The sequence below is a fragment of the Vibrio sp. AND4 genome (genome assembly GCF_000171815.1).
Taxonomy (GTDB): domain Bacteria; phylum Pseudomonadota; class Gammaproteobacteria; order Enterobacterales; family Vibrionaceae; genus Vibrio.
The window spans coordinates 1-57,671 of sequence record NZ_ABGR01000015.1; the positions used below are offsets into that span (position 1 = coordinate 1).

The window sequence follows — 57,671 nt, forward strand, 5'->3', positions numbered from 1 at the left end:
GCACTTAAGCCCATTTATATAGGATGATCGATCATGAGCAACAAGTTAGAGCAACTTCGTAAACTAACGACTGTAGTAGCGGACACTGGTGAAATTGAAGCAATAAAAAAATACCAACCTGAAGATGCAACAACGAACCCTTCTCTTATCCTAAAAGCAGCTCAAATCGAAGAGTACGCACCTCTCATCGACGCTTCTATTGAATATGCGAAAGCACAAAGCAACGACAAAGCACAACAAGTTCAAGACACGTGTGACATGCTTGCTGTAAACATCGGTAAAGAAATCCTAAAAACTATCCCAGGTCGTATCTCTACAGAAGTAGACGCTCGTCTATCTTACGACATGGAAGGCAGCGTAGCGAAAGCGCGTCAACTAGTGAAAATGTACAACGATGCTGGCATCACTAACGACCGTATCCTGATCAAACTGGCTTCAACTTGGGAAGGTATCCGCGCCGCTGAGATCCTAGAAAAAGAAGGCATCAACTGTAACCTAACTCTACTATTCTCATTCGCTCAGGCTCGTGCTTGTGCTGAAGCGGGTGTGTTCCTAATTTCGCCATTCGTTGGCCGCATCATGGACTGGTACAAAGCGAAAGAAGGGCGTGATTTCGAAGCTCAAGAAGATCCAGGCGTAGTCTCTGTGACTAACATCTACAACTACTATAAAGAGTATGGCTACAACACGGTAGTCATGGGCGCAAGCTTCCGTAACATCGGCGAGATCCTAGAGCTTGCGGGCTGTGACCGTCTAACTATCGCCCCTGCGCTACTTGCTGAGCTAGAAGCGGCAGAAGGCGAGGTTGTTGAGAAGTTGGTTGACTCTAAAGGCGCGAAAGAGCGTCCAGCAGCCATGACTCATGCTGAATTCCTATGGGATCACAACCAAGACGCAATGGCAGTTGAGAAACTGGCCGAAGGTATCCGTAACTTCGCGGTTGACCAAGGCAAGCTAGAAACAATGATCGCTGCCAAGCTTTAATCGACAGAATTAAAAGGGGAACGTTTGTGTTCCCCTTTCAATTTCCTATCCAATATCTCATTTAAATCGGTAATAATCATGGACCACTCTCTTCAAACAAGAAAGCATCTCGCTAATGCAATCCGCGCGCTAAGCATGGATGGTGTTCAACAAGCTAACTCTGGCCACCCTGGCGCACCTATGGGCATGGCTGACATCGCTGAAGTGCTCTGGCGCTCTCACCTAAACCATAACCCATCAAACCCAGAATGGGCTGATCGCGACCGTTTCGTGCTGTCTAACGGCCACGGCTCTATGTTGATCTACTCTTTGCTGCACCTTGCAGGCTATGATCTGTCTATCGATGATCTTAAGAACTTCCGCCAGCTTCACTCTAAGACTCCTGGTCACCCTGAGTATGGTTACGCGCCTGGCATTGAGACCACAACGGGTCCTCTAGGCCAAGGCATCACTAACGCGGTTGGTATGGCAATGGCTGAGAAAGCGCTCGCTGCTCAGTTCAACCAAGAAGGCCACGATATCGTTGACCACTTCACTTACGCATTCATGGGCGACGGCTGTTTAATGGAGGGCATCTCGCATGAAGCATGTTCTCTTGCGGGTACCTTGGGGCTAGGTAAGCTGATCGCATTCTGGGATGACAATGGCATTTCTATCGATGGTCATGTTGAAGGCTGGTTCTCTGACGATACACCTAAGCGTTTTGAAGCTTACGGTTGGCACGTTATTCCTGCGGTAGATGGTCACGATCCTGAAGCGATCAACGCCGCTATCTTGGCTGCAAAAGCGGACCCTCGTCCTACACTTATCTGTACTAAAACCATCATAGGTTTTGGATCGCCAAACAAATCTGGCTCACACGACTGTCACGGTGCGCCACTGGGTGCGGAAGAAATTGCAGCGACGCGCAAAGCACTTGGTTGGGAGCACGGTCCTTTTGAGATTCCGCAAGAAGTTTACGCAGAATGGTCAGCAAAAGAAGTCGGCGCCGCTAAAGAAGCTGCGTGGAACGAGAAGTTTGCAGCTTATGAAGCCGCGTACCCTGAGCTAGCAGCGGAATTCAAACGCCGTGTAAATGGTGACTTGCCTGCACAGTGGGAAGCAAAAGCCAACCAAATCATTGCCGACCTACAAGCAAACCCTGCGAACATCGCATCACGTAAAGCGTCTCAAAACGCATTAGAAGCGTTTGGTCAAATGTTACCAGAATTCATGGGGGGCTCTGCCGACCTAGCGCCTTCTAACCTGACTATGTGGTCTGGTTCTAAGTCTCTAGAAGCGAGCGACTTCTCTGGTAACTACATCCACTACGGCGTACGTGAATTCGGTATGACGGCGATCATGAACGGCATCGCATTGCACGGCGGTTTCGTTCCTTACGGTGCCACCTTCCTGATGTTCATGGAATACGCTCGTAACGCAATGCGTATGGCTGCTCTGATGAAAATTCAGAACATCCAAGTTTACACGCACGATTCTATCGGCCTTGGCGAAGATGGCCCAACTCACCAACCGGTTGAGCAAGTTGCATCTCTACGCCTAACACCAAACATGAGCACATGGCGTCCATGTGACCAAGTTGAATCTGCGGTAGCTTGGAAACTGGCGATTGAACGTAAAGATGGTCCATCGGCACTTATCTTCTCGCGTCAAAACCTAGCGCAACAAGCACGCAGCACTGAGCAGGTAGCGGATATCGCGAAAGGCGGTTACGTCCTAAAAGACAGCGATGGTAAACCTGAGCTGATCCTTATTGCAACTGGCTCTGAAGTTGAGCTAGCGGTAAAAGCGGCTGACCAGCTAACAGCAGAAGGTAAGAAAGTACGTGTTGTTTCAATGCCATCAACCGATGCCTTTGACAAGCAAGACGCCGCTTACCGTGAGTCAGTACTGCCATCTGATGTAACGGCACGTATCGCTATCGAAGCGGGCATTGCAGACTTCTGGTACAAGTACGTTGGTTTCGATGGTCGCATCATAGGTATGACGACATTCGGTGAATCAGCGCCTGCTGACCAGTTGTTTGAGATGTTTGGTTTCACGGTAGAAAATGTGGTGAACACTGCGCAAGAATTACTGGCGTAATTGAATATTCGAAATGAAAAACCGAGCGTCAATGCTCGGTTTTTTCTTGCCTATTCAAACTCTTTTCCCCAGTTGTCTTTCTCTTTGCATCCACATTTCTTACAGGTGACATAGCGATCCATATCATAGTAGTGGCCGCCGTTTATCAGGGTATGAGCCAAAAGTTTTAGGGTTCCAAGAATCGTTTTATCCATATCATAACGACTTGGTTTACGAACCAACACCTCTGAATGTGCTGTTTCTTTATTGCATCGCTTACAAAAGTGCGTAGCGGGTAAACCTGACATACGTATTTCCTTTGGTTGTCAAAACGGTGGGCTAAAGTGCCAAGTGGAATACGCAAGGTCAGAAATTGTTATATTGATACCATGAATGCGTCGTAGATTGCAAAGACAGTTTACCGCGGCTGGGAGCACTTACTTAATGCGTTTAGCCCCCTTATCAGGTACTATCGACAACAAGAATTTTTGGTAGGGCGAAGGATAAATGCTAAAAGTTGCGATCAATGGATTTGGGCGTATCGGTCGTAATGTACTGCGAGCAGTATATGAGAGTGGTAAGCATCAGCAGATAAAAGTTGTGGCGGTCAATGAACTTGCACAACCTGAAGCGATGGCACATCTTCTTCAATATGACACCAGCCATGGCCGTTTCGGTAAGAAAATCTCGCATGACCAAGAACATATCTACATTCATCACAGCAGCAGTGAGTACGATTCGATTAGAATCCTTCATCTTGCCGAAATCGAACTTTTGCCATGGCGTGACTTAGAGGTCGATATAGTACTCGATTGTACTGGTGTTTTTGGTTCACAAGCAGATGGCCAAGCCCACATCGAAGCTGGTGCTCACAAAGTCCTATTTTCACACCCCGGCGCAGGCGATCTCGATAACACCATCATCTATGGTGTGAACCACGAAACTCTCAAAGATGAACATCGCGTCGTATCGAATGGTTCCTGTACCACCAACTGTATTGTCCCAATCATTAAAGTCTTGGATGAAGCCTTCGGTATCGAGTCTGGCACCATTACAACGATTCACTCCTCAATGAACGATCAGCAAGTTATTGACGCTTATCACAATGATTTGCGTCGCACACGAGCGGCCAGTCAATCGATCATTCCAGTAGACACTAAGTTGCACAGGGGAATTGAAAGGATCTTTCCGAAATTTTCTAACAAATTTGAAGCCATTTCGGTGCGAGTACCCACTGTGAACGTTACTGCGATGGATTTAAGCGTAACAATTAGTTCAACTGTGAAAGTTAATGACGTAAATCAAACCATAGTTAACGCATCCCAGTGTACATTACGTGATATTGTTGACTATACTGAATCGCCGCTCGTTTCCATTGACTTTAATCATGATCCCCATAGTGCAATTGTGGATGGAACTCAGACAAGAGTGAGCAACGGACAACTCGTTAAAATGCTCGTTTGGTGCGACAACGAATGGGGTTTTGCTAACCGGATGCTGGATACGGCCTTAGCAATGCAAGCTTCTTCACAAGTGGAGCAGTAATGATGAAGAAGCGATGGGGAAAGTTTTTATTTTAGACCTTGAAATAAATTCAACTTATCTCCATATCAGTAACCAGTTTGAAGAATTAACGGGCTTGGCAGGGTTGCCGAGTTTTTAAAAACTTTAATTATTTAATATTTGAGAGGACACATCATGTCTGTAATCAAGATGACTGACCTGGATCTTGCAGGTAAACGTGTATTTATCCGTGCTGACTTAAACGTGCCAGTAAAAGACGGTAAAGTAACTTCAGATGCACGTATCATCGCATCTCTTCCAACTATCAAGCACTGTCTAGAAGCAGGCGCTAAAGTGATGGTTACTTCTCACCTAGGCCGCCCAACTGAAGGTGAATACGCTGAAGAGTTCTCTCTACAACCAGTAGTTAACTACCTAAACGACGCACTAGATTGTGAAGTTAAACTAGCGAAAGACTACCTAAACGGTCTAGAACTGAACGCTGGCGAACTCGTTGTTCTAGAAAACGTTCGCTTTAACAAAGGCGAGAAGAAAAACGAAGAAGAACTCTCTAAGCAGTACGCTGCGCTATGCGATATCTTCGTAATGGACGCATTCGGCACCGCTCACCGTGCGCAAGCATCTACTCACGGTGTGGGTATGCACGCAGACGTAGCATGTGCTGGTCCTCTACTCGCAAATGAACTAGACGCACTTGGCAAAGCAATGGACAAGCCTGCTCGTCCAATGGTTGCTATCGTAGGTGGTTCAAAAGTTTCTACTAAGTTAACGGTTCTTGAATCGCTATCTAAGATCGCTGACCAACTAGTTGTTGGCGGTGGTATTGCCAACACATTCATCGCAGCTGCTGGCCACAACGTTGGTAAGTCTCTATACGAAGCAGACCTAGTTGAAACGGCTAAGAAGCTAATGGACGAGTGTGCTATCCCAGTTGCAACCGACGTTGCATGTGCGAAAGCATTCGACGAAAACGCAGAAGCTGAGATTAAGCACGTTTCTGAAGTACAAGACGATGACATGATTTTCGACCTTGGCCCAGATTCAACTGCTCAACTGGCAGAAATCCTAAAGGGCGCGAAGACTATCCTGTGGAACGGTCCAGTAGGCGTATTCGAATTCAAGAACTTCGAAGCGGGCACTAAAGGTATCTCTGAAGCTATCGCAGCTTCTGAAGGCTTCTCTGTTGCAGGCGGTGGTGACACGCTAGCTGCTATCGACAAGTTCGGCATCAAAGCTGACGTCTCTTACATTTCTACTGGCGGCGGTGCTTTCCTTGAGTTCGTAGAAGGCAAAGCACTTCCAGCAGTTGAAATGCTTGAAGCGCGAGCTAAGTAATATGAGTAAAGCGGGGGAGTTATCTCCCGCTTTACTGTTTGCTGCAACGAGAGTGGAACTCTGCTAAAATAGCGCTAGTTGTGAGCAAACGTTTGCAAGATTTTCAATTTAACAAGTTTTGTTTAAAAAACGACAGATAAATAGGATTACATCCATGTCTAAGATCTTCGACTTCGTAAAACCTGGCGTTATTTCTGGCGATGACGTACAGAAAGTATTCGCAGTAGCAAAAGAAAACAACTTCGCTCTACCTGCAGTTAACTGTATCGGTACTGACTCAGTTAACGCTGTACTGGAAGCTGCTGCTAAAGTTAAATCTCCTGTAATCGTTCAGTTTTCTAACGGTGGCGCTGCATTCTTCGCTGGTAAAGGTCTTAAACTAGAAGGTCAAGGTCTACAAATCCTTGGCGCTATCGCTGGTGCTAAATACGTTCACTCTGTAGCTGAATCTTACGGTGTGCCTGTCATTCTTCACACTGACCACGCTGCTAAGAAGCTTCTTCCATGGATCGACGGTCTTCTAGATGCGGGTGAAGAGTTCTTCGCTCAAACGGGTAAGCCGCTATTCTCTTCTCACATGATCGACCTTTCTGAAGAGTCGCTAGAAGAGAACATCGAAATCTCAGCTAAGTACCTTGAGCGTATGGCTAAGATGAACATGACACTAGAAATCGAACTAGGTTGTACTGGTGGTGAAGAAGACGGCGTTGATAACTCTCACATGGACGCGTCTGAGCTATACACGTCTCCAGAAGATGTTGCGTATGCATACGAGAAACTGCACGCTATTAGCCCACGTTTCACTATCGCGGCATCTTTCGGTAACGTACACGGCGTTTACAAGCCAGGTAACGTTGTACTGACTCCAACTATCCTTCGTGATTCTCAAGCTTACTGCTCAGAGAAGTTTGGCCTGCCAGCTAACTCTCTAGACTTTGTATTCCACGGTGGTTCAGGCTCTACTGAAGCTGAAATCCAAGAGTCTATCGGTTACGGTGTTATCAAAATGAACATCGATACTGATACTCAGTGGGCATGTTGGGATGGTATCCGTCAGTTCGAAGCTGAAAACCACGATTACCTACAAGGTCAAATCGGTAACCCAACTGGTCCTGACGCACCAAACAAGAAATACTATGATCCACGCGTATGGCTACGTGCAGGTCAATCATCTATGGTAACGCGCCTTGAAAAAGCGTTTGCAGACCTAAATGCAGTAGACGTATTATAATTCGTACTACTTAAATCTATAAAACCCGCTTTCAAGCGGGTTTTTTTATGTCCAGACAATGAGACGATAAGGATTCTCTTTCTTTAGTTAATTAATGGTTTAGTCATTTACTATATGATCGAAGCGCTTCATATCCTTTCTGTCGGTGGGCGTGAATTTTGAAACAAAGCGCATTTCCGCATCAAGTGGTACAAAACCAAGTAAAAAGTGTGGCGAAATGTAAATCCATTGCGTACTCTTTAATTGGCCGATGTCAGAAATTTCCGATAACACCTTGTTTTGTAGGTCTTTGCGAAACTCTGACTTTGCGGAATTTCAGTTTTAAGATATTGTGCCAGAAAATCTGACAGTGTTCAGGAAAGCAATATGGATGTTGTTGTAAATAAGAACCGATAAAAAATGGTTCATAAGTTAACGGCAATTAGACTTATATATCTTTATTTTGAGGATACGAATTATGGCAGGTGAATCGATGGGTATCGATACCTCTTTAACGGACGGTTTGAGCAAAGCTGAAGCATGGCTAAACAGCAACTCAGAGCTTCTTATTCAGTATGGTGTAAATATCATCTCTGCACTACTGATACTATTCATTGGTAACATTATCGTTAAAGCGGTAGCAAACAGCGTTTCAAAAGTGCTTGAAAAGAAAAAAATGGACAAGGCCGTTGTTGAGTTTGTCCATGGTTTAGTTCGTTACCTTCTATTTGTTATCGTGCTTATCGCAGCATTGGGTCGTGTGGGGGTTCAAACCGCTTCTGTTGTTGCCGTAATTGGTGCGGCAGGTCTGGCTGTTGGTCTTGCTCTTCAAGGCTCATTGTCTAACTTCGCTGCGGGTGTATTGATTGTTGCATTCCGTCCATTTAAGTCTGGTGACTACGTAGAGATCGGCGGTGTAGCAGGCAGTGTTGAAGCAATTCAAATCTTCCAAACGATTCTAAAAACCCCAGATAACAAAATGGTGGTTGTACCTAACTCATCGGTTATCGGTGGTGCGATTACAAACTACTCTCGTCACGAGACGCGCCGTGTAGACTTGGTGATTGGTGTTTCTTACAAAGCAGATCTTAAGCAAACCAAACAAGTGATTCGTGAAACGTTAGAAAAAGATCCTCGTATCTTGAAAAACCCAGATATGACGATCGGTGTTCTTGCGCTAGCAGATTCTTCCGTGAACTTTGTGGTTCGTCCATGGTGTAAAACGCCTGACTACTGGGACGTTTACTTCGATTCTACTTTGGCAATCAAAGAAGCCTTGGATGCGGCTGGTATTGAAATTCCATTCCCACAAATGGATGTTAACTTGAACAAAGTAGAAGCTTAATTAACTCTACTGAGTGCATAAAAAAGTGAGGTGATTGCCTCACTTTTTTTATGCCTTGAGTTTTTATTTTTTACCTATATTCGTTGTCTTATCGAACCTATTGGCGTCAGTTAGCAACTGAAAGCTGAGGAGAGATCTCTCACCCGCGATTATTACCTGCGACTGTTGGCTATGCACAACAGTACCTACCCTAATCTGCTCTCAACTGACATGCGCCACAACCGTAAATGACGCCGAGGTAACACAGTCAAAGTTATGTTAGAAGTTATGTAGGGCGCTTGGATAATTAGCAGAAGCTTCTATGATGAGTTTATATACACTCCAGTTCAGTGGTTTCTCTTATTACTCAAATTTAAGATGCCAATTCACTCGCCACGACATTTATCGAGTATCTCGTCTGACCCCGAAATATGAGTGGCTTCAATCTTTCAAACGGATGGATTTATCGATGAAACTGTCTTCATTTTTATTGGCCTCTGCACTCAGCCTTGCCAGCGTTTCTGTTTTTGCCAATGACACGCCTAACTTTGCCCATGTATCAACCACAGGTTATGGTGAAGTGGTCGCTACGCCAGATATGGCAACCTTTTCTGTAAAGGTTGTCGATACGACAATGACAGCAGAGCAAGCTAAGCAATCGGTCGATAATACGGTTGATGAGTTTCTCAAGAGCCTAGCGGGTGCTGGTTTATCGAAGGATAAGATTACCAGTTCAAACTTGTATTTGGCGCCCCAGTACCATTATCCGAAATCAGGGAAAGCAGAACTGGTCGGCTACCGAGCTTCACGCAGCATTGATGTAACAGTCAGTGATTTAGCCAACTTGAATAAGTATTTGGACATGGCGCTTGAGGCGGGCATCAACCAAGTTGATAATATTAAGCTTAAAGTGAGTAATCAATCTGAGTACCAGCAAAAGGCTCGCATGGCAGCAATTAAAGATGCGCAAAGTAAAGCGGCTTCTTTGGCGACGGGTTTTGATAAGAATCTCGGTGACGTGTGGCAGATCAGTTATAAGCAAATGCACGTTCGCCCTGTACTGATGCGCTCTATGGCAATGGATGCGAGAGAGAGCTCAAATAGTTACCAAGACTCCACGCTTGTGATTCGTGACCAAGTTGATGTGGTTTATAAACTTAAATAAGTTAAGTCAAACGCGTCGAAAAGGAACCGTCAAGGCAGGGAAACCCCTGCCTTTTTTATGTTCATTAATCAGTGGTTAGTGAAGGATACGCGCACGAATTGTGCCTTCAATACCTTTTAGTTTCACCAGTGCTTCTTCTGCACGAGAAGTTTCAACGTCGATAACTACATAACCGATTTCAGCTGCGGTTTGTAGGTACTGACCTGCGATATTGATTCCGTCTTCAGCGAAGATGGTGTTGATTTGCGTTAGGATGCCAGGACGGTTTTTGTGAATGTGTAGCAGGCGTGAACATTCGCGGTGCTCAGGCAGGGAGACTTCTGGGAAGTTGACACTTGATAGTGTTGAGCCGTTGTCTGAATATTTCGCCAGTTTACCCGATACTTCGACACCAATATTTTCTTGTGCTTCTTGTGTCGAACCACCGACGTGTGGCGTCAGGATGACGTTATCAAACTTCTGTAATGGGGATTCAAACGCATCTGCGTTTGTTTTCGGCTCTACTGGGAACACGTCAATCGCTGCACCTGAGATATGACCAGACTCTAGGCTGTGGCACAGAGCAGGGATGTCGACTACCGTACCGCGCGCGGCGTTGATAAATATCGCCCCCGGTTTCATGCGTGCAAACTCTTCTTCGCTCATCATGTTTTTGGTTTCTGGCGTTTCTGGTACGTGTAAAGAAACCACGTCACACTTATTCAAGAGCTCACTCATGGTAAAGAGTTGCGTTGCGTTTCCAAGCGAGAGTTTGTTTTCAATGTCGTAGTAGTAAACGCGCATGCCCAAGTTTTCTGCAATGATGCCCAGCTGAGTACCTATGTGGCCGTAGCCGATGATGCCCAAACGCTTGCCACGTGCTTCGTATGAGGCGTCTGCGCTCTTCTTCCAGATACCACGGTGCGCTAGCGCGTTCTTCTCAGGAATACCACGCAGAAGCAGTAGGATTTGGCCAAGCACAAGCTCAGCGACACTGCGTGTATTAGAGAACGGCGCGTTAAAAACAGGCACCCCACGTTTTGCTGCCGCCTCTAGGTCAACTTGGTTGGTGCCGATACAAAAACAGCCGATTGCGACAAGCTTGTTCGCTGCGTTGATCACTTCCTCTGATAGGTTTGTTCGGGATCGGATACCAATGAAGTGGACGTCTTTGACGGCTTCAATCAGCTCTTCCTCTGGAAGAGAACCCTTGTGATATTCAATATTGTTGTAGCCAGCGGCTTGAAGAACTTCAACTGAAGAGGGGTGAAGTCCCTCAAGTAAGAGGATCTTAATCTTTTCTTTTTCCAGTGAAACTTTGGCCATTTTTCTCGTCCTTAAAATGGAAAGGTGGGCTAATGTGGCGCACATAAAGCAAAACCATCAAAAAGGGGGGGAATTAACAGTTTTGTCGGAAGACAAACGTTTCCCTGTGCGTCTTCTGTTCAATAAAGTAACAAAAATTTTTTGCTTTGGGTAAGAAAATTACGGAATAAGGCATGCTTTTATGAGAAAAAGGTGGGGAAACGGCGCACTTAGGCGCCGCTTGTAATGAAAGAACAGAAAAGTTCAATCATCTAATGATCTATTCTGCTATTTTCGCACCTTCTGGTGTGCCAGTGATAACTACATCTGCTCCACGGTGAGCAAACAGGCCTACCGTGACTACTCCTGCAATTGCGTTGATCTTGTCTTCAAGCTCTCTCGGGTTGGTGATTTGCATGTTATGCACGTCTAGGATCACGTTGCCGTTGTCCGTAGTCACACCTTCACGGTACGCTGGGTCTCCTCCCAGTTTGACCAACTCACGAGCCACATAAGAGCGTGCCATTGGGATCACTTCGACAGGAAGCGGGAATTGGCCCAGCACGTCAACTGCTTTTGTGCCATCAACGATACAGATGAATTTTTCTGAAAGTGCTGCTACGATTTTTTCACGTGTCAGTGCTGCACCGCCACCTTTAATCATTTCACGTGCTGCGTTGATTTCGTCTGCACCATCCACGTAGATATCCAGCATCGCCACGTCGTTGCACTCGTAAACTTCAATACCGAGCGCTTTCAAGCGTTCAGTTGAAGCGATAGAGCTAGACACTGCACCCTTGATATCGTCTTTGATACTGCCTAGGGCATCGATGAAGTGATTCACGGTAGAGCCAGTACCAACACCGACAATGCTGCCTTTCTCAACATACTTAAGTGCTGCCCAACCAGCCGCTTTTTTCATTTCATCTTGGGTCATGCCAATCTCCTGAATAGATGTTCGTTAACGTTTGCGGCGTGATTATAGCGGGTAAGTGTTACTTTTCCCATTGCCAGACTTTGCTTGGAGTCACGATCTTAGGCAACGGAATATCCCAGCTTTCAACGGGCAGACGTTCAACGTGCTGACAATCATGTGCAATACCGATAGGCTTGGCGCCTTTGCCAGTGCTAAACCAAGGTGAAAGGGTACGATCATAGTAGCCGCCGCCCATACCAAGGCGATGGCCAACGCTGTCGAATGCGACTAATGGTGTACAGATCACATCAAGTTCCCGGGTCGGCTTAAGGCGACGAATATCAAGTTCAGGCTCTGAGATTCCGTATTTATTGCGCACCAGTTGGGCGTCATTGGCGTAGAGCAAGAAGAGTAACTGGCCTTTGGAGAAAGGGTGAATGACGGGCAGGTAAATTGACTTACCTTGTTGCCAAAGCGATTCTATCAGAGGTTTGGTGTCTAACTCACCATCGGTAGAGAGATAGATGGCGATGTGTTGCGCGGCTTGGATTTCTGGCAATTGTGAAAAGTGATGAATCAGAGCGAGCCCAGATTGGCACTGAGTATTGCTATCGAGTGCGTTGCGCTTTTCACGAATTAGTTGACGGAATTCTTGCCGAGATAGGTCTGACATAGAGAGGATACCCCAGGGTGCCGTTGAGGATTGTGGCCCTTGAACCAGCTGGTTCAAGGCGGATCAGCAATGATAACCGTAGGCTTCTCGGTACATGCCAAGCTTGCTCAATAGCTATCAAGTACTAACCCTTAGGTATTGCTTATCGGCTCAGGGACTTAAATCCAACTGACGCACACCCTAGGGTAAATTTGCTATCTACTGCTGTCCTTGCGTTACTTTGCTAAGCGCACTTTCTAAAGACGCGGTGAGCTTTTCCATTCGCTCAGTTATTTCTTGTTGCTGCCCATTTGATTCGTATGACTTTGTGTGTAACTCATGGCAAATATTCAATGCAGCAAAAGTCAGAAGCTGGATTTCATTGGTTACCTTAGTACGCTCGCTCATCTCTTTCAATCGACGATCAAGATCTTTAGCCGCTGTAATCAGCGACTCTTCTTGCCCCGAAGGACAATTCACTCGTGTCATTTTGCCAAGGATTTCAACGTCGATCGCTTGATTGCTCATGATCAATAAACTCTATATTCGCGCTATCTAAGGTATTGCGTTATACAACTACCGAGGAGGAAACTATAGGAAAAGCGCTATTAAGATTCAAGCATTTCCCTTCATTGAGAGAAAAATGGTGAAGGAATCACACAGGAATTAGGCAATTTGTTTAAATGCTGTCCAAAATTGAATTTGATAGCCGTTTCAGCATACTAGGCTTGATGGTAGGATATGTCGATACATTATTACGTAACAATGAGCCAAGATTATGAGTGAAATCACCCTTCCTGAGTACCAATCTATTGCTGCTGAACTCAAATCTGCAAGCCTTGCTGTCTCGCCAGCAGAATTGCACGGTCTACTTGTTGGCATGCTAAGCGGCGGGCTAGCGATTAACGATCAAACCTGGCAACCCGTTTTGTTTGATTACACCAACCAAGGTATGGGCTGGCCATCAAGTGCATTAGCGCTTGCACAGAGCGTGTTCCAAGTAACGGTCAATGAACTGACGGGGACATCGATGGAACTGTCTTTGCTGCTTCCTGATGAAGCAGGTGAAGAGGATTTATTTGCACTAGCGGATGGCGTATCAGATTTTGTAAATCACTTTATTTCCGGTATTGGCTTAGCTGGTATTGTGATTGATAAGGCGTCAGACGAGGCAAAAGAAGCCCTTGCAGACCTAGAAGAAATTGCCAAGCTGGGCATTGATGAGGATGATGACCTTGGCGAGCAAGCACTATTGCTGGAGCAAGTAATCGAACACGTTAAAGCCTGCGTACTAATTATTCATGCCGAGTTTGGTGCTCGTCCTGAAAGCAACGAAAAACAAGCAACGATTCATTAGTCGCTCGTTTCCAATTACCGAACAGCTTATAGAGGTTAGCATGAGGCAATATGACGTTGTAATCGCTGGTGGTGCGATGGCAGGTGCCACACTTGCCCTAGCAATCGACCGTTTATCCGAAGGCAGATTGCAAATCGCGGTCGTTGAGCCTTTCAAAATCCAATCGGATCAACATCCGGGGTTTGATTCGCGCTCGATTGCTTTGTCCTACGGCACGGTCAACATTTTGCGTCACTTACAGTTATGGTCTTCCATCGAACCCAGTGCAACCCCAATTGAACACATTCATGTTTCTGATCGCGCCCATGCGGGAATGACCGAGATTACTAAGCAGGAAGTTGGTGTCGAAGCGCTTGGTTATGTGGTTGAGTTGGCTGACGTTGGTCGTGTCTACCAAGAGCTGTTGGAAAAGAGTGAGACGATTACTCTATTTTGCCCTGACTCTGTTGCGGCCATCGAACGTGAACAAGATAAAGTATACATTGAGCTCAGCAGTGGTGAGCAGCTCGAAGCTAAATTGCTCGTGGCAGCTGACGGCGCAGTATCGCAGTGCTGTCAGCAAATTGGTTTAGAGCTGTCTGAGCATGATTTTGATCAAGTGGCAGTGATTGCAAACATTGTGACGCAAGAGCCTCATCAAGGTAGAGCATTCGAACGTTTTACTGAGAATGGGCCAGTCGCATTGTTACCGATGAGTGACAACCGGATGTCGTTGGTATGGTGCTTGCACCCTGAAGAAGCACAAACCGCAGTCAATTTGTCCGATACTGAGTTTCTTGAGCGACTACAGCACGATTTTGGTTGGCGATTAGGGGCAATGCAGAAAGTCGGGCAACGCGCGAGTTATCCACTTCTGCTGCGCCATCGCAAGCAAAATATTTCGCACCGTTTTGCTATCGTTGGCAATGCAGCACAGACGCTTCACCCGATCGCCGGGCAAGGTTTCAATCTTGGTATTCGTGATGTGGCAACACTTGCGGAAGAGATCGCTAAGCAAACTGAAGATGCAGGTCGTTATCGAGGTTTGATGCGATTTAGTCAGCGCCGCGAAAATGATCGCAGCGAAACAATTTGGTTGACCAGCTCTTTGGTACATATTTTCTCAAATGACTTACCTGCGATGCAGATTGGGCGTAACCTTGCTCTCGCAACGATGGATAACCTTTCTACTTTTAAGCAGCCGCTGCTACGCCATACGCTTGGTCTAGTGAAACGATAAACGGCAACGAATTAGGTAACAAAAAGCATGATGCAAAGTGTAGATATCGCCATTATCGGCGGTGGTATGGTCGGTTTGGCATTAGCTGCCTCTTTTAAAGACAGTGACTTGCGTTTAGCCGTTATCGAGGGCGCAGTACCGAACGACACGCTCAACGAACTGCCAGATGTCCGCGTGTCGGCGTTGAGCCGTTCAAGTGAAACCATCCTGCGTAACCTTGGTGCGTGGCAAGGTATTGAGCAGCGTCGAGCTTCACCGTACCACGCGATGGAAGTTTGGGAGCAAGATAGTTTCGCGCAGATCGCATTTGATGCGCAAAGCATGGCTCAGCCAGATCTTGGCCATATCGTTGAGAATCGAGTGATTCAATTAGCGCTGCTAGAACAAGTACAAAAGCAGGATAACGTGACGCTGTTTATGCCCGCACGTTGCGCATCACTTGCGGTGGGTGAGCAAGAAAGCTGGCTAACGCTCGATAATGGCCAAGCCATGACTGCTAAGCTGGTCGTTGGCGCGGATGGCGCAAACTCTTGGTTGCGTAATCAAATGGATATCCCTCTGACACATTGGGATTATGGTCATAGTGCACTGGTCGCGAACGTAAAAACGGCAGAACCACACAGTTGTGTTGCGCGTCAGATATTCACACCGCACGGCCCGTTGGCGTTCCTTCCATTATCTGAACCGAATATGTGCTCGATTGTTTGGTCCACCGATCCAAATCGTGCAGATCAATTGCTTGCGATGAATGAGCAAGAGTTCAATAAAGTGCTAACTAGCGAGTTTGACGGGCGTTTAGGTTTATGTGAAGTGGTTGGTGAACGAGCTGCATTCCCACTGAAAATGCGTTACGCACGTGACTTTGTGGTGGAGCGTGTGGCGTTGGTCGGTGATGCGGCACATACCATTCATCCGCTGGCAGGGCAGGGCGTGAACCTTGGTTTGTTGGATGCAGCAAGCTTGGCGCAAGAAGTATTGGCGTTGTGGAAGCAAGGGCAAGACATCGGCACCAAGCGTAATTTACGAGGCTACGAACGTTGGCGTAAAGCTGAAGCTGCCAAGATGATTACGCTAATGCAAGGGTTCCGTGACCTGTTTTCTGGTGAAAACCCTGCTAAGAAGCTGGCCCGCGGTATTGGTTTGAGCCTAGCAGGGCAATTGCCGGGTGTGAAAGATGAAATCATGAAGCGGGCATTGGGTTTAAAAGGCGACTTGCCTGAACTGGCGCGTCAATAAACGCGTTTGTTACTGCTTGCTTTTGACTTCTTAGACAAAAAAGGCTGGTTATCCAGCCTTTTCTATTGAGTGATGCCCAGTTAAGCGTACGCGCCTCTGAGCTTCATAATTTCTTGATTAATTTCTTTGACCGCCTGAAAATGACGCCTCTCTGCTTTTTCCGGCAGTATCAATTTTCCGTTATCAAATTCGAACTTACCGACTCCGTAAATATAAATTCTTCCTTTAAAAAGACGACTTATGTGTTTAGCAATCATACTTGGTGTATAGCGCTTAAACAGTCTCATATCTACTTTTCCTCATCATTCACCTAGCCTGATTATTCTAAGGATTTCGCGTAAAAAAATTTGTGATAGAAATAATATTAAGTGCAGTGAGATATTTGTATTAAGAGATTTGTGCTGAGTTCGACAGATTTATAAATCTTTATCCTAAATAGTGTGAGAATGACCTCAAATAATCATTGCCTGAGGAACCCTTCCTTGAGTCCTTATGTTCTCATTTGGTGTGTGAGTTAATGAATATGTTGCAAAGTTAATAGTAGAAGTAAAATAGTCGTTTGCGAAATGTTTTTACTCAATTAGTTATCTTTTATTCGTTCGGACTAAGTCGAAACCTCAAGCGCTTGCTTTCATCGAGTTAATGGCGTGGAAAAAGGCTTTGTACAAAAACTGCTTTTACGTCTGACTACTTATGCTTTTTTGCTTGAAATGTATAGAAGGAAGGTTATGCAGGATTGAGAATCCTGCGTTCGATAACATGCTAGCGGCAAATGTCAGCGATGGTTGGATGGCACAACTGAATAAGATCGTCGATAGACAGTGCTAATCCCGCCATTCGATCACCACTGCTGATGGTGATTTCTTTTTCCTTAAGCAAGCTTGGGTCAAACACGATAGGCATGCAGCGCTTTAAAAGTAGTGGGGTGACGGTTCCAATCTTGTATCCGGTAACCAATTCTACATCGGCTTGATCGACACACGTCATACGACGGCATTGCAGTAATGCTCGCACTTTTTTGGGATCAACGTTGCGATCTCCGGGCGTACAGGCAAGCGCATATTGGTTGCCCATATCACGCAAAAGGATCGATTTGACCATTTGTGAAGTTCGAATACCGCGTTGTTGCGCGGCATCCTCAATGGTCGTGGCAGGTCTTTGATGGGAAAGAAGACGGAACTCGATGTTCTGATCCGTTAAAAACTGCATCAAAGGAGTATGGACGGTACTACTCATCGTCAAGGCTGTATGGTAGTGCTGCGATTTCCCATTCACATTCTGGTTGAGCAACCAAACGTAAGCGAGTGTCATCGTCTAGGTTGTTTGGCAGTACGATTAGTCCCATTGCTTGGTTATTACTGAATTGGTAACGCGTGAGTAATGCCCCCACGGAACGCCAGTTTTCACCGACACTACGTTCCAATTCGATCGTACCTTCCCCTAAGTTTTCAGCGGTTGCACCTTTAACAATGTACATTGCACGTTTGTTGGTGCCGCGGTATTTGGCGCGAGCAACGGTTTCTTGACCTGTGTAGCAGCCTTTCGTAAAGCTGATGCCGCCGAGAGCTTGTAAGTTTAGCGCTTGTGGTATGTGGTCATTCTGCGCGTCTGCGGCCACGTATGGTAGCGCAGCTTCAATATCGAAACGTGTCCAAAGTTCATTTGTGGTCAGGGTTGCTTGACTGCTTGCGACTAACGATTGTGCTGATTCCGCTGTCAGCGCGAGTAGCCAACGACTTGGTGCCACTTTGACTGCTGTTCCGCCTTTAATGGCACGAACGTCACCTATTTCGGCATTTAAGCTTGAGATGAACGCTTCTGCGTTTTCACCCGCAACCCCAAGCACAACATCGTTTGATTCTTCGATGGTCACTTTCGAGAATACCGCGTACTTTTTGATTTCTTTCAGTTCAACGTCGATCGCTGATTTTGGCTGAAGCATCGCATAGCCATCATTATGATGGAACAGGCGGAAGACGCTCCATACCTTGCCTTTCGCATCACAGTGTGCTCCCAGTGTGGATTGATCTTTCTCAAGAGAAACCACATCACAGGTAACTTGTCCCTGAAGGTAGGGCTTTTTGTCATCCCCGACCATGGTGATCATGCTTAGGTTATCCAATAGCGAGATAGACAGCCTAGGTAGCGCGTCTTGTGTCGATAGGTTCAGCGGTGAAAAGCGAGTTTGCCATTCCATGATTACAATGCCTTTTGAAGAGATTTGCAGCTATGGTAATTGCAGAATCAGTATTTGTCAGCACTCAATATACCCACTCCATTTCGGGGTGTTTGGTCAAACTCAACGTTTGTTTATAAAATATACTCAGGATTTAAAGTGACTTGGCCATATATTGTGACCCTCACACTAGTGGCGTTTCACTTCCCTTGTTACACTCCGCACTAAGAACAAGACATCTATGAAGGAATACTGAATGTACACTGCGGAAGAGAAGGCGCGAATTAAATGGGCTTGTCGTCGCGGCATGCTTGAGCTTGACGTGGTGATTATGCCGTTTTTTGAAGAGTGCTTTGACGCGTTAAATGAACAAGAGCAGCGTGATTTTGTCGCATTATTAGATTGTGATGACCCAGATCTGTTTACCTGGGTAATGGGGCATGGTCGCAGCGAAAACTTAGGTCATGCGTCTATGGTGGATAAAATTGTCGCGCACAACCTCAGTAAGGTTCGTTAATCTCAGGGTTAACGCCTCTTTATACGCCCAAATTGCCAACCAATTTCTCCTCCTCGGTTGTGTTTGGGCGCTTGTCAGCTTTGATACTCCACTTGCTTTATCAACTTACCTTTTTATATTGATTCTTTGTTGTCAAATGCAAGGCGGTTTTGTTGCGTCTTCTACTCGAGGAAGTTGGTATTTGCATCGTGATGGTACGGTGCGTAATGACAAACAAACCTCGATAATTTCGAGCGTTGATATTTCGGCTGCTGTATTCAAAGTGACGTTTGAGTTAGCTTCAGGAGAGCGAGTAACCATTTGGCGAGATAGCTGTGATGATGTGGTTTATCGCCAACTTTGCTTGATACTACGACAATGGAAAATGGGAGCCGAAGCGCCCATTTGATCTTGTGTCTGCTTCTTATTTTCTTGTTGTCAGAGCTTTGCTCATTGCCTGATTTACTTGTTTGGCGTAAGAATCGTCGGTCCGCTGTTCTCTAGCTGGTTGGGATAATCTAAGGTGTAGTGTAAACCACGACTCTCTTTGCGCTTCATTGCACAGCGCACCATTAACTCCGCAACTTGGAGTAGATTACGCAGCTCTAGCAAGTTATTTGATACGCGGAAGTGACTGTAGTATTCGTGCGTCTCTTGTTGAAGCATCTGGATACGACGCAATGCGCGCTCAAGACGTTTGTCGGTACGAACGATGCCCATGTAATCCCACATAAACAGACGTAGCTCATGCCAGTTGTGCTGAATGATCACCTCTTCATCACTGTGGGTAACTTGACTCTCATCCCAACATGGAACTTGTGGAGCCAATTCCACATCGTTATGGTGCTTGAGAATAGCGTTGGCTGCCGACCACGCGTAAACCACACACTCCAATAGCGAGTTTGATGCCATGCGATTCGCGCCGTGCAAACCGGTATAGCTGACTTCACCAATTGCGTAGAGATTCTTTAGATCGGTATGACCGTTTTGGTCTACCATGACGCCACCACATGTGTAGTGGGCAGCGGGAACTATTGGGATTGGCTCTTTGGTCATGTCGATCCCCAAATCCATCAAGCGAGAGTAGATGGTCGGGAAATGCTTGGTGATGAAATCAGCAGGCTGGTGGCTGATATCGAGATACATGCAGTCGGCACCCAGACGCTTCATTTCAAAGTCAATCGCGCGAGCCACAACGTCACGAGGCGCAAGCTCTTTACGCTTATCAAAATCTGGCATAAAACGCGAACCGTCTGGGCGACGTAAATACGCGCCTTCACCGCGAAGTGCTTCTGTCAGCAAGAAATTGCGCGCTTCTGGGTGGTAAAGACAGGTCGGGTGGAATTGGTTGAACTCTAAGTTTGCGACGCGGCAACCTGCACGCCATGCGATAGCAATACCATCGCCTGAAGACACATCTGGGTTAGAGGTATATTGGTAAACTTTGGAAGCGCCACCCGTTGCGAGAACCACAAATTTAGCGCGAACGGTTTCTACCTGCTCTTCATTTCGGTTCCAGATATAAGCACCAATGATCTTGTTTTTGTCGCCATTGATTTTATCTTCGGTGATCAAATCTAGCGCGTTGTGGCGTTCTAGAACATGAATATTTGGGTGGTTGTGAGCGTTGTCTTGTAGAGAGGTTTGCATTGCCATGCCTGTGGCATCAGCTGCGTGTAAAATACGGCGACGGCTATGACCACCTTCTCGTGTTAAGTGATAACGCGGTTGATCGTCAGAGTCATCATCTTCACGATCAAATGGCACTCCGCCATCAATCAGCCACTGGACACACTCTTTGGAGTTTTCTGCGATAAACTTAACCGTGTCTTCATCACAGATACCATCTCCGGCAATTTTCGTATCTTCAACGTGAGACTCAATGGTGTCCGACTCATCGAATACGGCAGCAATACCGCCTTGCGCGTACAATGTCGCGCCCTCGCTTCGTGGTCCTTTACTCAGAACCATCACTTTACAGTGGTTTGCGACACGCAAAGCTAACGACAAGCCCGCTGCGCCACTTCCTACTACTAACACATCACATTCATGTTCACGATTTGTGTTCATATTATTTTTACAATCCCAAGCTAAGGTAATAAGGCTACCTTGTGTTTAATTCGCACACCATGTGCATTTCATCAACGCGACATCTATCGCTGAGGGCTAAGTTGGGAAACGTATCGAAATCGGCGCTGTTTTGGTGACTTCGGCCACTCTTATTTCGTCATACCTTGGGCATGCGGATGCTTCCTAATTTTCGTTTGCAGCGCGATGTTCGACAGTCATTAGCCAAGCAAATGACAAGTAATAGTTTGTCAATGCCATTGCTTTTCTATGCTCAACCCAGCACAATCTGGGACAGAGATCATCCATTATACCCATTTCCCTATCAGTATGCTCGCTTGTCGAGACGAGACGTAAGTTGGATGAGTAGCTAGTAACATCACATTGTGGAAAAACACCGACAAAATTTTGAGAAATCATGGAACTTTCTTATTCACGTCGGAGTCTCAAAAGTGCTCAAGTAAGCAGTGGTGTCAATACTACGTTTTGCATAACTAGTACCCGTGCCAGAGAAGAGTAGGGGCATAACAAATAGGAGTATCCGCTCGAATGAACGAGCAGCTGACCGATCAAGTATTGATTGAGCGAGTTCAGAATGGCGATAAGCAAGCATTCAACCTGCTGGTGACAAAGTACCAGAACAAGGTATGTAACCTTATTTCCAGATACGTAAGTAATCCTGGCGATGTTCCAGATGTAGCACAAGAAGCGTTTATCAAGGCTTACCGAGCTATCCCGAGTTTTCGTGGGGAGAGTGCTTTCTATACGTGGCTGTATCGCATTGCAGTGAATACTGCGAAAAATCACATCGTTGCCCAAGGTCGAAGGCCGCCAGCAACAGACGTAGATGCTGAAGAAGCTGAATTTTACGAAACAGGTAATGCACTTAAAGAAATTTCGAACCCTGAGAACTTAACGTTGTCCAAAGAATTGCAACGGGTAGTGTTCAATGCAATCGAAGCTTTACCTGAAGACTTAAAAACCGCAATGACTCTGCGTGAGCTTGATGGCTTGAGCTATGAGGAAATTGCTGAAGTAATGGATTGCCCGGTGGGAACGGTACGATCACGTATCTTCCGTGCTCGTGAGGCGGTAGAAAAGAAAATCAAACCTCTTTTGTAGCGCTAGTACAAGTGATAACTATGGTGAAAATAATGGCTGACAAAGAAAAACTTTCAGCTCTCATGGATGGAGAATTGGTCGATAAGGCTTTAATTCAAGAATTAGAGCAAGATCAAGAGAGCCGTGAAGCTTGGCATAACTACCACCTTATTGGTGATGTCATGCGAGGCGAAGCGCCAGCAAAACCTGAGTGGAATATTGCTGAAAGCGTGGCGTTAGCGTTAGAGGACGAGCCTGCGCATCGCTCTATTGACTCTCGCAATGTTAACGTTATTTCAATTAATGACGCACTGACAGAGTCGCAACCAGAGCCACAAAAAGCGAAACGCCAGTTGCCAGCATGGTTGACTCAGTTTGGTCAAGTCGCCGTTGCGGCGTGTGTGTCACTGGTTGTGATACTTGGCGTACAACAGTATGGCGGTAGCGATCCAATGTCGCCACAATCAGAGCAACTTCCTGTTCTCCAGACGGTACCATTCGCGGGCAGTGCTGAGCCAGTAAGCTTGACACGTGAATCGGTAGAACGTTCATTTGGTGAAGCAAATATGCAAGAACAACGTAAGCGCGTGCACGCTTTGCTACGTGATTATGAACTGCAGCTAAGAACCAACAGTGAAGCATCGCAGCAAGACGTAACTCTGACTCCGGATATTGAATGAAAAAGTTCTTGATCAGCGCTGGCGCTCTGCTCAGTCTGATGGCTTCGCAAGCCTTTGCTGGTGATAAGCCGGCGGAGGCTTTATTGCATCAAATGAGCGAGGCGAGCAACAATTTAAGCTACGAGCTTTCTTACATCCTCATCAAAAAGAACAGCATTGAACCTTTGCTCTATCGTCATGCGACTCACGTCAAAGACCAGTATGCACACCTTGTGTACCTGAGTGGTCCCGTACGTGAAGTGATACGTCGTGGTACTGAAGTCAGCTATATAGAAACGGGCACAGAACCATTTACGATCGAATCGGGAAAGATGGTCGCTCCGATCATGCCGATGCTGAGTGCTAATATTGACGAATTAAACCTTTACTATGACTACGTAAAAGTGGGGCGTGCTCGTGAAGCGGGCGTACCAACGCAAGTACTGCGGATCGTGCCAAAAGACGGACTGCGTTACTCATACGTATTATGGATTGATGAGAAGAGTCATCTTCCGCTGCGTGCTGATCTCGTCGACCGCGATGGTGAAATGCTTGAGCAGTATCGTACTATTTCTTATTCAGTCACGCCTAAGATTGCGGAGTTGATGAGTGGTCTAGAAGAAGTTCAACTGCCAGCGGTTCTGACAATGCCAAAAGGTGACATCGGAGCGAGCAACTGGCATGTAGGTTGGACACCGAAAGGGTTTCAAGCAAATGAACTGAATCGCTATCGCATGGCGGTGACCGATCAAATGGTAGAAAGCCAGCTTTACTCTGATGGGCTATTCAGTTTCTCTGTGTATGTTGCGAACAAAGATCAGCACTCGTTGAAAGGCCAACTGGTTCGCCAAGGGCGACGTACATTACACAGTTTTGTCAGCGGTAACTATGAAATTTCTGTTGTGGGTGATATTCCTCCAGCAACGGCGCAACGAATAGCTCAATCTGTAACATTTGATGCAGCAAAGAGTAAAGCGCAATGATGACCGCATTGGCGACCGTGACAGGCGTGCATCGTTACGGTCAAGATTATGATATCGATTTAAGCTGCGAGCAACAAACCAGTTGCAGCAGCTGTTCTTCGCAAAAAAGCTGTGGTACTGGTGTGGTTACCAAGGCCATAGGTAACAAAACACTCGCTTGGCATTTGCGCACAAAAAAATCCGTCAAAGTTGGTCAGGTGGTAGAAATCGGCTTTCCTGAGTCTAGTCTGATCAAATCCGCGATGGCGGTCTACCTTCTTCCTCTGTTTGGTTTGATTCTCGGTGCCGTGATTGGCAATGTCCTGCTTACTCCCTTAACTGCAAGTGGTGAGGGCATGACTATCCTATCCTCTGTGTTGTTTGCCGCTGGTGGCATGTGGCTGGCAAAACGCGTGTCGCGCCCGCTAGAAGATGAATCAAAACGCCAAGTCACCCTGATTCGAGTTCTTGGTGAACCTATTCAATAAGTTCTAAACTTTAAATAAGGTGCGCCCGTTAACGAAATTGGGTAGAATCTGCCAACTTGATTGAAATGCCGTCAGCTGATGGCTTTCTTACCGTCCCTATTTGTAAAGAGTTAGTCACCCTAAATCTATGAAGCACATTCGCAACTTTTCGATTATCGCCCACATCGACCATGGTAAGTCGACCCTATCTGACCGTTTAATTCACGTTTGTGGTGGGTTAAGTGATCGTGAAATGGCCGCACAGGTTCTGGATTCAATGGATCTTGAACGTGAGCGTGGAATCACCATCAAATCTCAGAGTGTGACGCTGAACTACACCGCCAAAGACGGTGAAACGTATCAGCTGAACTTCATCGATACTCCGGGACACGTTGACTTTGCGTACGAAGTATCCCGCTCTTTAGCCGCTTGTGAAGGCGCGTTATTGGTGGTTGATGCAGGTCAGGGTGTAGAAGCTCAGACGCTAGCTAATTGTTACACTGCAATCGAAATGGATCTTGAGGTTGTGCCAATCTTAAACAAGATTGACCTACCTGCAGCCGATCCTGAGCGTGTAGCTGAAGAAATCGAAGAAATCGTTGGCATTGATGCGATGGAAGCGACTCGCTGTTCTGCGAAGACAGGTATCGGTGTAGATGACGTTTTAGAGAATATCGTCGCAGCCATTCCTGCTCCAGAGGGTGATCCTGATGCGCCACTTCAAGCGCTGATCATTGACTCATGGTTCGATAACTATCTTGGTGTTGTTTCTTTGGTCCGTATTAAAAACGGCTCACTGAAGAAAAATGACAAGATCAAAGTAATGAGCACAGGCCAAACTTGGGGTGTTGACCGTCTGGGTATCTTCACACCTAAGCAATTGGATACCGATGTCCTGCGTACTGGCGAAGTAGGTTGGGTGGTTTGTGGTATCAAAGATATCCTAGGCGCACCAGTAGGTGATACGCTAACACTGGCGAAAAACGGTAGTGAAGAGCCTTTACCTGGCTTTAAAAAAGTAAAACCTCAGGTATACGCGGGCCTGTTCCCTGTCTCGTCTGACGATTACGAAAACTTTCGTGACGCACTAGGCAAACTGAGCCTGAACGATGCATCGCTATTCTATGAGCCAGAAAACTCAGCCGCTCTAGGCTTTGGTTTCCGTTGTGGTTTCCTAGGCATGCTGCACATGGAAATCATCCAAGAGCGTTTAGAGCGTGAATACGACCTCGATCTGATTACAACAGCGCCAACAGTAGTTTACGAAGTCGAGCAAACTAACGGTGAGATGATTTACGTTGATAGCCCAGCAAAATTGCCAGCGATTAACGATATTGAAGAGATCCGTGAGCCTATTGCACGTTGTAACATCTTAGTACCATCGGATTACCTAGGTAATGTCATCACCCTGTGTGTTGAGAAGCGTGGTGTCCAAGTGGACATGGTTTACCATGGTAATCAAGTTGCCATCACTTACGACATCCCAATGGCGGAAGTGGTTCTGGATTTCTTCGATCGTTTGAAGTCGACTTCACGTGGTTACGCGTCTCTAGATTACAACTTCCAACGCTTTGAAGCGTCGAACATGGTACGTGTAGACGTACTGCTCAATGGTGACAAAGTGGATGCGCTAGCACTGATTACGCACAAAGATCACTCTCAGACTCGTGGTCGTCAGCTTGTTGAGAAGATGAAAGAATTCATCCCTCGCCAGATGTTCGACATTGCGATCCAAGCGGCCATCGGTAACCACATCATCGCGCGATCTACAGTAAAACAGCTGCGTAAGAACGTAATCGCAAAATGTTACGGTGGTGACGTGAGCCGTAAGAAGAAGCTTCTGAAGAAACAGAAAGAAGGTAAGAAACGCATGAAGCAGATCGGCAACGTAGAGCTGCCTCAAGAAGCGTTCCTCGCAATTCTTCATGTTGGTAAAGACTAGAGTTGAACTATCTCGTACTCTTGTTTGTCATAAGACGTTAGGTAGTGAAATAAGTGAAAGGGTTTCGGCTCTTTCACTTTCGTATTTTTAGATAAGGGAATTTAATGGCGAATATGTTCTCACAGATCCTAGTTATCATCACTTTGGTAACGGGCATCGTTTGGTTATTAGAAAAGCTAGTGTTTGCGAAAAAACGTCAAGCGAAGGTAGCAGAGATTCAAGCGCAAACAGAAAATGGTCTGGATGCAGTGACGCTACAAAAAGTAGAAAGCCAACCGTGGTGGGTAGAGAACAGTGTGTCTATCTTCCCAGTGATTGCATTCGTACTGGTATTACGCTCTTTTATCTATGAACCATTCCAAATCCCTTCCGGTTCAATGATGCCAACCCTATTAGTTGGGGATTTCATCTTAGTGGAAAAATATGCGTACGGATTAAAAGATCCGGTATGGCGCACGCAGCTAGTTGAAACAGGCAAGCCTGAACGTGGTGACATCGTGGTATTCAAGTATCCACCACACCCAAGCATCGATTACATTAAGCGTGTGGTTGGTTTACCAGGTGATACCGTTCGCTACTCTGCGGATAAGCAGGTTTGTATCCAATCAAAAGGTGAATCAACTTGTAAACCAGTTGAGTTAAGCAATGCCAAAGAGAGTCCGTTCTCTCAAAACGGTATTCCTCAGATTGAGGCCAATGAACAACTGGGTGACGTTGAGCACCACATTTTGATTAACCCATTGGCTCGTGACCGCGTACAGAATTACCAGCCACGTCCGGGTGTTAATGAGTGGGTTGTCCCACAAGGTCAGTACTTTGTTATGGGTGATAACCGTGACAACAGTGCAGACAGCCGTTACTGGGGCTTTGTTCCAGAAGCAAACTTAGTCGGTAAAGCTGTCGCGATTTGGATCAGTTTCGAATTTGATCGTAGCGCAGATAGCATTCTACCTTCATGGATTCCAACTGGTGTGCGTTTTAACCGCATTGGTGGTATTAACTAAATTCTCTTCGTATGGAAGTGGTAGCGGGCTACCACTTCCACTGTTTGAGAATGAACACAAATTTAATGAGAGAGTATGAATTCTCCAATTGAGAAACTAGAGAGAAAGCTCGGCTACCAATTTAAGGATGCTGGGCTTATCAACTTGGCACTGACTCACCGTAGCGCCAATAGTAAGCATAATGAACGTCTTGAGTTTCTGGGCGATTCAATTTTAAGTTTTGTCATCGCTGATGAGCTATACCATCGTTTTCCGAAAGTGAACGAAGGTGACATGAGCCGTATGCGTGCCACTTTGGTACGTGGGCACACATTGGCGGAATTAGGTCGTGAGTTCGATCTAGGAGATTATTTAAAATTAGGTCCAGGTGAATTGAAGAGTGGCGGATTCCGCCGAGACTCTATTCTAGCCGATGCGGTAGAAGCCATTATTGGCGCGATTTACCTTGATAGTGATATTGAAGCCGTGCGCGGTATTGTTCTGAGCTGGTATCACTCACGTCTTGAAGCAATAAAGCCTGGCGTATCACAAAAAGATCCAAAAACTCGCCTACAAGAGTTCCTGCAAGGTAGAAGAAAACCGCTGCCTGTCTACACAGTGACTAATATTAAAGGTGAAGCACACAACCAAGAGTTTACGGTTGAGTGTGACGTAGCAGGTGTGGATAAGCCTGTCATAGGTAAAGGTACCAGCCGCCGCAAGGCAGAACAAGCGGCTGCTGAAACGGCACTTGAGCAATTAACAAATGGCAGATAAAGAATTCGATATCGATGCATTTTTCGCATCAAACGGTGAAGTAAGTTCACCAGAAAACCAGCATTGTGGCTTTATTGCGATTGTTGGTCGTCCAAACGTGGGTAAATCGACACTTCTGAATAAGATTTTAGGTCAGAAGATTTCTATTACGTCTCGCAAACCGCAAACCACTCGTCACCGCATCATGGGTGTCGATACGGATGGGGATTATCAAGCTATCTATGTTGATACGCCAGGACTTCACATTGAGGAAAAACGTGCCATCAACCGCTTGATGAACCGCGCGGCAAACTCATCATTGAGTGATGTGAATCTCGTGTTCTTCTTGGTTGATGGTACGCACTGGACGAACGATGATGAGATGGTGCTGACTAAGCTGCAGAAGTCGAATTTCCCAGTTGTGCTTTGTGTCAACAAAGTCGACAACGTGCAAGATCGCAACGAAGTGATGCAGCATATGATGGAGATGTCGAAAAGAATGGACTTCGTCGATGTTGTGCCTATCTCTGCAAAACACGGTAAGAACATCGAAGTTCTGCGTAAGCACGTTCGCGATCATCTACCGGAAGCGACGCATCACTTCCCAGAAGAATACGTAACGGATCGCTCTCAGCGTTTCATGGCATCAGAAATCGTGCGCGAGAAACTCATGCGTTTCACGGGTGAGGAACTGCCATATTCTGTCACGGTTGAGATTGAGCGATTTGATTACAATCCAGATACGGACGGTTTTCATATCAACGCCTTAATTCTTGTTGAACGTCATGGCCAGAAGAAAATGGTGATTGGTAAAGGCGGCGAGAAGATCAAAACGATTGGGCGTGAAGCACGTCTGGATATGGAAGAGTTATTCGGTCGTAAGGTTTACCTAGAGACTTGGGTAAAGGTGAAATCTGGTTGGGCAGACGACGAACGTGCTCTGCGCTCACTGGGTTATATCGACGACCTTTAAGCTGGCTGCGAAGATGCTTCGCTCCAACATCGATTAACACGCAATATCGATTAAAATAAGGAGCCGTTTGGCTCCTTATTTTTTATTACCGACTTAGGCACACTGATTGAAATGAGCAACCAGTCTTCAGAAGGCTTCCAGCGCTGCTTTGTATTGCACCGACGCCCTTACAGTGAATCGAGCTTAATCCTTGATGTCTTCAGTGAGGAGTATGGCCGTGTCACATTGATGGCAAAAGGCGCACGCAGTAAACGCTCCAATCTGAAAGGGGCCTTGCAGCCTTTTACGCCACTATTGTTGAAATGGTCGGGCAAAAGTTCGATGAAAACCTTACGTCAGGCGGAAGCCATCAGTCTTGGCTTGCCTTTGTTTGGTATAAACCTTTATTCCGCGATGTACGTAAATGAATTAGTCGGGCGGGTATTGATGGCCGAAGTGCCAATGCCAGCACTGTTTCATGATTACCTGCATGCGCTAACGGAATTGGCTCAGAATGATAATCCTGAGCCAGCATTGCGTCGTTTTGAATTAGCCCTGTTGTCCTCTTTGGGCTATGGCGTGGACTTTTTACATTGCGCGGGGACGGGCGAGCCAGTCGATCCAGAGATGACTTACCGTTACCGTGAACAAAAAGGATTCATCGCTTCGGTAAGGCGCGATAACCTGACATTTTTAGGTAACGAGCTGATCGCAATTAGTGAACGGCGATTCGTCACTAAAGAGCAATTAAAAGCGGCGAAACGCTTTACACGTGTGGCATTAAAGCCGTATCTTGGCGGCAAACCTTTAAAAAGTCGCGAATTATTCATTCAGACATATCGAGCACGGAGTAACGGAAAATGAGCTCAATCTACTTAGGCGTTAATATTGACCATATTGCCACCCTACGTAATGCACGTGGGACCAAATACCCAGATCCGGTACACGCAGCAGAAATCGCAGAGCGTGCTGGTGCAGACGGTATTACCATCCACCTACGTGAAGATCGTCGCCATATTCTAGATCGTGATGTGCGCATCCTACGTGAGACCATTCAGACTCGCATGAACCTGGAGATGGCAGTAACGGATGAGATGGTTGAGATTGCGCTCAAAACTCAGCCGGAGTTCGTGTGTTTGGTTCCAGAGAAACGTGAAGAATTAACAACTGAAGGTGGCTTGGATGTCGCTGGCCAACTTGAGAAAGTGAAAGCAGCGACACATAAACTGACAGAGGCGGGGATCAAGGTTTCTCTGTTTATTGATGCTGACCGCCAACAGATCGATGCCGCCAAAGCCTGCGGCGCACCATATGTCGAGCTGCACACAGGTCATTATGCAGACGCGACAACAGAAGAAGACCAGCAAGACGAACTGAAGAAGATCGCAGCCGGCGCAAGCTACGCGGACGATTTAGGCATTATTGTCAACGCAGGTCACGGTCTGACTTACCACAATGTTGCACCAATCGCGGCTTTGCCTGAAATCTACGAGCTAAACATTGGTCACTCGATCATTGGTCGTGCGGTATTCGATGGTTTAGAAAAATCCGTGGCAGATATGAAAGCCATCATGGTAGCGGCTCGCAAATAATTAGACTTACTGCATGGCAATTTTAGGGTTAGGCACAGACATCGCAGAGATTGAGCGCATTGAAAAAGCACTCAGCCGAACGGGTGAACCATTTGCAAAGCGCATTTTATCGGGAGATGAAATGACAAGGTTTACCGAACTTAAACAAAAGGGACGTTATCTTGCGAAGCGTTTTGCGGTAAAAGAAGCAGCATCAAAAGCGCTAGGAACGGGTATTGCGCAAGGCGTGACCTTTCATGACTTTACCGTTTCGAATAATGAGTTTGGTAAACCGGTATTGACCCTATCGGGCGTTGCAAAGCAAATTGCACAGTCGATGGGCGTCAATCATATTCATTTGTCGATTTCTGACGAGCGGCATTACGCGGTTGCAACCGTGATCCTTGAATCCTGATTGAGAAGTGTCAACTTACGTAGGACGGGCCAGTCAACAGATACGAAAAAACCAGAGTGGATGCTCTGGTTTTTTTTGCGTTGGTTTTCTAAATTATTCTTTATTGTTCAAGGTATAGCTTAGCGGTGGTGGCGACTTTCATCATCTCATCCTGGAGTTCGAACATTTCTGGTTCGATGTCTTCAATGTTAGCGCCTGAGCGCAGCGCTTGCTCCAATGTGGCACACAGAGACTTCAATCTTGGGACACCGCAATAAGAGCTGCTGCCGTGAAGTTTGTGGATCACATGGATAATGTCATCTCGCGAGACGTCTTGTTGTTCTAATGCTTTATCAAGCACGCTTTCCACCTCAGGAATAAAATCAACCAGCATGCGCAGCATGTCTTTGGCTAAATCTTCTTTATTTGCGCTCTGTTTCAATGCTGCTTGCCAATCGATGATGATATCTTGTTGTGGCTTGTCTGGTGATTGTGCTGTTGCCAAAATAGGTTCGACATAAGACGGTGCAATCTTGTCGACACTCTCAGTGCAAGTATTTGGGTTCCAGTGAACCAAAACCTGCTGCAACACATGTTCTTCAATTGGTTTAGTCAGATAATCATCCATACCCGCTGCGAGTAATCGGTCTCGTTCGCCTGCCATTGCATGCGCCGTAACCGCAATGACAGGGGTATCTTTGTTCAGTTCAGACTCTTTAATATGCTGACAAGCGGTCACGCCATCCATTAATGGCATTTGAATGTCCATTAAAATCAGGTCGTATTTGTTTTCGGTCGCGAGATTTACCGCTTGCTGGCCGTTACTGCATGCGGTAACCGTCTCTACACGCTCTTTCAACAGCGCGGAGATCAGTTTCAAGTTGGCAGGGTTATCGTCGACTGCGAGAACCGTCAGTGATAGTCGCTCATTTACCGCAGGTTCTATTGCCGCAATCATGGCTTGAGGTGTTTCGATATGGTCAGTGATTAGGCTTTGTAGAAGTTTGCGGCGTGATAAAGGCTTGGTCAGACATTGGATTTGATGAGCGTTCATCACTTTATCGGCCAGTGCCAACTCCGTGCTTGGTGTGCCCATGATAACGCTCGGTGCCATACGCTTCGCTTGCTCAATCCATACTGCTACCGACTGCTCGTCGTAGGTTTGGTTGGCAGCTAAGTTCAACAAGACATAATCGTAGTTTTCGTCACTTTCTGGTAAGGAAGAGCGGTATGTCACCAGAATGCCCTCTTGGCTTAAAAGCTGCTGAGTCACCGACGCGGCTTGCATATTTGGCTCCACTAACAGTAGTTGCTTACCAGTCAGCAGTTCGACTTCAATAAGATCACTCATTGGTATTTCGGTTGAGTGCAAACGTAGCGTAAACCAGAAAGTTGAGCCTTGGTGCAAACGACTGGTTAGGCTGATTTCACCGCCCATCTGACTCACGAGTTTCTGAGTGATGACTAGGCCAAGACCTGTGCCGCCGTAGCGGCGTGAAATACTGGCATCCGCCTGGCTAAAAGCTTGGAATAGCTGAGCTTGCTGGCGCTCTGAAATACCAATACCCGTATCGCGCACCATGAATTGCAGTTCGACCGAATCACCAGATTGTGAGCGCATCTCAACGCTAATATCGATGTTTCCGCGCTCAGTAAATTTGATGGAGTTGCCGACCAAGTTGGTGAGAATTTGTTGGATACGCAGTGGATCACCCACCAGGCCTTGTGGGATCTTAGGATCGATTTTTAAGGTGATTTCCAAGCTTTTCTCGTGCGCACTTGTGGCTTGTAAGTTGATGACTTCTTCCAAGCTCTCACGGAACTCAAACGGAATATTTTCCAGTGCTAACTTACCCGCTTCCAGTTTCGAGAAATCGAGAATATCGTTGATGATGTTGAGTAGGTTGTTGGCGGATTTTTCGATTGTCTGCAAGTAATCCATTTGGCTGTTCGACATCTGAGTTTTCAGCATCTGACGGGTAAAGCCAATCACGCCATTTAGTGGGGTACGAAGTTCGTGAGACATGTTCGCCAAGAATTCGGATTTTACTCGTGCTGCTTCTTGCGCACGTTTCTTCGCGATATCTAACTCTACGTTTTGGATCTCTAACTGTTCAAGGGTCTCACGTAAATCAGATGTCGCTTGGTCTATACTGTGCTGCATCTCAACGTGGTATTCCGACAGTGAGACTGCCATGGCGTTGATGCCGTTTTTCAGTTGGTCCAACTCGCCGTGCATGTTGCCCTCGATACGTACATCAAGGTGACCACGACGAATGCGGTCCACCACATTTTTCATGTGGGTGATCGGTTGGGTAACATCATGCATGAGGCGAGAGGCGAACACACTCGCAAGGCCAAGACCGAGGATCAAAACCAAGAATGCGGAGAAGACTTCTTGGTATTGTTGTAAGCGCAGTGACGAGAGATCCATTTCCACTGCGATGTAACCAATGGCTTTTGTCCCTTGGTTCTCATTTGAGAGTTCCGAGAGGTAGTGGCCTTCAGATAAAATGGGCACCCGGAGAATAAGTGAGTTATCGAAGATCTCCGAATCCCCTAACTGAGGGATTGGTTTGTCCTTCGGAAACATCAGCGCAGCAAAATTGGGGTGGAAGTTTGAAGTGACGAAAAGCTCATGATTTTCATCGAACACCGCGATACTGCGAACCAGTTTTGAGTTCTTGCGGTGAGCGTAACTAATAAGACGACGAACGGCTTCACGACTTTCTGCAAGCAGGTGCGTTTCACTGGCGATCGCAAGCGGTTCGATAATGCTATTACCTGTGGTGATAACTTGTTTCTCAAGGTCTTGATAGCGGTTAAATGAGAAAAAGCCGCTCAGTAATAAACCAATAATGAGAGTGGGAGCGAGAGTCAGTGTAATTACACGTGCTCGTAAGCCATATCTGGTCATGTTATCTAATTACATCGGAGTCTGGATATGGGAAAATAACGCATTATTTCTCAAGTGTACGATAAAACCTTGAGCAAAAGTGACGTTACCGGATAAACCGTAAGCATAATCAAGTCACTCGAATCACACAACGGCTGCAAGTAAGAATAGTGAAGCCGTAGAGCAATTAGACACAAATCAGGCACAGAGCATGGCACGTATCTTTCAACCTAAAAAGAAAACGCAACTGAATACTCGTCACCAAGCGGTAAAAGTAGAGCGTTTGGATCACCATGGCGCAGGCATTGCTTACCTCAATAAGAAACCATTGTTTATCGATGGCGCACTACCGGGTGAGGAAGTGGTCACTCAATTGGTGGAAGAGAAAAGCAAATTCGCTCGCGGTAAGTTAATTAAAATCCTTAAACCGAGTGAAGCTCGCGTGGATCCATTTTGTCCGCACTACCATGAGTGTGGTGGGTGTGACCTTCAGCATTTAAAGTATGACCAACAATTGACGCACAAACAGCAAACGCTTCGTCAATTAATGAGAAAATTTGCCGGCAGTGATATTGAATTGGATGCGCCTGTATTAGGGGATTCCCTTAGCTACCGTCGCCGTGCTCGTGTGAGCTTATTGGTGGATAAAAAGACCCGAAAGCTGCACTTTGGCTTCCGTAAAAAGCAGAGTAAGCAAATCGCCCAAGTTACGGACTGCCCGGTGTTAGCGCCTGAATTGAATGTGCTACTTCCAGAAATCTACTCGACGTTAAAAGCGTTTAAGAAGTCAGAGCAACTGGGTCACGTTGAACTGGTTCTGGGCGATAGTGGTCCGTGTATAACATTACGCCACTTAAGTAAATTGGCAGACGAAGAAACCAACACGCTGGTGGCGCTGGCAAGGCGTCATCATGCCTCGCTCTACTTAATGCCAGAAACGGACCAACTTAATTTAATTGAAGGCGACGTGCCTTTCTATCAAGAGGTTGGAGTCACAGTTCCATTTACGCCAAATAACTTTATTCAAGTTAACCAAGCGGTGAACCAAAAAATGGTGGCACAAGCCGTCGACTGGTTAGACCCGAAAAGTGACGAGCGAGTGTTAGATTTGTTCTGCGGTTTGGGGAACTTCAGCTTGCCAATTGCAAAACATGCCAAACACGTGGTTGGTGTAGAAGGCGTCGCGGAAATGGTGGAAAAGGCGGCAAATAATGCATCTTTGAACCAAATCAATAACGCGCAATTTTATCACGCTAACCTTGAGCAGGATTTTGAAGGGCAAGTTTGGGCGGCTGAACAATTCGATAAAGTGCTGCTTGATCCGGCACGTGCGGGCGCGAGTGGGATCATAGATCAAGTTTCGGTGCTTGGCGCACAGCGTGTAGTTTATGTTTCATGTAATCCTGCTACCCTTGCAAGGGATAGTCAGAGCTTGCTGGGGCAGGGCTACCAATTAACCAAATTAGGTATGTTGGACATGTTCCCTCATACCAGCCATCTAGAGTCGATGGCACTGTTTGAAAAGTCCTAATCATGGGGACTTTGTTGATCACTGACTCTTCGAAGGTGGTCAATAAGCCAAGGTTTACGACTTGGCATAAGAACTAACCTGGATAGTGTTAGTCAAACCACACAAGCATAATAGTTAGGATGATGAGATGGTTGCGGTAAGAAGCGCGCATTTAAACCAAGATGAACAGTTTGAACTTGATAATTGGGTGGCGAGCCTAGGTCAAGAAAACAATACAGCGAAACGCTTAACTGAAGTGTATCGTGACTGCCAATCGGTTTTGGTGGATAACGAACAAGCGGATCTTCTGTTGTGGCGTGGGCGAGAGATGATCGAAATCTTGATCACCTTGTCGATGGATCAATCGACGCTCGTTGCTGCACAACTGTTCCCTCTGGTCTCTAGTGGTGCTTTTGATAGAGAACTTCTTGAAGAAAAGTACAGCAAGGAAATCATTAAGCTGATCGATGGTGTCGATGAAATGGCGGCAATCGGCCAGCTAAATGTCGCTATGGATGGTGGAACCTCTTCGTCCCAAGTAGACAACGTTCGTCGTATGCTGTTGGCGATGGTGGATGATTTCCGCTGCGTAGTCATCAAGCTGGCAGAACGTATCAGCAACCTGATTGAAGTAAAAAAAGCACCGGACGAAGTTCGTCATGCCGCGGCAAAAGAGTGCGCAAATATCTATGCACCGCTAGCAAACCGTCTTGGCATTGGTCAGTTGAAATGGGAAATCGAAGATTACGCCTTTCGCTACCAACAGTCAGAAACCTACAAACAAATCGCGAAACAGTTGGCTGAGCGACGTATTGTTCGCGAACAGTACATCAAAGACTTTGTTGATGATCTCACTCAAGAAATGACGGTATGTGGCATCAACGCTGAAGTCAGTGGCCGTCCAAAGCATATCTACAGTATCTGGCGTAAAATGCAGAAGAAGAGTCTGGCGTTTGATGAACTCTTTGACGTGCGTGCGGTACGTATCATCGCCGACAAGCTTCAAGACTGCTATGCCGCGCTAGGGGTGGTTCACACCAAATACAAACATTTACCAAGCGAGTTCGATGATTATGTTGCGAACCCGAAACCAAACGGCTACCAGTCTATCCATACCGTGATTCTTGGTCCGGAAGGCAAGACCATTGAGATCCAGATTCGTACTAAAGAGATGCACGAAGACTCGGAGCTAGGCGTTGCTGCGCATTGGAAATACAAAGAAGGTGCAAGCAGCCGCAGCGGTTACGATGAGAAAATTACCTGGCTGCGTAAGCTACTCGATTGGCAAGAAGAGATGTCCGACTCTGGCGAGATGTTGGACGAGCTACGTAGTCAGGTATTTGATGACCGCGTGTATGCCTTTACCCCACGCGGTGATGTTGTCGACCTTCCGATGGGGGCAACCCCGCTAGATTTCGCGTACCACATCCATTCAGAAGTGGGTCACCGCTGTATCGGTGCCAAAGTGGCGGGGCGTATCGTGCCGTTCACCCATAAACTGCAAATGGGCGATCAGGTCGAAATCATCACTCAGAAAGAGCCAAACCCATCACGTGACTGGTTGAATCCGACGCTGGGCTTTGTGACATCTAGCCGTGCTCGCGCGAAGATCAACGCATGGTTCCGTAAGCAAAGTCGTGAGAAAAATCTTGAAGCGGGCCGTGAAATCCTAGAGCACGAACTGGCGAAAATTGGCGCGACACTAAAAGACGCACACCAATATGCGTTGAAACGCTTTAACGTTAATAGTGCCGATGAACTGTATGTGGGTATTGGTAGTGGCGATCTAAGGATCAACCAGATCATCAACCATATTAATGCGTTAGTGAACAAGCCAACTGCGGAAGAGGAAGATCAGCAAGCGCTGGAAAAACTGCAAGAAGCAGAAAACCGTGCGCCAGCTCAAAGTCGTCCGAAGAAAGATGCGGTTGTGGTTGAAGGTGTCGATAACCTGATGACGCACCTAGCGCGCTGTTGTCAGCCGATCCCAGGTGATGAGATCTCAGGTTACATCACTCAAGGTCGTGGTATTTCTGTGCATCGCAGTGATTGTGAGCAACTTGAGGAGCTGCGTCATCACGCGGCAGAACGTATCATTGATACCGTTTGGGGTAGCGGCTTTGTCGGCTCTTATATTTTGACAGTTCGTGTTGAAGCGATGGAACGTGGTGGGCTACTAAAAGACATCACCACGCTGTTTGCTAACGAGAAAATCAAAGTCACCAGCATGAAGAGTCGCGTCGATTACCGCACACAAATGTCGATCATGGATTTTGACCTTGAAGTGACCAGTCTTGAAGTGTTCTCGCGCGTTTCGAAACGTGTTGAGCAGATCAAGGATGTGATGTCGGTGAAGCGCTTAGGCTAATTTTCACGTCGTACTTGTCACTTTTACTGCGTTTTCTCCGGAGTGCCGGCCCAGGCTCATCACATAGGCGAGCTATGCCCAGGAGTCGCGAAAACTTGTTGCCTTGTCAAAGTAACAATTACTTAGTGAAAGCCGCTGAGAAAATAAAATAATCTAGAAGGTGAGTGGTTTTGGCCGCTCACCTTTTTTCTTTAGATAGAAAGGTTTATAGGAACAGAACATGAGTCATCCAATTGAACAGTTAGAACACATCATGGCGAAGCTGCGTGACCCAGAAAGCGGTTGTCCTTGGGACTTAAAGCAGACCTTCGACACCATAGTTCCGCATACCATTGAAGAAACTTACGAAGTGGTGGATGCGATTCAAAACCGCGATTGGCCAAACCTACAAGAAGAGTTGGGTGATTTGCTGTTTCAGGTGATCTTCTACAGCCAAATGGCGAAAGAGCAGGGGCTGTTTGAGTTTTCCGATGTGGTTGAAACCGTGAATGAAAAACTGACTCGTCGTCATCCGCATGTTTTTTCGGATGTAAAGTTTGAATCTGATGAAGAGATTCGCGCCAACTGGGAGGCGGAAAAAACCAAAGAAAAAGCGCAAGCAGGCAAAGCCGAAGAAAGTATTCTAGACTCAATACCGAACTCGCTGCCGGCGCTTTCGCGTGCGACAAAAATTCAGAAAAAATGCGCAAAATTTGGCTTTGATTGGGACTCATTAGGTCCGGTTGTTGGAAAAGTACAGGAAGAAATCGAAGAGGTTTTGGAAGAAGCACTGCAAATTACGCCTGACGAAGAAAAAGTTGAGCTCGAATTAGGTGATCTTTTATTTGCCACAGTGAACCTATCTCGTCACTTGGGAAAAGACCCAGAAGTGGCGTTAGCGAAAGCCAACTTAAAGTTCTCGAGACGCTTTAAAGGTGTGGAAACTAAAGTTGCAGTGCGCGGTAAGCAGCTGACAGACTTTACTCTAGATGAGTTGGATTCGATGTGGGATGAAGTGAAACAAGAAGAGAAGAGCCAGATTGAAATTACGTGAATACTCGACTTTGATTTGAAGCAAAAAATAAAAAATTACGGTGTGATAGATTTCACGTTGTGGCGGGTAGGAGCTTCTGGTATATTTATGACCCGTCCAGAAGCACTCCATTTCCCTCATTCAACCAATTTCAGGTTAAACATGACGACAAATTACATTTTTGTTACTGGCGGGGTTGTATCCTCTCTAGGTAAAGGTATTGCGGCAGCGTCACTTGCTGCTATTTTAGAAGCTCGTGGTCTCAAAGTGACTATGATGAAGCTTGACCCTTACATTAACGTTGACCCAGGCACAATGAGCCCAACTCAACACGGTGAGGTGTTCGTCACTGAAGATGGCGCTGAAACTGACCTTGACCTTGGTCACTATGAGCGTTTCATTCGCACCAAGATGTCCAAACGCAACAACTTTACTGCAGGTCGTGTTTACTCAGACGTTCTCGCTAAAGAGCGTCGTGGTGATTACCTAGGTGCCACCATTCAGGTTATCCCTCACATCACTAACGCAATCAAAGACCGCGTAATTTCTGGCGCTGAAGGCCATGATATTGCGATCGTTGAAGTTGGTGGTACGGTTGGTGATATCGAGTCTCTACCATTTATGGAAGCGATTCGCCAACTTGCTGTAGAACTAGGCCGTGAACGTGCAATGTTCATGCACCTCACTCTTGTCCCTTACCTAGCAGCCGCTGGCGAGGTGAAGACTAAGCCGACCCAGCACTCAGTTAAAGAACTGCTATCCATTGGTATTCAACCAGACATCCTAGTTTGTCGTAGTGATCGCATGATTCCTGCGAATGAACGTAAGAAGATCGCTCTATTCTGTAACGTCCAAGAGAAAGCCGTAATTTCGATGAAGGACGTAGATTCTATCTACAAGATCCCTCAGCTAATTAAAGCTCAAGGTCTCGATGATATCGTATGTTCACGTTTTGGCATCACTGCGCCTGAAGCTAACTTGTCTGAGTGGGAACAAGTCATCTACGAAGAAGCGAATCCAACTGGTGAAGTCACTATCGGTATGGTTGGTAAGTACATTGAATTACCAGACGCCTACAAATCAGTGAACGAAGCTCTGAAACACGCAGGCTTGAAAAACCGTTTAAGCGTGAAAATTAAATACGTAGATTCACAAGACGTAGAGTCAAAAGGTGATGAAGCTCTGGCTAACCTTGACGCAATCCTTGTACCTGGCGGTTTTGGCGACCGTGGTATCGAAGGCAAGATCCTGGCTGCAAAATACGCTCGTGAAAACAAATTACCTTACTTAGGCATTTGTCTAGGTATGCAAGTCGCATTGATTGAATACGCGCGCAACGTCGCGGGTATGGAAGGTGCGCACTCAACAGAATTTAACAAAGAGACGAAGTACCCAGTAGTCGGTTTGATTACTGAATGGGTCGATGGTGAAGGTAAAGTTGAAGAACGTACTGAAACCTCTGATCTTGGTGGTACGATGCGTCTTGGCTCACAGCTATGTCACCTAGAAAAAGGGACCAAAGCTCGTGAGCTATACGGTAGTGCGACGATCCACGAACGTCACCGCCACCGTTATGAAGTTAACAACGTTCTTCGTCCTCAGATTGAAAAAGCTGGCCTAAAAGTATCGGGTTTATCTGCAGACAAGAAACTGGTAGAGGTTATTGAGAATCCGGCTCACCCATGGTTTGTAGCGGCTCAGTTCCACCCAGAGTTCACTTCAACACCTCGCGATGGTCACCCACTATTTGCAGGTTTCGTTAAAGCGGCTGGTGAATACCAACGCGGCGAATTAGAGAAGTAAAGGATACGGGCTGTAGCGTAAGTAGTGCTGCGGCCCTTAATTTTGACATTATATATTCAACGAGAAGGAAACATTCAATGTCTAAGATCGTTAAAGTTCTAGGTCGTGAAATCATCGACTCACGTGGTAACCCAACGGTAGAAGCTGAAGTACACCTAGAAGGCGGTTTCGTAGGTATGGCTGCTGCTCCATCTGGCGCATCGACTGGTTCACGTGAAGCGCTTGAGCTTCGTGACGGCGACAAAGCTCGTTTCCTAGGTAAAGGTGTTCTTAAAGCTATTGAAGCTGTAAACGGCGCAATCGCTGAAGCTCTAGTTGGTAAAGACGCGAAAGACCAAGCTGCAATCGATGCAGTAATGATTGACCTAGACGGTACTGAGAACAAGTCTAAGTTTGGTGCAAATGCAATCCTAGCGGTTTCTCTAGCAAACGCTAAAGCAGCAGCAGCGTCTAAAGGTATGCCTTTATACGAGCACATCGCTGAGTTAAACGGTACTGCTGGTCAGTTCTCTATGCCTCTACCAATGATGAACATCATCAACGGTGGTGAGCACGCAGACAACAACGTTGACATCCAAGAGTTCATGATCCAACCAATTGGTGCTAAAACTCTGAAAGAAGGCCTACGTATCGGTGCTGAAGTATTCCACAACCTAGCTAAAGTGCTTAAGTCTAAAGGCTACAGCACAGCAGTTGGTGACGAAGGTGGTTTCGCTCCTAACCTTAAATCTAACGCTGAAGCTCTAGAAGTGATCGCAGAAGCTGTTGCCGCTGCTGGTTACGAACTAGGTAAAGACGTTACTCTAGCTATGGACTGTGCTGCATCTGAGTTCTTCGACAAAGAAGCTGGCATCTACAACATGAAAGGTGAAGGTAAAACGTTCACTTCTGAAGAGTTCAACCACTACCTAGCTGAGCTAGCTAACCAATTCCCAATCGTTTCTATCGAAGATGGTCTAGACGAGTCTGATTGGGCTGGCTTCAAGCACCAAACTGAACTACTAGGTGACAAGCTTCAACTAGTCGGTGACGATCTATTCGTTACAAACACTAAGATTCTTGCTGAAGGTATCGAGAAAGGCGTAGCTAACTCTATCCTTATCAAGTTCAACCAAATCGGCTCTCTAACTGAGACTCTAGCTGCAATCAAGATGGCTAAAGACGCAGGTTACACAGCAGTAATCTCTCACCGTTCTGGTGAAACTGAAGATGCAACTATCGCTGATCTAGCGGTAGGTACAGCTGCAGGTCAAATCAAGACTGGTTCTATGAGCCGTTCTGACCGTGTTGCTAAGTACAACCAGCTAATCCGTATCGAAGAAGCACTAGGTGAGCGTGCTCCTTTTAACGGTCTTAAAGAAGTTAAAGGTCAAGCTTAATTCTTAACTGAATAAACAGCTTAGCTTAACGCTTTTAAAAACACCCTGCTTTTGCGGGGTGTTTTTTTATCTGGTATATGGGAACGCTTCGCTTCGAGAGGCGGGAACGGGCTTCGCCCTCTGGTAACGCTTCGCTTCGAGAGGCGGGAATAGGCTTCCTCTTCCTAGAGCACTTTACTTGGAGACATAAGAACAGACTTTGCGTTTTGAATGTCTTTCACTCGCGTTTATTTGTCCCCCCTAGATCAACAAGTGAGAGAATAGGGAATCTCTTTGTTTCATTTTGCTGCTTTTTTCCTGTAAAGAGCATGTGAGTCTCTTTTTCTACCCTAGAGCCAACCACGCATTTATGCTATATATGTCAGCTAATCTAACCCCTTCCGGTACAGAATGTTAGCAACGATATGCGAATCTTTGTTATAGCCCTTACGTTACTGTTCGGCTGGCTTCAATACACTCTTTGGTTTGGCAAGAATGGCGTGTCAGACTACTACACAGTAGAGGATGAGATTGAAGCGCAGCAGCAGGTAAACAGCAAGCTGCAAGCTCGTAACAACGAGATGTTCGCTGAGATTGACGATTTACGACAAGGTCTTGATGCGATAGAAGAACGTGCGCGTCATGAACTTGGTTTGGTGAAAAATGACGAAACCTTCTACCGAATTGTCGATGAGGAAGAGCATTAATATGTTGGATATTACTCCCCCAACCTATATTGCTATTGTGCCAGCCGCTGGCGTTGGCAGCCGTATGAAGGCAGATCGGCCGAAACAATACCTGTTGATTGATGGCAAAGCGGTTCTCGAACATACCGTTGAGAAACTTCTTTTACACCCAAAAATTGCTAAGGTTGTCGTAGCTATTACCGATGGCGACCCATACTACCCTGACTTATCCATTGCTCAGAATCCTGATGTGATTCGGGTCGCTGGTGGTAAAGAAAGGGCTGACTCTGTGCTATCAGGGCTAAACTATGTTAGTACACATCTCGAAAGTGAATGGGTATTGGTCCATGATGCAGCAAGACCTTGTGTATTAACCCCCGACATTGACCGTTTGATTGATGTTTGCAGCGCTCACCCAATCGGTGGCATTCTCGCCTCTCCAGTACGAGATACAATGAAGCGAGCAAATGTGGCGCAAGACATTGACCATACGGTGGATAGAGAAGCATTGTGGCATGCACTAACCCCACAAATGTTTAAAACTCAGCCGCTTACTCGAGCGCTGGCTGACGCATTAGAACAAGGTGTTACCATCACTGATGAGGCTTCCGCTTTGGAATGGTTAGGCGAAAAGCCTGCGCTGGTTCAAGGTAATGCGAATAATATAAAAATCACTCAGTCAGAAGATCTCGCGTTAGCCGAGTTTTATCTCAGCCGTGAGTGCGGCGCGTAAAGAAAGGATAAGAAATGATTCGAATTGGTCATGGTTTTGACGTACATAAATTCGGTGGTGAAGGCCCGGTTATCATCGGTGGTGTAGCGGTCCCTTATGAACAGGGGTTGATTGCACATTCGGATGGCGATGTAGCGCTGCACGCGTTAACGGATGCCCTACTTGGTGCGATTGCGGCGGGTGATATTGGCCGTCACTTCCCAGACACAGATGATAAATGGAAAGGTGCAGATAGCCGTGAATTATTGAAAGATGTTTACCGTCGAGTCAAAGAACAAGGCTACCGGCTAGGCAATGCTGATGTCACCATCATGGCGCAAGCACCTAAGATGGCGCCGCACATTGACGCAATGTGTGCTGTTATTGCCGAAGATCTTGAAACCGACATTAGTAACATTAACGTAAAAGCGACGACGACAGAACGTCTTGGTTTTACTGGACGTAAAGAAGGCATTGCTACGGAAGCAGTGGTACTTTTGTTTAAGCAATAACTAGCAATTTGCTGCTCTAAGCTGTGATATCAGCGGAAACACATTATGTCAGACATTTTATCTTCATTCGCTTATCTATCAGGTAAGCCAGTAGCATCTGCCAAAATTAAAGCGCAACCAGAGCACTTTCAGGTTCGCGAAAATTTAGGTTTTGCCTTTACGGGTGAGGGCGAGCACTTGATGGTTCGTATCCGTAAAACAGGCGAGAACACCAGTTTTGTTGCCAACGAGTTAGCTAAGGCCTGTGGTGTTAAGTCGAAAGACGTTAGCTGGGCAGGCCTTAAAGATCGTCATGCCGTGACAGAACAGTGGCTAAGCGTTCATTTACCAAAAGGTGAAACGCCAGACTTTTCAGCATTTTTGGCGCAACACCCAAGCATCGAAATTCTAGCCACCGAACGTCACAATAAAAAGTTGCGCCCTGGTGACCTAGTAGGGAACGAGTTCGTGGTGACTTTGTCTGAAGTGACAGATGTAGCGGATGTTGAGCAACGCCTTGAAAAAGTGAAACAAGTGGGTGTGCCGAACTACTTTGGTAGTCAGCGTTTTGGTAACGATGGCAACAACCTTGAAGAAGCACGTCGATGGGGGCGCGAGAACGTTCGTACCCGTAATCAAAACAAGCGTAGCATGTACCTGTCAGCAGCTCGTTCATGGATCTTCAACCGCATTGTTTCCGCTCGCCTGGAGAATGGTGTGTTTGACAAGTTCATCGATGGTGATATTGCGCAGACAACGTCTGGTACTCAGTTGATCGATGCTAGCAATATTAAGGATCGACAAGCACAATTTGCTTTGGGCGAAATCGGGATTACTGCTGCACTTGCAGGCGATAATGCATTACCAACTCAAGTCGATGCACTAGCGCTAGAACAGCCTTTTTTGGATGAAGAGCCAGATTTGATGGCGCTGATTTGTGGTAATCGTATGCGCCATGATCGTCGCGATATTGCACTTAAGCCACAAGGCTTAGCTTGGAGTATCAATGGCAATAACATCACAATGACATTTTCACTGGATGCGGGTTCATTTGCGACCTCAATCGTGCGCGAGTTGGTTATTGAAGAAAAGGTAGAAAGAGAATATTAATGGAAATGGATTCATACAACTCGAAACCATTAAGAATACTGATCAGTAACGATGATGGTGTTCATGCTCAGGGGATCCATGCGCTTGCTGATGAGCTTAGATGCATTGCTGAAGTGACTATTGTAGCACCGGACAGAAACCGCTCTGGTGCATCTAACTCATTGACGCTAGAGCAGCCACTGCGTGTAACTGAGATTGCGCCGAAGGTCTTCTCTGTGCAAGGTACACCAACAGACTGTGTGCACTTTGCACTTAACGAGTTGATGAAAGGTGATTTGCCAGACCTTGTGCTAACAGGCATCAATCACGGCGCTAATTTAGGTGATGACGTGCTGTACTCTGGCACGGTGGCGGCCGCGATGGAAGGTCACTTCCTTGGTGTGCAGGCGATTGCTTTCTCTCTAGTCGGTAAACAACACTTTGAATCAGCGGCTAAAATTGCTCGCCAGTTAGTTGAGCAGCATTTGCTTCGTCCCATTCCAACCAATCGTCTTCTGAATGTTAATGTACCGGACCTGCCTTTTGAGGAGTTTGGCGAAATAGAAGTGACTCGATTGGGAGCCCGCCATCATGCTGAAAACATGATTAAACAGAAAGACCCACGTGGCGATGATATTTATTGGCTTGGTCCTCCGGGTAAAGAGCAAGATGCAGGTGTTGGTACAGACTTTTATGCTATTGAACATGGTTTGGTTTCAATCACGCCGCTGCAAGTCGATCTCACCGCTCACGAATCGCTGCGTGCAATGGATAGTTGGTTAAAGGAAGAGAGTTAATGAGTAACCCACATGCTGACAGGTTGATAGCGTTTCTTATCTCCAGTGGCATCAGTGATCAACGTGTGTTGGATACGATTTATCGACTGCCGCGTGAGTGCTTTGTTTCACAAGCAATGGTACATCAAGCGTACGACAACAATGCGTTGCCAATTGGTCAGGGACAAACCATTTCTCAGCCTTACATAGTGGCAAAGATGACAGAGCTGCTTGAATTAACATCGAGCAGTAATGTTCTGGAGATCGGCACAGGATCGGGATACCAGACAGCTGTCTTGGCTCAAATGGTTGACCACGTGTATTCCGTTGAACGCATTAAATCTTTGCAATGGGATGCCAAGCGTCGTCTGAAACAACTGGATATCTATAACGTCTCTACCAAACATGGCGATGGTTGGCTAGGGTGGGAAGCGAAAGGGCCGTTCGATGCGATTATTGTCACTGCGGCAGCGGAGAGTGTTCCCCAAGCATTACTCGCCCAGCTAAAAGAGGGCGGTAAGATGATTATTCCCGTCGGTGAAGAAGATCAACAATTATTGAAAATTGAACGTCAGGGTGCACAATATCTATCGACCGTGGTTGAAATGGTAAAATTTGTACCATTAGTCGCAGGTGATTTAGCTTAAAGGTTGAGGATTAGGTGAAGAAGTTATTACATCGTTTTGGTATTAGCTGTTTATTGGTTGCGGGACTGCTTGGTTGCGCGGCTCACTCACCTGCACCTGTTTCTAGCTTAAATAAAGATTATTCAGCGGTTGAACGTGGTAGCTATCGAGGCAGTTATTACCAAGTGGAAAAAGGCGATACATTATATTTTATTGCATACGTCACAGATAAGAATGTAAATGATCTTGTTCGTTACAACGAATTGTCAGCGCCTTACACAATTTTTCCAGGTCAGAAGCTAAAACTTTGGGGCCCGAAATATGTTGCACCTCAATACGGTCATAAGGTTGAACCCGTTGTGGCACCTGTAGTTGCAGCGAAACCTGTTACTGTTGCAGCAGTATCAACGGTGTCAAAGCCGTCAAATTCAAGCAAAAACTCTACTCAAAAGCCTAAGCCAAATACGACTCAAGTCGCAAAAAAACCGCCACCAAAGAAGGTTGAACAATCTAAATCAAAGGAGTATGTTGAGCCAAAAGGTAGCCCAAATGTTAAACCCAAACCACCCGTAACTACCGCGAAAAACGACAAAGTATCAAAGTGGTTATGGCCAACGAAAGGGAGGGTGATTAAGAACTTCTCAGCGGGAGAACAGGGAAATAAAGGTATCGACATCGCAGGACAGCGTGGTCAACCTATCGTTTCAACCGCAGCTGGCACCATTGTGTATTCAGGTAATGCGCTCCGAGGTTATGGCAACTTAATTATAGTGAAGCATAACGACAATTATTTAAGCGCATACGCACATAATGATCGATTGCTGGTTTCAGAAGGGCAAAGTGTCAAGAGCGGACAGAAAATCGCGACTATGGGCAGTTCAGGTTCAAAGTCCGTCAAGCTTCACTTTGAAATACGTTATCAGGGTAAGTCGGTGAATCCAAAGCGCTACTTACCTTAAAACTTTGAATAACAACTTGCGGCATCATTTAGCGACACATTAAGTTGTCATGTTTTGCTAATACGCCAGGGGGAGGCGTTATGAGTATCAGCAACACAGTAACCAAAGTTGAAGAGTTCGACTACGACGATGCATCAATGGAAGGCATTGCTAGCAACGAGCTTGTTAAAACATCCAATAAATCCAAAACAGCGACGCGTGAAGAGTTTGACGCCAGCAGTAAAAGCTTAGATGCGACGCAGCTTTACCTGGGGGAGATAGGTTTTTCACCTCTACTGACAGCGGAAGAAGAAGTACTCTATGCTCGACGTGCACTTCGCGGTGATGAAGCTGCCCGAAAACGCATGATTGAAAGTAACTTGCGTCTTGTCGTGAAGATATCTCGCCGATACAGTAATCGTGGTTTAGCACTTCTCGATCTTATCGAAGAAGGCAACCTCGGTCTTATCCGGGCTGTCGAAAAATTTGACCCAGAGAGGGGCTTCCGTTTCTCAACTTACGCGACGTGGTGGATTCGCCAAACGATCGAACGTGCGTTGATGAACCAAACTCGCACAATTCGTTTGCCAATTCACGTGGTCAAAGAGCTGAACATTTATCTGCGCACTGCACGTGAACTTTCTCAGAAGCTCGACCACGAACCTACCGCAGAAGAGATTGCTGCACAGCTGGACATTCCTGTCGAAGACGTCAGTAAGATGCTTCGTCTCAATGAGCGAATCAGCTCTGTCGATACACCAATTGGTGGCGACGGTGAGAAAGCATTACTGGATATTATTCCCGATGCCAACAACTCTGATCCGGAAGTCTCCACGCAAGATGATGATATAAAATCATCGTTGATCCTTTGGCTAGAAGAGTTGAATCCAAAACAGAAGGAAGTATTGGCTCGTCGTTTTGGTCTGCTCGGTTATGAGCCGTCAACACTCGAAGAGGTGGGACGAGAGATTGGCCTAACACGTGAGCGCGTTCGTCAGATCCAAGTGGAAGGTTTGCGTCGGCTTCGGGAGATTCTGATCAAACAAGGCCTGAACATGGAAAACTTGTTCAACGTAGAAGATGACTAAACAAGAATCGCAATAGAAGCGCATTTCGAATACACAAAAGGCTATGGGTGACCCATAGCCTTTTTACATTTTACTGAAAGTGTAGGGAACTAAAGCATTTTTTTCAGGCGGTAAAGTTCTTCCAGTGCCTGCCGGGGAGTTAGGTCGTCAGGGTTGATATTCGATACTGCTTGTTCAACTTCGCTGGGTTCAGGGATTAAGCTCAGTTGGTTTGCCACATCAACACGACTAGCACGAGGGGAATCATTACCTTGACCTAATTGCTCCAGCTGAGACAGTTTGTTGCGCGCATTTTTGATAACTGGTTTTGGAACACCAGCTAAACCGGCAACGGCCAGACCGTAAGACTTACTTGCTGCGCCTTCTTGAACTGCGTGCATAAAGGCGATGCTGTCACCGTGTTCGACAGCATCAAGGTGAACGTTGGCTAGGTTTGGCAGTAGGTTTGGTAGTTCGGTGAGCTCAAAGTAGTGCGTTGCGAACAGTGTCATCGCGCCTATTTGTGTAGCAAGCCATTCCGCACTTGCCCACGCCAAGGAAAGACCATCGTAGGTACTGGTACCGCGACCGATTTCATCCATTAGTACCAAGCTATTCTTGGTTGCATTGTGAAGGATATTGGCCGTTTCGGTCATTTCTACCATGAAAGTTGAGCGACCAGATGCCAAATCATCAGACGCACCGATACGAGTAAAGATGCGATCTAAAGAACCGATGTGAGCCGATTCTGCTGGTACGTATGAACCAATATGAGCCATCAAAGCAATCAACGCGGTTTGGCGCATGTAGGTCGACTTACCCCCCATGTTCGGACCAGTAATGATCAGCATTTTTCGATTTGAACATAGCTCAATTGGGTTGGCGATAAATGGCTCGCTCGTCACTTGTTCTACGACAGGGTGACGACCCGATTGAATTCTGATACCGGCTTCTTTGTCTAATGTGGGACGGCAGTAATCCAGTGAATCTGCGCGCTCTGCTAGATTTTGCAGTACGTCCAATTGAGAAATCGCCGAGGCTAGGTTCTGCATTTTCTCAAGGTGTGGCATCAATAGGTCAAACAGCTCTTCCCACAGTTTTTTCTCTACAGCCAGCGCCTTTGATTTTGAATTCAGAACCTTATCTTCATGCTCTTTCAATTCAGAAATGATGTAGCGCTCCGCATTCTTCAGCGTTTGGCGACGAACATAGTGTGGCGGAACAAGGTGGCTTTGACCACGGCTTACTTGAATGAAGAAACCGTGTACAGCGTTGTAGCCAACTTTGAGTGTGTCGATCCCATGACGTTCTCGTTCATCGGCCTCGAGTTTTTCAAGATACTCGGTAGCGCCGTCGGCAAGTTTGCGCCATTCATCAAGCTCAGCGTTGTAGCCTTCTGCAATCACGCCCCCCTCGCGGATAACGACTGGTGGATTTTCTTTGATTGCGCGCTCGAGCAAATCACATACTTCATCCATAGGGGCAGCAAATTCAGCCAGCTTTTTAAGATATGGGTGTGCCAAGGAAGATGTGACCGCTTCCAGCTCTGGCAGCTGCTGCATTGCATGGCGCAGACGAGCCATATCGCGAGGTCGTGCTGATCGAAGCGCCAAGCGGGCAAGAATACGTTCAATATCACCAATCTGTTTGAAGATAGGTTGAATATCGGTGAACAAGCCTTGCTCTTTGAGCTCACCAATCGAATCAAGACGGTTATCGAGCGTGTCGACACAGCGCATGGGCTGGTGTAACCAACGTTTCAGCATACGACTGCCCATTGGTGTTGCACAGTGATCAAGCACTTCTGCGAGCGTATTATCAGAACCACCAGATAGGTTTTGCGTCAGCTCTAAATTGCGACGTGTCGCGGCATCAAGAATCACCGAATGATCTTGGCGATCGACCGTTAATGAACGGATGTGTGGTAGTGCCGTGCGTTGAGTGTCTTTGACGTACTGGATCAAACAGCCCGCAGCACATAGACCCAGCGACGCGTGCTCAACACCAAAGCCAACCAAATCGCGCGTACCAAATTGTTGGTTGAGTTGCTGTTTCGCTGTATCCAGCTCAAACTCCCAGACGGGCCGACGACGATTACCGTTACGGTTCGACATCAAATGTATTGGTTCAAAATCTTCTGGAAAGAGCAACTCACGAGGGGCAGTGCGTTGCAGTTCTGCGGCCATCGCTTCTTCAGTTTCTGGTTCCACCAATTGGAAACGCCCCGATGTGATATCCAAGGTAGCGTAACCGAATTTCCCCTTGTGATGATAAATTGACGCAATGAGGTTATCGACGCGTTCAGACAGCAGGGCTTCGTCGGTCACTGTGCCAGGCGTGACGATGCGCACGACTTTACGTTCAACTGGGCCTTTGCTCGTTGCGGGGTCGCCAATTTGTTCACAGATCGCGACAGACTCACCAAGCTGAACAAGTTTGGCTAGATACCCTTCAACTGCATGGAACGGAACACCAGCCATGGGGATAGGTTCACCTGCCGACGCGCCGCGTTTGGTCAACGAAATATCAAGCAATTGAGATGCACGCTTTGCATCGTCGTAGAAGAGTTCGTAGAAGTCGCCCATGCGGTAAAACAGCAAGATTTCTGGGTTCTCAGCTTTTAGCTTGAGATATTGCTGCATCATCGGAGTGTGTTTTTGTTCAGCTTTCACAGGTAATTACTTTTGTTTATTTCCGTAGCGGCTTAGGATACGTGAATCCCTATCAAGTAAAAAGAGACAAAGGGCATTTTTGGCGATGGAAAGAGCAACAAAATTGAGTGCCGATTTAGGCGCATTATTGGCTAAGCACGAACATGTTTTAACGACCGCAGAATCATGCACGGGTGGTGGTGTTGCAACCGCCATTACTGACATTTCTGGTAGTTCAGCGTGGCTTGATCGCGCGTTCGTCACTTACAGTAATGAAGCTAAAATGGAGATGCTTGACGTACAGGCTTCAACATTAGAAGCGCATGGTGCAGTTAGTGAGCCAGTTGTGATTGAAATGGTGCAGGGCGCAATTAGAAACTCAAATGCCACCATTGGCGTGTCCATCAGTGGTATTGCTGGGCCGGGAGGAGGCAGTGAAGAGAAACCTGTCGGTACCGTCTGTTTTGCTTTTGCTGATAACCAAAGTTGGCAGCAAGTAGAAACCATGCATTTCTCTGGTGACCGTGCTCAAGTTCGCAAGAAAGCAGTCGAGCATGCACTGACTCAATTGCATCAACATCTGCTCTAGAATTTCTTAAATTGTTTTAGCCCAGCGTTGATAAGGGCTAGAGCAAATCATGGCTATAGGTCCGCCAAATTTTTTTCATACAGGTATGGACACTGTATGAATCAACAGTATAATAATGATTATTGCTGGGCGGGTCTTCTGCTCAAGAAAAATGAATTACTATTCGTCGCTCGAAGAAGATGAATAAATCGGAGAAAGTAATGGACGAGAACAAAAAGAAAGCGCTCGCCGCTGCGCTAGGTCAAATTGAAAAGCAATTCGGTAAAGGTTCTATCATGTGCCTTGGTGATAACCGCGCAATGGATGTAGAAACCATCTCAACGGGTTCTCTTTCTCTTGATATCGCTTTGGGTGCCGGTGGCCTGCCAATGGGGCGTATTGTGGAAGTTTACGGTCCAGAATCTTCAGGTAAAACAACGCTGACTCTTGAGCTTATCGCAGCAGCACAACGTGAAGGCAAAACTTGTGCGTTTATCGATGCAGAGCACGCACTCGATCCTGTGTACGCGAAGAAACTTGGCGTTGATATTGATGCATTGTTGGTGTCTCAGCCAGACACGGGTGAGCAAGCGCTAGAGATTTGTGACGCACTTGCTCGTTCTGGTGCTATCGATGTTATGGTTGTTGACTCCGTAACAGCGTTAACACCGAAAGCAGAAATCGAAAGTGAAATGGGCGATAGCCACATGGGTCTTCAAGCGCGTATGCTTTTTCAAGCAATGCGTAAGCTTACATGTAACATAAAGCAGTCCAACTGTATGTGTATCTTCATCAACCAAATTCGTATGAAGATCGGCGTGATGTTTGGTAACCCTGAAACAACAACGGGTGGTAACGCACTTAAGTTTTACGCCTCTGTTCGTTTAGATATTCGTCGTACTGGCGCAATCAAAGATGGTGACGAAGTCGTTGGTAACGAAACGCGCATCAAAGTGGTTAAGAACAAGATTGCTGCACCGTTTAAAGAAGCGCACACGCAAATTTTGTATGGTCAAGGTTTCAACCGTGAAGGCGAATTAGTTGACTTAGGCGTTAAGCACAAGTTAGTAGAAAAAGCGGGTGCATGGTATAGCTATCAAGGTGACAAGATCGGTCAAGGTAAAGCAAACGCTTGTAATTATTTACGCGAGCACCCTGAAGCTGCGAAGACTATTGATGCTAAATTGCGTGAAATGCTACTTTCGCCAGCATTGCCTGAGGCACCAGAATCTGATGAAAAATCAGAGAAGGAAGAAGAGTTTTAATCCTCTGATATAAGCATGCTGAACAAAGCCCTGCTGTGCGGGGCTTTGTTGTATCTGCTGACATCAAAACCTTAAAAAAGCGCAGATTAATATCAATTAGGGTAGGCATGTGATCAGAACTCCCCCCCCCCCAGCATGCTAGAGTGAGGGATTATTTGCTACGATTGTGATAAAGCCTGTACAGCAAAAATAGTTTTAGGATCATCATGTACCAAAAGCGCCAAGTGACGACATTATCTAGTAAAGAAATGGCTATCCAATTATTAAGCCGTCGAGACCATGGACAATACGAACTGTGCCAAAAGCTTGCTCTAAAAGGTTATGAAGAAGCAGACATAGAAGCGGCGATCAATTTTTGTCTCGACCACAACTATTTGGATGATTTACGTTATGCCAAAAGCCAAGTGCGGCAACATGTTTATAAAGGGCACGGTGAGCGCCGTATTCGCCAAGAGCTGAACCAAAAACGTGTCGCAGAATCCATCGTTGATGCTGCGATAGCGGAAGAGCAACAGGACTGGTTTGAACTGGCAAGAATGGTGGCTGAAAAGAAATTCAAAGGAATCAAAGCCAAAGACCAGAAAGAATACGCTAAACAGGTGCGATTTATGCAATATCGTGGCTATAGTTTTGATCAAATCAGCTATGCGCTGAGCTTTGAGGACCAAGATTAGCGATGAATGGCTCATGCTGATTTTGGTTTTGTTTCACTTTTTTTCCTCTACCCCCTCTTTTCCGCAAGAAAACTAGTCGTAGCTGATTGCATGATCTACAATACGGCAAAATTCTAACTCGACTATTTTCAGGAAGAGCTGCATGTACATGAGCACTGATGAGGTTCGTAACGCGTTCCTCAAGTTCTTTGAGAGCAAAGGACACCAAATCGTAGAAAGTTCATCGTTAGTTCCACATAACGACCCAACCCTGCTGTTCACAAACGCGGGTATGAACCAATTTAAAGATTGTTTCTTAGGCTTAGAAAAACGAGCCTACACTCGAGCGACTACGGCTCAACGTTGTGTACGTGCTGGTGGTAAACACAACGACCTGGAAAATGTTGGCTTTACGGCTCGTCACCACACATTCTTTGAAATGTTGGGTAATTTCAGCTTTGGTGACTACTTCAAAGAAGATGCGATTGCTTTTGCTTGGGAGTTTCTGACAAAGACCCTGAAGTTGCCAGCAGACCGTCTACTCGTAACGATTTACGAAACAGATGACGAAGCTTTTGATATCTGGAACAAAAAAGTAGGCGTTCCAGCAGACCGTATTATTCGCATCGGCGACAAAAAGGGCGGCAAGCCATTTGAGTCAGACAACTTCTGGCAAATGGGGGACACAGGTCCTTGTGGTCCATGTACTGAAATCTTCTATGATCACGGTGAGCACATCTGGGGTGGCCGTCCGGGTACTCCTGAAGAAGATGGTGACCGCTTCATTGAGATCTGGAACAACGTATTCATGCAGTTCAACCGTCAGGCAGACGGAACCATGGAGCCGCTTCCAAAACCATCGGTTGATACAGGTATGGGTATCGAACGTATCTCTGCAATCATGCAAGGCGTTCACTCAAATTACGAAATCGATGTATTCCAAGCTCTTATCAAAGCAGCCGCTGAGGTGATCGGCTACGAAGATCTATCCAACCAATCTTTACGTGTTATTGCTGACCACATCCGTTCATGTTCATTCTTAATCGTTGATGGTGTGATGCCTTCAAACGAAGGCCGTGGTTACGTTTTGCGTCGTATCATCCGTCGCGCCGTTCGCCACGGTAACAAGTTGGGCGCACAAGGCGCTTTCTTCCACAAATTGGTGGGTGTACTAGCCGAGATCATGGGTACGGCTGGTGAAGAGCTGAAGCGTCAACAAGCTGTGGTTGAAAAAGTACTGCGCATCGAAGAAGAAAACTTCGGTCGTACACTGGAACGTGGTATGGCGATCCTAAACGAAGCGTTGGATAACATCTCTTCTCAGGGAACGGACGGTAAAGTACTAGACGGCGAAACCGTATTCAAACTTTACGATACTTATGGTTTCCCTGCTGACCTAACTAACGACGTTGCACGCGAGCGCGAGTTCGTGATCGACGAAGAAGGTTTCGAGAAAGCAATGGAAGAGCAACGTCAACGTGCGCGTGAAGCGGGTAACTTTGGTACTGATTACAACGCAGCAATTAAAGTTGATGCGCAAACAGAATTCTGTGGTTACACAGGCACTAAAGGCTCTAGCTCTGTAGCTGCGATGTTCGTTGAAGGTAACGAAGTTGCATCATTATCTGCAGGTGATAAAGCAATCATCGTACTTGGTGAAACCCCATTTTACGCTGAGTCAGGCGGTCAATGTGGTGACGCTGGTGAAATCCGTACTGAGTCTGGTGTATTCCGTGTTGAAGACACGCAAAAACTCGGTAACGCAATTGCACACCACGGTATTATGGCGGAAGGCGTACTAGCGAAAGATGACGAAGTGGCCACTATTGTTGATGCAGAGCGTCGCGCAGCTATCTCTCTAAACCACTCAGCAACGCACTTGCTGCACGCAGCACTACGTCAATTGCTGGGTGAGCACGTTACGCAGAAAGGCTCACTAGTGAAGGCTGACGGACTGCGTTTCGACTTCTCACACCTAGAAGCGGTCACCGCAGCGGAATTGAAAGAAGTTGAGCGTTTAGTGAATGCGCAAGTTCGTCGCAATCATACGATTGAAACCAACGTGATGGATATAGAATCTGCGAAGAAGAAAGGTGCCATGGCGCTATTCGGCGAGAAGTACGATGACGAAGTTCGCGTACTGTCCATGGGTGACTTCTCTACAGAGCTTTGTGGCGGCATCCACGCATCAAGTACGGGTGATATTGGTCTGTTCAAGATCACTTCTGAAGGTGGTATCGCTGCGGGTATTCGTCGAATCGAGGCGGTGACTGGCGAAGGTGCACTCGATGCAATCGAGGCTCAAACGACTAAGTACGAAGAGAAACTGGCGGAATCCGCGCAAAAAGCGAAATCTTTAGAAAAAGAAATCCAGAAACTGCAAGACAAGATGGCTGCAGCAGAAAGTGCAAACATCATGGGTAAAGTTCAGGATATTAACGGTACTAAAGCACTGATCGCTGCTCTAGAGGGCGCAGACAGCAAGAACCTACGTACTATGGTTGACGACATTAAAAACCAAGTAGGTAGCGGCGTTATCCTTCTTGCTAACGTCAACGGTGACAAGATTGGTTTGATTGCCGGGGTGACCAAAGACCTAATCGGCAAAGTGAAAGCGGGTGACCTAGTCAAGATGGTTGCTGAGCAAGTTGGTGGCAAAGGAGGCGGTCGCCCAGATATGGCTCAAGCAGGTGGCACCGATGTTGCTGCTCTACCTGAGGCAATGAAATCTGTTCAGCCGTGGTTAGAAGAACGCCTATAATTCAGTAAGATACAATTTACGCTCAATCATGCTCTTTGATTGGGCGTAATTGTTTAAGACAACCAAGTGGTTTAATTGACTTTATTTTAACGGGGTCATTTACGCGACTTGGTTTTCGTTGTTACTACCGCTTATATAATTTTTTAACGAATAGAATATGATTGGTCCTAGTGAGACTTTGGTCTTAGGAAGGTGAAGACTGGTGAAAAATCCCCTTATCGTGCAAAAGTTCGGCGGAACCTCGGTGGGTTCAATTGACAGAATTCATCAAGTTGCTGAGCACATCATCAAGGCGAAGGATGATGGTAACCAAGTTGTCGTTGTTGTGTCTGCAATGTCAGGTGAAACAAATCGACTGATGGAATTAGCGTATCAGATAGATAGCGTTCCAACAGCTCGAGAACTTGATGTTTTGCTCTCTTCTGGTGAGCAAGTATCGATGGCGCTGCTAGCGATGACACTTCATAAATTGGGTTATGCTGCTCGTTCACTTACTGGGGCACAAGCTAATATTGTGACAGACAATCAACACAATGACGCGAAGATTAAGCACATTGATACTAATGCGATCTTTGACTTACTTAAACAAGATCAGATTGTTATCGTAGCTGGTTTCCAAGGTGTTAATGAAAATGGGGATATTACCACATTAGGTCGAGGTGGCTCTGATACGACCGCTGTAACACTGGCAGGTGCGTTAAGCGCAGATGAGTGTCAAATCTTTACGGATGTTGATGGCATATATACTTGCGACCCTCGTGTTGTTAAAAACGCTCAGAAAATGGACGTTATTGACTTTCCTTCTATGGAAGCGATGGCGAGCCGAGGCGCGAAGGTGTTACATCTCCCTTCTGTACAATACGCATGGAAGAATAATGTACCGTTGCGCGTGCTGTCGACCTTTGACGTTAATGAAGGTAGCTTGGTGAAAGGGGATTCAAGCAAACAAGCGGTTTCTGGTATAGCGATTCAACGTGACCTTATCATCATTGAAGTTGACAGTGAGCATTTGTCTGGTGTTACAAAGCAATGTCAAATGCTAGGCATTGACATTTGGAATGTGATCGAGGAAACAGATCGAACAGGTATCATGATAAAACAAGATGCATGTGCCAAATTGGAACTGGTGTTCAGCGATAAAATCCGTAATAGTGAAGAGGTAAGCTTACTGACTGCTGTGGGGCTCGAAGCCAATGGAATGGTCGACCATGCCTGCGAACTATTGATACAGCAAGATATTGCGATCAATTTCTGCTCACAGAATGCGCTCACTATGATGCTGGTCTTAACACCCGAGAGTGTGGATACAGCAGCAAACATCCTTCATGATGCTTACGTCAAATCTAGCGAAGCAGTGAACATTCAACAAAAACATGCCTTTTTAGGGAATTTTTCGGTCACAAGGTAGTTTACGAAAATACAGCTTTTGTTGGATAATGGTTTGTAGCAAGAATATTTAGAGATTACTCAAGGAGCAAAGAATGCTAATTTTGACTCGCCGCGTAGGCGAAACACTGATGATCGGTGATGAAGTAACTGTAACTGTACTAGGGGTAAAAGGTAACCAAGTACGCATTGGCGTTAACGCTCCAAAAGAGGTTTCTGTTCACCGAGAAGAAATCTACATGCGCATTCAAGCTGAAAA

The 57,671-nt window shown here is 46.4% G+C and carries 53 protein-coding genes and 1 other RNA gene (1 of these 54 running past the window's edge); 42 read left to right on the forward strand and 12 right to left on the reverse strand.

What is annotated here, in order from left to right; all coding sequences use genetic code 11:
• Positions 1–33 precede the first annotated feature (33 nt).
• Together tal and tkt are read left to right on the forward strand one after the other, a co-directional pair.
• Positions 34–984 carry a transaldolase gene (gene tal, locus AND4_RS13710; protein ID WP_009843577.1) on the forward strand — a complete coding sequence of 317 codons (951 nt, stop codon included), beginning with the start codon at positions 34–36 and terminating at the stop codon, positions 982–984.
• Between the two features lie 78 nt (positions 985–1,062).
• Positions 1,063–3,069, forward strand: coding sequence for a transketolase (gene tkt, locus AND4_RS13715; protein WP_009843579.1), 2,007 nt, complete (start codon positions 1,063–1,065; stop codon positions 3,067–3,069).
• A gap of 50 nt (positions 3,070–3,119) precedes the next feature.
• On the opposite strand, the gene AND4_RS13720 is transcribed toward tkt, so the two are convergent.
• The gene (locus AND4_RS13720; protein WP_009843580.1) at positions 3,120–3,356 is read right to left on the reverse strand and encodes a hypothetical protein; all 237 of its coding nucleotides are present in this window, start codon (positions 3,354–3,356) and stop codon (positions 3,120–3,122) included.
• 199 nt (positions 3,357–3,555) lie between these two features.
• Here AND4_RS13720 and epd point away from each other — a divergent pair, with 199 nt between their 5' ends.
• From epd to AND4_RS13745, 5 genes are all read left to right on the forward strand, one after another.
• Positions 3,556–4,593, forward strand: coding sequence for an erythrose-4-phosphate dehydrogenase (gene epd, locus AND4_RS13725; protein ID WP_009843581.1), 1,038 nt, complete (start codon positions 3,556–3,558; stop codon positions 4,591–4,593).
• Positions 4,594–4,746: 153 nt separating this feature from the next.
• Positions 4,747–5,907 carry a phosphoglycerate kinase gene (locus AND4_RS13730; RefSeq protein ID WP_009843582.1) on the forward strand — a complete coding sequence of 387 codons (1,161 nt, stop codon included), beginning with the start codon at positions 4,747–4,749 and terminating at the stop codon, positions 5,905–5,907.
• A 154-nt stretch (positions 5,908–6,061) separates the two neighbouring features.
• Entirely contained in the window at positions 6,062–7,138 is a 1,077-nt protein-coding gene (gene fbaA / locus AND4_RS13735; RefSeq protein WP_009843583.1) for a class II fructose-bisphosphate aldolase, read from the forward strand.
• Between the two features lie 457 nt (positions 7,139–7,595).
• Entirely contained in the window at positions 7,596–8,462 is an 867-nt protein-coding gene (mscS, locus tag AND4_RS13740) for a small-conductance mechanosensitive channel MscS (RefSeq protein ID WP_009843584.1), read from the forward strand.
• Between the two features lie 448 nt (positions 8,463–8,910).
• Positions 8,911–9,606 carry an oxidative stress defense protein gene (locus tag AND4_RS13745; RefSeq protein WP_009843585.1) on the forward strand — a complete coding sequence of 232 codons (696 nt, stop codon included), beginning with the start codon at positions 8,911–8,913 and terminating at the stop codon, positions 9,604–9,606.
• 75 nt (positions 9,607–9,681) lie between these two features.
• Here AND4_RS13745 and serA read toward each other — a convergent pair whose 3' ends face one another.
• From serA to zapA, 5 genes are all read right to left on the reverse strand, one after another.
• Entirely contained in the window at positions 9,682–10,911 is a 1,230-nt protein-coding gene (gene serA / locus AND4_RS13750; protein ID WP_009843586.1) for a phosphoglycerate dehydrogenase, read from the reverse strand.
• A 259-nt stretch (positions 10,912–11,170) separates the two neighbouring features.
• Positions 11,171–11,827 carry a ribose-5-phosphate isomerase RpiA gene (rpiA, locus tag AND4_RS13755; protein ID WP_009843587.1) on the reverse strand — a complete coding sequence of 219 codons (657 nt, stop codon included), beginning with the start codon at positions 11,825–11,827 and terminating at the stop codon, positions 11,171–11,173.
• A gap of 58 nt (positions 11,828–11,885) precedes the next feature.
• Entirely contained in the window at positions 11,886–12,479 is a 594-nt protein-coding gene (locus AND4_RS13760) for a 5-formyltetrahydrofolate cyclo-ligase (RefSeq protein ID WP_009843588.1), read from the reverse strand.
• A gap of 5 nt (positions 12,480–12,484) precedes the next feature.
• Positions 12,485–12,669: non-coding RNA, 6S RNA (ssrS, locus tag AND4_RS19600), on the reverse strand.
• Positions 12,670–12,677: 8 nt separating this feature from the next.
• The gene (gene zapA / locus AND4_RS13765) at positions 12,678–12,986 is read right to left on the reverse strand and encodes a cell division protein ZapA (RefSeq protein WP_009843589.1); all 309 of its coding nucleotides are present in this window, start codon (positions 12,984–12,986) and stop codon (positions 12,678–12,680) included.
• A gap of 250 nt (positions 12,987–13,236) precedes the next feature.
• On the opposite strand from zapA, the gene AND4_RS13770 reads away from it, so the two are divergent.
• From AND4_RS13770 to AND4_RS13780, 3 genes are read left to right on the forward strand one after another with little or no spacing between them, the layout of a single operon-like run.
• Positions 13,237–13,815 carry a YecA family protein gene (locus AND4_RS13770; RefSeq protein WP_009843590.1) on the forward strand — a complete coding sequence of 193 codons (579 nt, stop codon included), beginning with the start codon at positions 13,237–13,239 and terminating at the stop codon, positions 13,813–13,815.
• A gap of 40 nt (positions 13,816–13,855) precedes the next feature.
• On the forward strand, positions 13,856–15,034 hold the full coding sequence (gene ubiH, locus AND4_RS13775) for a 2-octaprenyl-6-methoxyphenyl hydroxylase (RefSeq protein WP_009843591.1): 1,179 nt from the start codon (positions 13,856–13,858) through the stop codon (positions 15,032–15,034).
• A 27-nt stretch (positions 15,035–15,061) separates the two neighbouring features.
• On the forward strand, positions 15,062–16,270 hold the full coding sequence (locus tag AND4_RS13780; protein ID WP_009843592.1) for an FAD-dependent 2-octaprenylphenol hydroxylase: 1,209 nt from the start codon (positions 15,062–15,064) through the stop codon (positions 16,268–16,270).
• 80 nt (positions 16,271–16,350) lie between these two features.
• Here AND4_RS13780 and AND4_RS13785 read toward each other — a convergent pair whose 3' ends face one another.
• The 3 genes from AND4_RS13785 to ygfZ all read right to left on the reverse strand — a co-directional run bounded on the left by AND4_RS13785 (position 16,351) and on the right by ygfZ (position 18,467).
• Positions 16,351–16,557 (reverse strand): DUF1107 domain-containing protein, encoded by a 207-nt coding sequence (locus AND4_RS13785; RefSeq protein ID WP_009843593.1) that lies wholly within the window; start codon positions 16,555–16,557, stop codon positions 16,351–16,353.
• Positions 16,558–17,032: 475 nt separating this feature from the next.
• Positions 17,033–17,506, reverse strand: a complete 474-nt coding sequence (locus AND4_RS13790; protein WP_043991679.1) for a YbaK/EbsC family protein — start codon at positions 17,504–17,506, stop codon at positions 17,033–17,035.
• On the reverse strand, positions 17,499–18,467 hold the full coding sequence (gene ygfZ / locus AND4_RS13795) for a tRNA-modifying protein YgfZ (RefSeq protein WP_009843595.1): 969 nt from the start codon (positions 18,465–18,467) through the stop codon (positions 17,499–17,501). The genes AND4_RS13790 and ygfZ overlap by 8 nt, the downstream gene beginning before the upstream one ends.
• Positions 18,468–18,702: 235 nt before the next feature.
• Here ygfZ and AND4_RS13800 point away from each other — a divergent pair, with 235 nt between their 5' ends.
• A complete protein-coding gene (locus tag AND4_RS13800; protein ID WP_009843596.1) occupies positions 18,703–18,963 on the forward strand; it encodes a succinate dehydrogenase assembly factor 2 in 261 nt (86 codons plus the stop codon).
• A complete protein-coding gene (locus AND4_RS20580) occupies positions 18,911–19,351 on the forward strand; it encodes a protein YgfX (RefSeq protein ID WP_339367411.1) in 441 nt (146 codons plus the stop codon). The genes AND4_RS13800 and AND4_RS20580 overlap by 53 nt, the downstream gene beginning before the upstream one ends.
• A gap of 53 nt (positions 19,352–19,404) precedes the next feature.
• On the opposite strand, the gene nadB is transcribed toward AND4_RS20580, so the two are convergent.
• The gene (nadB, locus tag AND4_RS13810) at positions 19,405–21,012 is read right to left on the reverse strand and encodes an L-aspartate oxidase (RefSeq protein WP_009843598.1); all 1,608 of its coding nucleotides are present in this window, start codon (positions 21,010–21,012) and stop codon (positions 19,405–19,407) included.
• Positions 21,013–21,558: 546 nt separating this feature from the next.
• On the opposite strand from nadB, the gene rpoE reads away from it, so the two are divergent.
• From rpoE to acpS, 11 genes are all read left to right on the forward strand, one after another.
• Positions 21,559–22,131, forward strand: coding sequence for an RNA polymerase sigma factor RpoE (gene rpoE, locus AND4_RS13815; protein ID WP_009843599.1), 573 nt, complete (start codon positions 21,559–21,561; stop codon positions 22,129–22,131).
• 32 nt (positions 22,132–22,163) lie between these two features.
• On the forward strand, positions 22,164–22,790 hold the full coding sequence (locus AND4_RS13820; RefSeq protein WP_009843600.1) for a sigma-E factor negative regulatory protein: 627 nt from the start codon (positions 22,164–22,166) through the stop codon (positions 22,788–22,790).
• The gene (rseB, locus tag AND4_RS13825) at positions 22,787–23,752 is read left to right on the forward strand and encodes a sigma-E factor regulatory protein RseB (protein WP_009843601.1); all 966 of its coding nucleotides are present in this window, start codon (positions 22,787–22,789) and stop codon (positions 23,750–23,752) included. Before AND4_RS13820 ends, rseB begins: the two co-directional genes overlap by 4 nt.
• A complete protein-coding gene (locus tag AND4_RS13830) occupies positions 23,749–24,219 on the forward strand; it encodes a SoxR reducing system RseC family protein (protein ID WP_009843602.1) in 471 nt (156 codons plus the stop codon). The genes rseB and AND4_RS13830 overlap by 4 nt, the downstream gene beginning before the upstream one ends.
• A 127-nt stretch (positions 24,220–24,346) precedes the next feature.
• Positions 24,347–26,140, forward strand: coding sequence for a translation elongation factor 4 (gene lepA, locus AND4_RS13835; RefSeq protein ID WP_009843603.1), 1,794 nt, complete (start codon positions 24,347–24,349; stop codon positions 26,138–26,140).
• Positions 26,141–26,244: 104 nt separating this feature from the next.
• Complete coding sequence (gene lepB, locus AND4_RS13840; RefSeq protein ID WP_009843604.1) at positions 26,245–27,144, forward strand: signal peptidase I; 900 nt, start codon at positions 26,245–26,247, stop codon at positions 27,142–27,144.
• Between the two features lie 75 nt (positions 27,145–27,219).
• A complete protein-coding gene (gene rnc / locus AND4_RS13845) occupies positions 27,220–27,900 on the forward strand; it encodes a ribonuclease III (protein ID WP_009843605.1) in 681 nt (226 codons plus the stop codon).
• Positions 27,890–28,852: a GTPase Era gene (gene era, locus AND4_RS13850; RefSeq protein ID WP_009843606.1), complete on the forward strand. Its 963-nt coding sequence runs from the start codon at positions 27,890–27,892 to the stop codon at positions 28,850–28,852. Before rnc ends, era begins: the two co-directional genes overlap by 11 nt.
• Positions 28,853–28,963: 111 nt before the next feature.
• Complete coding sequence (gene recO, locus AND4_RS13855; RefSeq protein WP_009843607.1) at positions 28,964–29,695, forward strand: DNA repair protein RecO; 732 nt, start codon at positions 28,964–28,966, stop codon at positions 29,693–29,695.
• A complete protein-coding gene (pdxJ, locus tag AND4_RS13860; protein ID WP_009843608.1) occupies positions 29,692–30,423 on the forward strand; it encodes a pyridoxine 5'-phosphate synthase in 732 nt (243 codons plus the stop codon). Before recO ends, pdxJ begins: the two co-directional genes overlap by 4 nt.
• A 13-nt stretch (positions 30,424–30,436) precedes the next feature.
• Complete coding sequence (acpS, locus tag AND4_RS13865) at positions 30,437–30,817, forward strand: holo-ACP synthase (protein WP_009843609.1); 381 nt, start codon at positions 30,437–30,439, stop codon at positions 30,815–30,817.
• Positions 30,818–30,917: 100 nt separating this feature from the next.
• Here acpS and barA read toward each other — a convergent pair whose 3' ends face one another.
• A complete protein-coding gene (gene barA, locus AND4_RS13870) occupies positions 30,918–33,713 on the reverse strand; it encodes a two-component sensor histidine kinase BarA (RefSeq protein ID WP_009843610.1) in 2,796 nt (931 codons plus the stop codon).
• A gap of 190 nt (positions 33,714–33,903) precedes the next feature.
• Here barA and rlmD point away from each other — a divergent pair, with 190 nt between their 5' ends.
• The 13 genes from rlmD to rpoS all read left to right on the forward strand — a co-directional run bounded on the left by rlmD (position 33,904) and on the right by rpoS (position 48,149).
• Positions 33,904–35,223: a 23S rRNA (uracil(1939)-C(5))-methyltransferase RlmD gene (gene rlmD / locus AND4_RS13875; protein ID WP_009843611.1), complete on the forward strand. Its 1,320-nt coding sequence runs from the start codon at positions 33,904–33,906 to the stop codon at positions 35,221–35,223.
• 127 nt (positions 35,224–35,350) lie between these two features.
• Positions 35,351–37,570 carry a GTP diphosphokinase gene (gene relA, locus AND4_RS13880; protein WP_009843612.1) on the forward strand — a complete coding sequence of 740 codons (2,220 nt, stop codon included), beginning with the start codon at positions 35,351–35,353 and terminating at the stop codon, positions 37,568–37,570.
• Between the two features lie 220 nt (positions 37,571–37,790).
• Positions 37,791–38,603: a nucleoside triphosphate pyrophosphohydrolase gene (gene mazG / locus AND4_RS13885; protein ID WP_009843613.1), complete on the forward strand. Its 813-nt coding sequence runs from the start codon at positions 37,791–37,793 to the stop codon at positions 38,601–38,603.
• A gap of 141 nt (positions 38,604–38,744) precedes the next feature.
• A complete protein-coding gene (locus tag AND4_RS13890; RefSeq protein WP_009843614.1) occupies positions 38,745–40,385 on the forward strand; it encodes a CTP synthase in 1,641 nt (546 codons plus the stop codon).
• Positions 40,386–40,462: 77 nt separating this feature from the next.
• On the forward strand, positions 40,463–41,764 hold the full coding sequence (gene eno, locus AND4_RS13895; protein WP_009843615.1) for a phosphopyruvate hydratase: 1,302 nt from the start codon (positions 40,463–40,465) through the stop codon (positions 41,762–41,764).
• 404 nt (positions 41,765–42,168) lie between these two features.
• Positions 42,169–42,450, forward strand: coding sequence for a cell division protein FtsB (gene ftsB / locus AND4_RS13900; protein WP_009843617.1), 282 nt, complete (start codon positions 42,169–42,171; stop codon positions 42,448–42,450).
• 1 nt (position 42,451) lies between these two features.
• A complete protein-coding gene (gene ispD, locus AND4_RS13905; protein ID WP_009843618.1) occupies positions 42,452–43,162 on the forward strand; it encodes a 2-C-methyl-D-erythritol 4-phosphate cytidylyltransferase in 711 nt (236 codons plus the stop codon).
• Between the two features lie 14 nt (positions 43,163–43,176).
• Complete coding sequence (gene ispF / locus AND4_RS13910) at positions 43,177–43,653, forward strand: 2-C-methyl-D-erythritol 2,4-cyclodiphosphate synthase (RefSeq protein ID WP_009843619.1); 477 nt, start codon at positions 43,177–43,179, stop codon at positions 43,651–43,653.
• Between the two features lie 45 nt (positions 43,654–43,698).
• A complete protein-coding gene (gene truD, locus AND4_RS13915; protein WP_009843620.1) occupies positions 43,699–44,742 on the forward strand; it encodes a tRNA pseudouridine(13) synthase TruD in 1,044 nt (347 codons plus the stop codon).
• Positions 44,742–45,518 carry a 5'/3'-nucleotidase SurE gene (gene surE, locus AND4_RS13920; protein ID WP_009843621.1) on the forward strand — a complete coding sequence of 259 codons (777 nt, stop codon included), beginning with the start codon at positions 44,742–44,744 and terminating at the stop codon, positions 45,516–45,518. Before truD ends, surE begins: the two co-directional genes overlap by 1 nt.
• Positions 45,518–46,144 (forward strand): protein-L-isoaspartate(D-aspartate) O-methyltransferase, encoded by a 627-nt coding sequence (locus AND4_RS13925; protein ID WP_009843622.1) that lies wholly within the window; start codon positions 45,518–45,520, stop codon positions 46,142–46,144. Before surE ends, AND4_RS13925 begins: the two co-directional genes overlap by 1 nt.
• Positions 46,145–46,158: 14 nt before the next feature.
• The gene (locus tag AND4_RS13930) at positions 46,159–47,082 is read left to right on the forward strand and encodes a peptidoglycan DD-metalloendopeptidase family protein (protein ID WP_009843623.1); all 924 of its coding nucleotides are present in this window, start codon (positions 46,159–46,161) and stop codon (positions 47,080–47,082) included.
• 80 nt (positions 47,083–47,162) lie between these two features.
• Positions 47,163–48,149: an RNA polymerase sigma factor RpoS gene (rpoS, locus tag AND4_RS13935; protein ID WP_009843624.1), complete on the forward strand. Its 987-nt coding sequence runs from the start codon at positions 47,163–47,165 to the stop codon at positions 48,147–48,149.
• An 89-nt stretch (positions 48,150–48,238) separates the two neighbouring features.
• Here the strand turns inward: rpoS and mutS are convergent, their stop codons facing one another.
• Positions 48,239–50,800, reverse strand: coding sequence for a DNA mismatch repair protein MutS (gene mutS / locus AND4_RS13940; protein ID WP_009843625.1), 2,562 nt, complete (start codon positions 50,798–50,800; stop codon positions 48,239–48,241).
• An 85-nt stretch (positions 50,801–50,885) separates the two neighbouring features.
• Between mutS and pncC the strand changes: the two genes are divergently transcribed.
• The 6 genes from pncC to csrA form a co-directional block, all read left to right on the forward strand.
• A complete protein-coding gene (gene pncC, locus AND4_RS13945; RefSeq protein WP_009843626.1) occupies positions 50,886–51,368 on the forward strand; it encodes a nicotinamide-nucleotide amidase in 483 nt (160 codons plus the stop codon).
• A 200-nt stretch (positions 51,369–51,568) separates the two neighbouring features.
• Positions 51,569–52,612: a recombinase RecA gene (gene recA, locus AND4_RS13950; RefSeq protein ID WP_009843627.1), complete on the forward strand. Its 1,044-nt coding sequence runs from the start codon at positions 51,569–51,571 to the stop codon at positions 52,610–52,612.
• A 206-nt stretch (positions 52,613–52,818) separates the two neighbouring features.
• Complete coding sequence (gene recX / locus AND4_RS13955; RefSeq protein ID WP_009843628.1) at positions 52,819–53,286, forward strand: recombination regulator RecX; 468 nt, start codon at positions 52,819–52,821, stop codon at positions 53,284–53,286.
• Positions 53,287–53,428: 142 nt separating this feature from the next.
• Positions 53,429–56,026, forward strand: coding sequence for an alanine--tRNA ligase (alaS, locus tag AND4_RS13960; protein ID WP_009843629.1), 2,598 nt, complete (start codon positions 53,429–53,431; stop codon positions 56,024–56,026).
• A gap of 202 nt (positions 56,027–56,228) precedes the next feature.
• Positions 56,229–57,434 (forward strand): aspartate kinase, encoded by a 1,206-nt coding sequence (locus AND4_RS13965; RefSeq protein WP_009843630.1) that lies wholly within the window; start codon positions 56,229–56,231, stop codon positions 57,432–57,434.
• A 73-nt stretch (positions 57,435–57,507) separates the two neighbouring features.
• Positions 57,508–57,671, forward strand: the 5' portion of a protein-coding gene (gene csrA / locus AND4_RS13970; protein WP_009843631.1) for a carbon storage regulator CsrA. 34 nt of this gene lie beyond the right edge of the window; only the first 164 of its 198 coding nucleotides appear in the window; its start codon is at positions 57,508–57,510; its stop codon lies beyond the right edge, outside the window.

What these genes read in the sequence shown, in the direction of transcription:
- tal (WP_009843577.1), top strand. Translation starts at nt 34, where the DNA reads ATGAGCAACAAGTTAGAGCAACTTCGTAAACTAACGACTGTAGTAGCG.
- tkt (WP_009843579.1), top strand. Translation starts at nt 1,063, where the DNA reads ATGGACCACTCTCTTCAAACAAGAAAGCATCTCGCTAATGCAATCCGC.
- AND4_RS13720 (WP_009843580.1), bottom strand. Translation starts at nt 3,356, where the DNA reads ATGTCAGGTTTACCCGCTACGCACTTTTGTAAGCGATGCAATAAAGAA.
- epd (WP_009843581.1), top strand. Translation starts at nt 3,556, where the DNA reads ATGCTAAAAGTTGCGATCAATGGATTTGGGCGTATCGGTCGTAATGTA.
- AND4_RS13730 (WP_009843582.1), top strand. Translation starts at nt 4,747, where the DNA reads ATGTCTGTAATCAAGATGACTGACCTGGATCTTGCAGGTAAACGTGTA.
- fbaA (WP_009843583.1), top strand. Translation starts at nt 6,062, where the DNA reads ATGTCTAAGATCTTCGACTTCGTAAAACCTGGCGTTATTTCTGGCGAT.
- mscS (WP_009843584.1), top strand. Translation starts at nt 7,596, where the DNA reads ATGGCAGGTGAATCGATGGGTATCGATACCTCTTTAACGGACGGTTTG.
- AND4_RS13745 (WP_009843585.1), top strand. Translation starts at nt 8,911, where the DNA reads ATGAAACTGTCTTCATTTTTATTGGCCTCTGCACTCAGCCTTGCCAGC.
- serA (WP_009843586.1), bottom strand. Translation starts at nt 10,911, where the DNA reads ATGGCCAAAGTTTCACTGGAAAAAGAAAAGATTAAGATCCTCTTACTT.
- rpiA (WP_009843587.1), bottom strand. Translation starts at nt 11,827, where the DNA reads ATGACCCAAGATGAAATGAAAAAAGCGGCTGGTTGGGCAGCACTTAAG.
- AND4_RS13760 (WP_009843588.1), bottom strand. Translation starts at nt 12,479, where the DNA reads ATGTCAGACCTATCTCGGCAAGAATTCCGTCAACTAATTCGTGAAAAG.
- zapA (WP_009843589.1), bottom strand. Translation starts at nt 12,986, where the DNA reads ATGAGCAATCAAGCGATCGACGTTGAAATCCTTGGCAAAATGACACGA.
- AND4_RS13770 (WP_009843590.1), top strand. Translation starts at nt 13,237, where the DNA reads ATGAGTGAAATCACCCTTCCTGAGTACCAATCTATTGCTGCTGAACTC.
- ubiH (WP_009843591.1), top strand. Translation starts at nt 13,856, where the DNA reads ATGAGGCAATATGACGTTGTAATCGCTGGTGGTGCGATGGCAGGTGCC.
- AND4_RS13780 (WP_009843592.1), top strand. Translation starts at nt 15,062, where the DNA reads ATGATGCAAAGTGTAGATATCGCCATTATCGGCGGTGGTATGGTCGGT.
- AND4_RS13785 (WP_009843593.1), bottom strand. Translation starts at nt 16,557, where the DNA reads ATGAGACTGTTTAAGCGCTATACACCAAGTATGATTGCTAAACACATA.
- AND4_RS13790 (WP_043991679.1), bottom strand. Translation starts at nt 17,506, where the DNA reads ATGAGTAGTACCGTCCATACTCCTTTGATGCAGTTTTTAACGGATCAG.
- ygfZ (WP_009843595.1), bottom strand. Translation starts at nt 18,467, where the DNA reads ATGGAATGGCAAACTCGCTTTTCACCGCTGAACCTATCGACACAAGAC.
- AND4_RS13800 (WP_009843596.1), top strand. Translation starts at nt 18,703, where the DNA reads ATGTACACTGCGGAAGAGAAGGCGCGAATTAAATGGGCTTGTCGTCGC.
- AND4_RS20580 (WP_339367411.1), top strand. Translation starts at nt 18,911, where the DNA reads ATGCGTCTATGGTGGATAAAATTGTCGCGCACAACCTCAGTAAGGTTC.
- nadB (WP_009843598.1), bottom strand. Translation starts at nt 21,012, where the DNA reads ATGAACACAAATCGTGAACATGAATGTGATGTGTTAGTAGTAGGAAGT.
- rpoE (WP_009843599.1), top strand. Translation starts at nt 21,559, where the DNA reads ATGAACGAGCAGCTGACCGATCAAGTATTGATTGAGCGAGTTCAGAAT.
- AND4_RS13820 (WP_009843600.1), top strand. Translation starts at nt 22,164, where the DNA reads ATGGCTGACAAAGAAAAACTTTCAGCTCTCATGGATGGAGAATTGGTC.
- rseB (WP_009843601.1), top strand. Translation starts at nt 22,787, where the DNA reads ATGAAAAAGTTCTTGATCAGCGCTGGCGCTCTGCTCAGTCTGATGGCT.
- AND4_RS13830 (WP_009843602.1), top strand. Translation starts at nt 23,749, where the DNA reads ATGATGACCGCATTGGCGACCGTGACAGGCGTGCATCGTTACGGTCAA.
- lepA (WP_009843603.1), top strand. Translation starts at nt 24,347, where the DNA reads ATGAAGCACATTCGCAACTTTTCGATTATCGCCCACATCGACCATGGT.
- lepB (WP_009843604.1), top strand. Translation starts at nt 26,245, where the DNA reads ATGGCGAATATGTTCTCACAGATCCTAGTTATCATCACTTTGGTAACG.
- rnc (WP_009843605.1), top strand. Translation starts at nt 27,220, where the DNA reads ATGAATTCTCCAATTGAGAAACTAGAGAGAAAGCTCGGCTACCAATTT.
- era (WP_009843606.1), top strand. Translation starts at nt 27,890, where the DNA reads ATGGCAGATAAAGAATTCGATATCGATGCATTTTTCGCATCAAACGGT.
- recO (WP_009843607.1), top strand. Translation starts at nt 28,964, where the DNA reads ATGAGCAACCAGTCTTCAGAAGGCTTCCAGCGCTGCTTTGTATTGCAC.
- pdxJ (WP_009843608.1), top strand. Translation starts at nt 29,692, where the DNA reads ATGAGCTCAATCTACTTAGGCGTTAATATTGACCATATTGCCACCCTA.
- acpS (WP_009843609.1), top strand. Translation starts at nt 30,437, where the DNA reads ATGGCAATTTTAGGGTTAGGCACAGACATCGCAGAGATTGAGCGCATT.
- barA (WP_009843610.1), bottom strand. Translation starts at nt 33,713, where the DNA reads ATGACCAGATATGGCTTACGAGCACGTGTAATTACACTGACTCTCGCT.
- rlmD (WP_009843611.1), top strand. Translation starts at nt 33,904, where the DNA reads ATGGCACGTATCTTTCAACCTAAAAAGAAAACGCAACTGAATACTCGT.
- relA (WP_009843612.1), top strand. Translation starts at nt 35,351, where the DNA reads ATGGTTGCGGTAAGAAGCGCGCATTTAAACCAAGATGAACAGTTTGAA.
- mazG (WP_009843613.1), top strand. Translation starts at nt 37,791, where the DNA reads ATGAGTCATCCAATTGAACAGTTAGAACACATCATGGCGAAGCTGCGT.
- AND4_RS13890 (WP_009843614.1), top strand. Translation starts at nt 38,745, where the DNA reads ATGACGACAAATTACATTTTTGTTACTGGCGGGGTTGTATCCTCTCTA.
- eno (WP_009843615.1), top strand. Translation starts at nt 40,463, where the DNA reads ATGTCTAAGATCGTTAAAGTTCTAGGTCGTGAAATCATCGACTCACGT.
- ftsB (WP_009843617.1), top strand. Translation starts at nt 42,169, where the DNA reads ATGCGAATCTTTGTTATAGCCCTTACGTTACTGTTCGGCTGGCTTCAA.
- ispD (WP_009843618.1), top strand. Translation starts at nt 42,452, where the DNA reads ATGTTGGATATTACTCCCCCAACCTATATTGCTATTGTGCCAGCCGCT.
- ispF (WP_009843619.1), top strand. Translation starts at nt 43,177, where the DNA reads ATGATTCGAATTGGTCATGGTTTTGACGTACATAAATTCGGTGGTGAA.
- truD (WP_009843620.1), top strand. Translation starts at nt 43,699, where the DNA reads ATGTCAGACATTTTATCTTCATTCGCTTATCTATCAGGTAAGCCAGTA.
- surE (WP_009843621.1), top strand. Translation starts at nt 44,742, where the DNA reads ATGGAAATGGATTCATACAACTCGAAACCATTAAGAATACTGATCAGT.
- AND4_RS13925 (WP_009843622.1), top strand. Translation starts at nt 45,518, where the DNA reads ATGAGTAACCCACATGCTGACAGGTTGATAGCGTTTCTTATCTCCAGT.
- rpoS (WP_009843624.1), top strand. Translation starts at nt 47,163, where the DNA reads ATGAGTATCAGCAACACAGTAACCAAAGTTGAAGAGTTCGACTACGAC.
- pncC (WP_009843626.1), top strand. Translation starts at nt 50,886, where the DNA reads ATGGAAAGAGCAACAAAATTGAGTGCCGATTTAGGCGCATTATTGGCT.
- recA (WP_009843627.1), top strand. Translation starts at nt 51,569, where the DNA reads ATGGACGAGAACAAAAAGAAAGCGCTCGCCGCTGCGCTAGGTCAAATT.
- recX (WP_009843628.1), top strand. Translation starts at nt 52,819, where the DNA reads ATGTACCAAAAGCGCCAAGTGACGACATTATCTAGTAAAGAAATGGCT.
- alaS (WP_009843629.1), top strand. Translation starts at nt 53,429, where the DNA reads ATGTACATGAGCACTGATGAGGTTCGTAACGCGTTCCTCAAGTTCTTT.